Genomic DNA, 57,671 nt, shown 5'->3' on the forward strand with positions numbered 1-57,671 from the left:
GGTATTTAATATTATTATAATTATTTTTCGTTTATTTAAGGGTAAAAAATAAATTCATTAACTACAAATAAAACATAATTCATAATTATAACCTCAAACTATTTACTTAGTTTGAGGTTTTTATATCTTACAATAATTATTAAAAAACAAACTTATGTTTTACAATCAATTAATAGTTTAAAGAAATGTTTGAAAGAAACCCAAAAACAAGAACAAAAGGAAAAAAGATTAATTGAAATTCAAATTTTTGAATGGTCTAGATTAGTTGGCAGCATTTCTTATTTGTTTGCTCTTTTTTTATTTTATTATGGTATAAATAAAGAATTAGGTTAATTATATAAAATATTTAATATTGTGTGTTTCTTTCCTTTTTTAATATCTAGTTTATTAATAGATTATAGAACTTTTAATATTTTTTTAATATGTTAGTTAATTTTGTTTATAATATAAAGAAAAAAAGAAAAAACCTCACTGATCCCCAAACACTTATAATTAAATATTTTTTAGATATTTTGCTATTTTTATAATTAAAAAATGTTATAATACAAATGTAAAAATCCCTTTTATTTAAAGTGTTAAAAGTTGGTTTTTTATTGGTTGGTCTTTTGACTTTAAAGTATTGTTTTGCGTTTTTCTTTTTGAGTTTTGCAATAATTGAATTTCAACCCATTTAAAAAAACATCCCATTTTTGATTTTTCAAATTATTTTTTCATATTTGTTATTTATTAAAATTGTTTTATAAAAATATTAAAATCTAAAATTTTAAAGAGTTTTGAATCCTTTTGTGACTTTTGTTATTTCTTTATTTTGATACAATAACTAAAATAATTACAAAATTTATCTTTAATTTTTTATTAAAAAGGAGTTTTGAAATGATAGAAAATTATAATTTTACCTCTAAATCTTTGCAATTTGCTAAAGGTTTTAAAGCTTTTATTGCTCGTGGTAATGTCATTAATTTAGCTGTTGCAGTTGTAATAGGACAACTTTTTGCCAAAATTGTAAGTTCTTTGGTAGCAGATATTATTATGCCTCTTTTTTCTTTGTTGTTTAATTATACTGGGGCTTTAAAAGATTTGAAATTGGAAATTAAAGCCAATACTTATCTTGGTTATGGTAATTTTTTGCAAACTATTTTAGAGTTTTTGTTGCTTTCTTTTATTATTTATACTATTTTAACTTTAATATCATGGAAAAATCCTTTGCAAAAGGATAAAGTCGATAAGAATATGTTACTTTTACAACAAAGTCTTGATAAAGAAATTGCTTTATTAGAAGAAATTAAAGATATTTTGAAATCAAATAAGTAATTGCAAGTTAGTATTAACAATAAATATTATTTAGTTGTTATTAAAGCAATTATAAGGGACTATTTTTAATAGTCTTTTTTTATTACGTTTTATTATTTTAATTATATTTTCACCCTTTTTATCCTTATTTTTTACCATTATTAATTGAAAGAAATTGCAACAAAAAAATTAACCATATAAACAAAGGAATTGTGAGTTTAGACTAATGAAAATTATTTGGAAATATTTATTCAAATACAAAATGTTGCTGTTATTAAATTTAATTGCTGTTTTGTTTGTTTGTTGTGGTGAATTGGGAATTCCTTTTATAATTGGTAAATTTATTATTGATTATAATAAAAATCAAATTGATCCTTTCGCACTTTTAGGGCTTTTAGCTTTATGTGCTTGTTGTGGTTTTATAGGAAATCTAATTCTTAATTATTGTGCTTCCAAAGTATCATCCTTGCTTTTTCAAGATTTAAGCGTCGATATTTTTAAAAAAGTACAAACTTTTTCGCCCACTGAGATGAAACAATTAGGGATTTCTTCTATCCTTAACTATACTACTTTGGATGTTTTTCAAGTAATGAATTTCATTTCTGTTTTTTACCGTACTGCTGTTGTGTCTCCCATTATGCTTGTAGTTAGTGTTGTTGCTATTTTTTATGTAGCTTCTTTTTTGCTTTTAGGAATCCTTTTTGTTGCTCCTTTTTTAGTTTTAACCTTATTTATTATTCTTAAAAAATCTTATATTTTATCACAGCAACAACAAAAAAAATTAGATGAATTAAATGTTATTACTCGCGAAAATTTAATTGGGATTAAATCTATTCGTGCTTTTCGCCAAAGTCAATATGAAACTTCTCGTTTTTCTAAAGTAAATCGTAAATATAGTTTTTTTTCTATTAAATTATTTAATTTTATGGTTTCTATTGATCCTATCTTTTATTTGTTTTTAAATTGTTCTATTTTGATTAATGTTGGAGTAGGAGTATATTATTTAACTCAAAGTCATCCTGATTTTACTACGGGAAAACTTCTTTCATGTATTGATTATCAATTTCATGTTTTATTTGCTATTTTAGATTTTTTATTACTCTTTATGATGTTTCCTAAAACTTTGGTATCTGTTAGAAGAATTGAAAATGTTTTAAATATTACCCCTAAAATTAAAAATGTTTGTAAACCTTTAAAACCGCAAATGCCTTTTCAAACTTTGTCTTTTGAAAATGTCACTTTTACTTATCCTGATGCTACACAACCCATGTTAGAAAAGATTAATTTTAGTATGAAACAAGGACAAATTGTAGCTTTTGTAGGTGCTACTGGTTCAGGAAAATCAACCCTAATAGGGCTTATTCCTCGCCTTTATGATGTGTGCGAAGGTGCTATTAAAATTAATGATATTGATATTAAAGAATATGATCTTAATTATTTGCGTAATAAAATTAGTTTTATTTCTCAAAAAAATGTTTTATTTAAAGGAACTATTAGAAGTAATTTAGCTTTTGGCAAACAAAATCCTCAAGAAAATCAAATGACAGAAGCATTGCAACTTGCTCAAGCTTATCAAATTGTACAAAATAAAAATCATAAATTTAATGAAATAGTAAGTGAATTAGGTACTAATTTTTCAGGGGGACAAAAACAAAGGCTTTCTATGGCAAGAGGATTTCTTAAAAAACCTGATATCTATATTTTTGATGATTCTTTTTCAGCTCTTGATTATAAAACTGAATATGAAATTAGAAAAGCTTTTTTTGAAATGAAAGATCAAGCCTTAGTGTTAATTGTTGCTCAAAGACTTACTTCTGTTATTAATGCTGATAAAATTATTGTTTTAGAAGAAGGAAAAATGAAAGCTATAGGAACTCATCAAGAATTAATGAAAAATTGTCTTCTTTATCAAGAAATTGCCAAATCCCAAAATTTAGAGGTTGTTGTATGAAAAGAATTTTGAGATATTTAAAACCTTTTAAAAAACAAATTAATTTAGGGATTTTCTTAATTTTTGTAGCTTGCCTTTTTAATGTTTTTTTGTTTTATTTTGAAGGTAGATTTATTACTGATAAAATTCAAAATTATTATAAAGATAAAAATTCCTTTGCTGTTCCTTTTTTTGGCAATGATATTATGTCTTATATTATCTTTATTTTATGTATTAATTTATTTTTATATTTTGTTGTTGTTATGTGTCGTGTCTTTTTTAATAAAATGTTAATTTCATCTATTCATCAAGGGATGAGAGATTTGCGTCAAGATGTGCAAAAAAAAATTCATCGTTTACCTATTAAATACTTTGATTCTAATACTTTAGGAAATATTATGAGTCGGATGACAAATGATATTGAAGTTATTTCTAATGCCTTGCAACAATCTTTTTCTATTATGTTAGCTGCTTTTTTAATGATTGTAATGATTGTTTGTTTTATGTTTGTTTTACATCTTTTTTTAGGTATTATTGTCTTTATGATGATTCCTTTTTCCTTTTATGCTATTTATAAAGTGTTTACTAAATCACAGAAAATCTTTATTCAAAGGTTTGATGCATCAGGGAATCATCATGGTTTTTTACAAGAAAAATATACTGGATATAAAGAAATTATTTTATATAATCAACAAAATACAGTTATTGAAGAGTTTAGTTATCAAAGTAAGTATTTAGAAAAGTTAGTTTTTAAATCTAATTTTTTGTCTGGATTAACTTCGCCAATTGTATGTTTATTTACTCATTTTACTTTAATTGCAGTTAGTATGATGGGATTTTTTTTGATTGAAGGACATAATATACCTCTTTTTTTAACTAAATTAGGAGTAGGAGTTATTGGAATAGGACTTTTTAGATGTTTTTTACAATTTGTGTGGCGTTTAGGGAATCCCATTATTGAAATAGGTCATATGTCAGTTTTATTACAATCTGCTAATGCTGCTTCTAGAAGAGTATTTGCTTTTTTAAATGAAATTGAAGAAGCTCCTGAAGTGCTCAAACCTCAAGTTATTGCCAATCCTCAAGGAGAAGTTGTTTTTGAAAATGTTTCTTTTGGTTATAATAAAAGAGATATGTTATTAAGGAATATTAATTTTGTTGCCAAGCCAGGACAAACCATAGCTATTGTAGGTCCTACAGGTTCAGGTAAATCTACTTTAATTAATCTTTTAATGCGTTTTTATGATATTAATGCAGGGTCTATTAAAGTTGATGGAGTTGATATTCGCGAGTTAAAGAAAGATCATTTAAGAACTATTTTTGGAATGGTATTACAAGATACTTGGTTTTTTAAAGATACTATTTGGCAAAATATTAAATATGGTAAACAAGATGCAACTGATGAAGAAGTAATACAAGCAGCCAAGCAAGCTCAAGTTAATTATTTTATTAATACTAAGCCTAATGGTTATCAGATGCAAATTAATGAAGAAGCAGATAACTTATCACAAGGAGAAAAACAATTAATTACTATTGCAAGGACTATTTTAAGTAATCCTAAAATATTAATTTTGGATGAGGCTACTTCTAATGTAGATACTAGAATTGAAATTTTGTTACAACAAGCCATTCAAAAGTTAATTCAAAATAAAACTGCTTTTGTTATTGCTCATAGATTGTCTACTATTGTTAATGCTGATAAGATATTAGTGCTTCATAGAGGGGCTATTATTGAACAAGGAACACATCAAGAATTATTAAATTATAAAGGATTTTATTATAAACTATATCAAAGTCAATTTCAAAAATAAGATATAATATTAATATTAAATATAAAGATCAACTATAAAAATAGTTGGTCTTTTCCTTATTTGTAAGTTATTATTTTATTATTTAAAGATTGTTTATTGGTGTTGTTGGTTTTAGGTGATATGTTATAATAAGAATAATCAATTGCGATAATGTATAAAAAAATTATGGGAGATTATATTTGTGTTGTAAACTGGATAATTATTTGATTGATTTATTTTCAAAACTATAAATTATTATAGAGTGAATATTTTGAGATCATAATCGAATTTAAAAAGGAGTAAAAAAATGAAACAAATTAAATCTTCATATATTATATATACTTTTGTTATAATTATTTTTATTCCTTAATAAAAAAAGAATTAATTTCTGATGATTTTATAAAAGGATTAAATGATAAAATTTTTGATTTAGATTATTTAAAAATTTGTTTACCTAATTCAAAAGATATAGAAAATTATGATGAATTATCTACTACTATTAAAATTTATAATGAAAAAGTTAACCAATTAGAAAAACAACATAAATTTAATCAAATTACTGAATCTTATTATAAGAAATGTTATTTAAAATTATGTGTTTTATTTAAGGAAATTTCTAAAAATATTTATAAAGTAAAAAAAAAAGATAATGGTTATGAGACTCGTTTAAAAGGGTTTAATTATTTTATGTTTGAACCTTTGGAACGAATTAAATATTATAAAAAACATTTAAAAGAAAAAAAAGAAGAAAGGTATTTGTCATTAAGTGATGATGATTTGAAATTTGATTATTCTTTAAAAAAGCAATTAAAAGAAAATAAATTGCAAGAAATTAAACCAAAATCAAAAATTTTAAGGCATTATCGAGATTCTTCACAAAATGCTAAGGATAAACTTTTATATAATTTCAAAGATTCTAAAAAAATATCTTTTATTACTTTGACAGCTCCTTATGATGATTTACAAGGTAAAACTATAAAATATACTCATGAACCTGATATTATGGGGCAAGTAAGGAAACGTTTTATTCGTTTAGTGAGAAAAAGTTATTTATCAAATTTATTTCAACAATTCTCTCAAAAAGATTTGGTTTATTCTAAAATGCAAGATTTTCGTTATTTTTGGTCTTTGGAAACTACTAAATTAGGAGTTATTCATTATCATATTATTTTTAATATTGATGTTTTAAATTCTTTTGGTGCATATTCTCGTTATTTGTGTACTGATAAAGATTATGCTTTGTGTTTGAAAAACCGACCTATTAAAGGGAATAAGAGTATTTTTTATGATGATTATTTAATGCATAAAATAGATGAAAAAGGTAATATTAAAATACCTCAAAATTATTACGAGAAAAAGAATGTTAAAGTGCCAAAAATTACTTTGCTTTGGGCTAATGCTTATGCATCTGTTATGAATAAAAATAATATAAAACATTATAAACATTTAAATCCAATTAGTCAAAACGTTCAAATTTTTAGACCATCAAAAAAAAATCTTTTATTTGAAAAAATTGAAATTAGTAAATGTAAAGTTTTTTATAAAGGTACTTTTGATAAAAAAGATTATGTTAATAAAATTGTTTCATATGTTAGTAAATATGTTTCTAAAAATGATAAACAAATTGAATCAAATTCTAATAAAGGAATTGATTTTTATAGTCGTCATTTGTTTGGATTTTCTCGTACATGTTTTTCTTGTCCTCAAAAATCTTTTTTGGCATTATTTCCTTATGATATAATTAAAGAAATAGAATTAAGTTCATTTCCAATTGTTAATTTTAACTTTTCTAATATATTTGAATGGAATATTAAACAAAGAGTTAATGAAAGAAATATTAAAATTCCACATAATTTAACTTTGTTGTTTAAATCTTATATGAATTCAAATCAATTTCAAAATTCTAATTATTTTAGTTTAAATTTATCTAGTATTCAATCAAAAAATTATTTTCTTAATAAGAATTTTAAAAAATATTTTAAATTACAAAAACTTAAATTAAAACTTAAAAAAGATTATGAAAAAAAAGATATTAAAATATTAAATAAAGTTGAATGTCAATATTGGTATAGATATCTTGAAAATAATTATATTCAAAGTTTACAACTTTTTTCTTAATTTAATTTGATTAAATTAGTTTAAATTAAATATTTTTAATTAATTTTGCTGTCCTAATATTGGACGGCTTTTGTTGTTGTAAAAAAATAAATAAAATTATTTATAAATTATAAAAACTTAAAAAAACTTTAAATTATTGAAATTATTGAAATTATTAATGTTATAATATAGGTAATAAGAAAAAGATTTTTTTTAAAAGAAACAATATTTTGAAAAAACTCAGTAATCGCCTACAAAAATCCCTTGATGAAAAAAAATACCCTAAACCAAAGTGAAGTTTATGCTTTAGATGAAGAAGCTCAAACAGAAACAAAAGGAAAAGGTAAGCCAGAAAAAGAAAAACAAGCTGTTGAAAATGAAAAAGAACAAAATGAAAAAGATCAAAATACAAAAGAACAATCTACTAAATCAACTAAATAAAAAGTAAAAAGATAAAGAGCTCTTTTGGGAGCTCTTTTTTTTATTTTAATTGTTATCTTTTTTGCCTTTTTTCTCTAACTCCAAAATCAAATCTCTTAATGTAGCTGCTTTTTCAAAATCAAGGGTTTTGGCAGCTTCTTTCATCATTTTTTGTAAACGTTTAATTTCTTTATTTTTAGCTGTAATATTTGTATGTGTTTGCAACTTTTTTTGTCTCTTAACTTTACCATTTTCATTTTCATTTTGGGCACTTTCTTTTTGTTTGATTGAAATTGTTTCTAAAATAGTTTTTTTAAGAGCAGTTGGTGTTACTTTCATTGTTTCGTTGTATTGTTGTTGGATTTTTCTTCTACGATAAGTTTCTTCAATAGCAATTTGCATAGCAGGAGAAATAAAATCAGCATACATAATAGCTTTGCCTGTAATGTTTCTAGCTGCTCTTCCAATAGTTTGGATAAGGCTTCTTTCGTTTCTTAAAAAACCTTGTTTGTCAGCATCCAAAATAGCTACTAAAGCTACTTCAGGTAAGTCAAGTCCTTCCCTCAAAAGATTAACTCCCACCAAACAATCGTATTTTCCCAACCTTAGATCTTTTAAAATTTCAAGTCTTTGTAAAGATTTAATTTCACTGTGTAAATAAGCTACTTTGATGCCTAAATTTTTTAAATAAGCAGTTAGGTCCTCACTCATATTAATAGTTAAAGTAGTTATCAAAATTCTTTGATTATTTTTAGTTTGGTGTTTAATTTCAAAGTAAAGGTCATCCATTTGGTTGTGGGTTGGTCTTATTTCAATTTCTGGATCAAGGACAAAAGTAGGTCTTATAATTTGTTCTACAGTGGGGATTTTTTTAGTTAATTCATAGTTGCCAGGAGTAGCCGAAAGATAGATAACTTTATTCATTTTGGCTTGGAATTCATGGAATTTTAAAGGTCTGTTATCAAGGGCACTTGGTAGTCTGAAACCGAAATTTACTAAGTTGGTTTTACGAGAAAAATCACCAAAATACATTCCTTTAATTTGGGGAATAGTTACATGAGATTCGTCAATAATGGTTAAAAATTCATTTCCAAAAAAATCAATTAAAGTTGATGGTGCCTCGCCTTTTTCTTTGAGTGCTAAATGTCTTGAATAATTTTCAAAACCATTGCAATTGCCTATTTGTTCTAACATTTCTAAATCATGTAAAGTGCGCATTTTAATTTTTTGGGCTGCTAAAAGTTGGTTAGTTTTTTCAAAATGATTAATTTGTTCCTTTAATTCTTGGCGAATTCTTTTGATACTTTCTTGTAATTTTTGGGTATTTGTAGCATATAGACTAGCAGGAAAAAGAGTAATTAATTTAAGATTCGTAATTGCTTTGCCATTTAAAACATCAAAATTTTGAATATTTTCAATTTCATTGCCAAAAAAAATAATGCGGATACCAATTTCTTTGCTAGATGAGGCAATAATTTCTATAATGTCACCTCTTACTCGAAAAGTTCCTCTTTGAAAATTAATTTCATTTCTTTGATATTTTAATTCTATTAATTTGTTGATTAATGCTTGCCTTTCGTACTTATCTCCAATTTGTAAATGTAGTGTTAATTTTTGATAATCTTTAAGGTCGCCTACTCCATAAATGCACGAAACCGAAGCAACTACAATTACATCATCGCGGTTAAGTAATGAACCTGCGGCACTATGACGCAACTGATCAATTTCATCGTTGATTTTGGAGTCTTTTTCAATGTAAGTGTCGCTTGATGCTACATATGCTTCTGGTTGGTAGTAATCATAATAAGAAATAAAATATTCTACGCGATTGTTGGGGAACATGGCTTTTAATTCGTTGTAGAGTTGTCCTGCTAATGTTTTGTTGTGAGCAATAACCAAAGTTTTTTGTTGTAAATGTTGAATAATATTTGCAATGGTAAAAGTTTTTCCAGTGCCAGTAGCTCCCAAAAGAATTTGTTCTTGTAAACCTTGTTTAAAATTATTAACCAATTTTTGAATTGCTTGGGGTTGGTCGCCACTTGGTTTTAAAGAACTTTGCAATTTAAATAAATTTGTTAAACTCATTTGTTGCTCCTTGCGTTTGTTTTTTTATTTTGGTGATTTTTTGGTTTTTAATTTCAAAATATTTAGATGGTTGTTTTTCTGTGTTCCAAAATTTTTGTCCATGTTTTTATAAATATTTTTAATAAATGTCTATTTACCCACTTTTATAAACTCTTTTTAATTAACAAAAACAACTTTTGATTAATTCCTATTTTTTGAAAATCTTGCAAAGTGGATTTTTTGATGGCTTCTAAATTTTCAAAATGATTTAAGATGGCTTTTTTTCTAACAGCGCCAACTCCTTTTATATTTGATAAAGTAGTTTTATAATCTAGTTTGTTTTTGATTTTGCGGTGAAAAGCAACAGTGAAACGATGGACTTCTTCGCTTAAACTTTTTAAAAAATAAAATAAATTAGGGTTTTGTTCCAACATTAATTTTTCTTGCAAAGTTACAAGATGAGTTAATTGATGTTTGTTATTTTTTTGCAATGCTCCTAAAGGAATTTCATAGCCTAGTTTCTTTAAAGTTTTTTGGCTTTGTCTTAACTGTCCTAAACTGCCATCAACCAAAATTAAATCTGGTGAATCATTTTTAACTTCCTTGTATTTGTTATAACAACGTGTAAGTGTTTCTTCAAAATCTTGATATTCGTTAGGAAATTTTCCTTTAATGTGAAAAGTTCGATAAAGTTTTTTGTCAAATTCAAAATGATTAAATACAATTCTTGCTGCCACAAAGGCTTGTCCAAATAGTTGAGAATTATCAAAAACATCAATTCTTTTAATATTTTTATTAAAAATAATTGCCAATTTGTCTAAGGATTCTTGGATTTTTTGGTCTTTGGATTGATAGATTAAATTATTGTTAGTTAAATCATTTTGGGAGTTTTTTAAGGCTAGCAAATAAAGTTTCTTTTTGTCTCCTTTATGAGCAATATTTACTTTGGTTTGCAAGATTTGTTCCAATAAAGTTTGGTTAGCTATCATTTGTTGCAAAATAGTTTCATCTTGGCTTTTGCCTGTAATAATTATGTCTGGTTTAAGGTTTTTTTGATAATAACAATTAAGATAAGTTAAAATGTTTTCCCACACAAAGCCCACATATGAAAAAACGCTATGATAAGAATCAACGATATTTCCTTAGCGCATTTTTAAAATTTGAATTGATATTTGGTCTTGATTAAATGCATAGGCAAAAATATCGCAATTTTTGAGTTTTTGATTGCTGATAAGTTGTTTTTTGGTAGTCTGTTTGATTGAATAGATAATATCTCGATATTCTTGGGCTTTTTCATAAAACATTTTTTCGCTAGCTGTTTGCATTAAATGGTGTAATTTTTTTAAAATATCTTTGATATTTCCTTTTAAAAATTTAGTAATTGCCTCAATGTTGGGTTTATAATTAATTGTTTTTCCTGCGCAAGCACCGAGGCATTGATTGATGTGAAAATGAAGACACGGTTTTTTTGATGCTAACGGACATCTTCTTAAAGGATACAAAAGATGCAACAATTTTAAGGTTTCTTTGGTGTTTTTAAGATTGGGATAAGGACCAAAAATTATTTTTCCTGGAGGAATTTGTTTGAATCGCGAAATTTTTAATTGTGGGTGCTTTTCTTTAGTAATTTCAATATAAGGGTAAGTTTTGTCATCCAAAAGTTTGAAATTATATTTAGGAGTGTGTTTTTTGATTAAGTTAGCTTCCAAAATTAAGGCTTCTTGTTCGTTGTTAGTAATAATGTAGAAAAAATCTTGGGTTTCTTCAATTAGCATCGTTGTTTTTAAGTTGTTGCTTTTGGTAAAATAACTTTGGACGCGTTTTTTTAAATTTTTGGCTTTGCCAACATAAATGATGGTATCATTTTTGTTTTGGAAAAGATAACAACCAGGATTGGGCGGTAAAGTTTTTATTTTTTCTAAAAGAATTGACATTTTAAATTGCTTCCGTTTATTGAATTGTTTTTTTGATTTTTTACCCAATTTAAGGGTGGTTTTATTTTCTGGTTTGGTTTTGGCGTTTTTTTATTTTGCTTATTTTTATTTTGCTTATTTTTTTATTTATTTTTCGTTTGTTTTCATTAACTTTATTATATCAAAATTACCATTCTTTTTTTGAAATGATTAAAAAAAATTGAAGTATTTTTGATAATAAACTGATTTTTTCCAAACTAAAATAATAATTCATAAATAAATTGTAAAATAAGTTTATTTTTGATTTAGAATAGAAGTATAGTTTTAGATTATAAAATAGTAAAATGAAAAAATCAAAACTAAAAGACTTTAAAAACAACCAAATAAAGGAGATGAGGTGTTCCAAAATGAATATACCCACCAAACCCAAAAGTATTCTTTCTATCCAATCTCATGTAGTATATGGCTATGTTGGAAATAAAGCAGCAGTTTATCCTTTGCAAAATATGAATTTCGATGTTTGGCCTATCAATACAGTTCAATTTTCCAATCATACAGGTTATCAAAAGTGGCAAGGACAAATTTTTAACAAACAAAATATAGTTGATTTGGTAGAAGGTCTTTTTGCTCTTGGAGTAGAAAAACAGTGTCAAGCTATTTTAACAGGATATATGGGATCTTTAGATATTTGCGAAGCTGTTTTGGAAATTGTTGCAAGATTTAAACGAACGAACCCTGATATTTTATATTTATGTGATCCTGTAATGGGCAATAACAGATGTTTTGTTAAGCCTGAAATAACTTCTTTTTTTAAAAATAATTTGCAAGCAGATATTATTACTCCTAATCAATTTGAAGCTGAATTTTTGTCTGGTATTAAAATAAATAATGTCTCGGATGCTATTAAAGTAGCAAATCATTTCCATAATTTAGGAGTTAAAATTGTAATTATTACAGGTATTAATTTTCAAGATGAAAAATATTTTCAAGTGTTTGCATCAAATGCTACAAAAAAATATTTGGTGCAGGCTCACAACAAAGAAAAAAACATTGATATTTCAGGTACAGGAGATTTATTTGCTAGTCTTTTTCTGGGTTTTTATTTGAAATATGAAAGAAATATTAAAAATGCTTTGGCTCATGCTGTTTTTTATCTTAATAAAGTTGTTCTAAATACTTTGTTATCACAGCAAAAAGAATTGCAATGTTTATCTGTTTTATATAAACAAGTTAATTTAGCAAAATTGCCTCAAGTCATGGAAATTAACGATTAAATTATTGATTAAAAAAATGCCTTTTTAATAAAAAAGACCAACTTTTTAAGTCAGTCATAATGTTATTTTTGGAAATATTTTATTTTTTTAGTATTTGAACGCAGTTATTTTTTACAACTTCAACTACATCCAAAAAGTAAAATCTTTACAATCCATTCGAAAAGCTTTATTTTTGGGTTTTTCTTTTGATTTCCCAATAGCAACTAATAATACAGGCAAATATCGAACATCAATATTTAACCCTTCATTGATTTTTTTTGCGTTAAAACCTCCCATAGGGCAAACATCATAATCATATTTTTTAGCAGCTAACATCAATTGCAACGCTCCGATGCCACCTTCTAAAAATAACTCATTTTGCAGTTTTACTTGGGAAATTTGTTTGTAATAATCATCAATTTTTGTAATTACTTGTAATTTGGTTGCATCAGATATTTGTTTTTGTAAAACTTCTTGTTGATAAATTTTTTCAGCTAAGGCACTTTTTTGAGCATCGCAACACAACAAAATCATAGCAGAACAAGTTTCTAATTGAGTTTTGTTGCCATATAAAAAAGGAGCTATTTTTTGTTTGCTCTTTTCGCCTTTAAAAACAAAAAAACGCCATGGTTGCAAATTAAAAGCAGAGGGCGCTTGGAAAACTGTAGCCAAAATTGCTTCTAAAATATCATTTGGTATTTCATGATTGGCGCAAAATTGGCGCACACTTTTAATTTTTAAAAAATCCATAAAAAGCTCCTAAGATTTTGTTAATTTCAACTTGATTATTATATTTAGTTAAAATAATTTTAATATTGCATCGTTTTAAAATTTTTTAAGTTAGTATTTGTAATTTTGGAAAGACAACAATTTAAACAGCAAAAAATTATTTTTTCAAAGTTTGCATTTGTGTTTCTTATTTTGTTTTCAAAAAACTCCTATAATCCAAATTATCCAAATATATTATAACATTTTTTATTATTAAAATACTAACTGTTTCATTTATTTAGACAACTTAATATTTTAATATAACATTTAAATCAACTTAACTGAAACGCTCCAATAATTTGCCCCCAGCAAAGAATGAATAATTTTAGTCTCAAACTGTTTATGCAGTTTGGGGTTTTTTTGTTTATCTGACAATTTTATTTAATTTTGACAATCAAAAACCTCATTATATTAAAAGAAAAGTAAGGTTTGTGGTAAAATTATATAGTAAATTATTTAATTTTATAAACGCATAATTATTAAATTTTTTATGAAACAAAAAAACTAAATTAACAACAAACACAACTAATAATTACAACAATAATCACAACTTAACAATTCATTAAATAAATGATAAAGTTTTGAAACAATAAATGAAATGAAGGTGCAAAATGGAAAACTTATCGTTTTTATTCTTATTCTTGTTTTTTTATATTTTGGGGTCAATTCCTACAGGCTTAGTTATTGGCAAATTGGTGCAACAAAAAGATTTACGCAACACAGGTTCTGGAAATATTGGAGCAACTAATGCTTTGAGAGTTTTGGGGAAAAAATGGGGAATATTAGTATTTTTGTTAGATTTTTGCAAAGGATTTGTGCCTCTTACAATTTGTTTGCATTTCTCAAAATTTTGGCTAACAGAACCATCCACAAAAACTTTTTTACAACCAAACCCCACAATAAAAATCTCCCTTTTGGCAATATCTCCTATTTTAGGACACATGTTTTCTTTATTCAATAAATTCAAAGGCGGCAAGGCAATTACAACTTCGGTAGGTATTATCACTGCTTTTAATCCTTTGATTGGTATTTCTGGTATCATTTTTTTTGCTATTTTTTTAAGACTTTTTGGTTATGCTTCGTTAGCTTCAATTATTGCAAGCACTTTAGTTAATGTTTTTTTATGGCTAAATTATTTGTATTGTGGCAATTTTGGAAATTTGGGACCAATTAAAAACCAGATTCCAAAAACAGAATTATTTTACTTTTCGATCAATTTTGCTACCTTAATTATTATAGCTAAACATTATTCTAATATTTTGCGCCTTATTAATGGAACAGAAAATAAATTTAATTTCAAAAAAGAAAAATAAGCAGCATCAACACAAAATATTTTAAAAAAACAAACACCAAAACCAAAACCTAAAAAAATCAAACCTAAACTCAAAAATCCTAAATCAAAAACTCTCAACCCCAAAAACATTTTTATTTATAAAAAAGGTGCAAAGCAATGCAAAATTTTGATCTAATTAAACAAAAAATTAAATCCTTGGTAAAACAACTCACCAAAGCCAATTACCAATACTATAATCTAAGCAATCCCGATCTAAGCGACCAACAATACGATTCTTTACTCAAAGAACTAATCAATTTAGAAACCCGCTATCCCCAGTTCAAACTTCCTTATAGCCCCACTTTAAAAATTGGTGGTTTTGTAGAAAAAAAATTTAGTACCATTAAGCACAAAACTCCAATGATGTCTTTGGGAAATGTTTTTAATCTTGAAGAACTCAAAGCTTTTTATGACCGTATTGTCAAAAAAATTCCTACTTTTTCTTTGTTAACTGAATTAAAAATTGACGGCGTAGCGATAAGTTTAAAATATCAAAAAGGCATTTTAGTGCAAGCTTTAACAAGAGGAAATGGCATTTGGGGAGAAGACATTACCAAAAATGCCCAGACCATTAAAACCATTCCTTTAAGATTAAAAGAAGATCTCGATTTAGAAGTTAGGGGAGAAATTTATTTATCCCATCCCGCTTTTGAAAAACTCAACGCCCAAAGAAAACAAGAAAACAAACCCCTTTTTTCCAATCCCAGAAATGCTGCTTCAGGAACTTTAAGACAACTTAATTCAGCAATTGTGGCTCAAAGAAATTTGTCTATTTTTGTCTATGGCATTTCAGCTCCTTATTTGACTAAACCTACCCAAAAAGAGACTTTGGATTTTTTAACTGCTTTAGGATTTACCACAAATCCCCATTATTATTGCGTCTCTAATTTTGAAAATTTGCTTAGTGTAATTGAAAAATACAAAACCATTAAGGAACAACTTACCTACGATACTGATGGAATTGTCATTAAAATTAACGAGCTTGCCTTTCATTCTTTAATTGGTTCCACTGCCAAAGCTCCCAGATGGGCAACTGCTTACAAATTTGCAACTATTACAAGCCAAAGCATAGTGCAAAACATCATTTTTCAAGTGGGACGCACTGGTGTTATAACTCCAGTTTGCAAAATTATGCCTGTTATGGTATATGGAAGTTTGGTCTCAAAAGTGGTTTTACATAATTATGACTACATTTGCAAAAAAGATATCAGAATAAAAGACCATGTCATAGTTCATAAAGCAGGCTCGGTTATTCCTGAAATTTTAGAAGTTATCAAAAGTAAAAGAACTGATTTGCAAAAACCTACTTTAATGATTGAAAAATGTCCTGCTTGTCAAACAATTTTAGAAAAACAACCAGGTGAAGTTGATTATTTTTGCCTCAATCCAAATTGTCGCGAGCAAAAAATCCAAAAACTCATTCATTTTGTATCAAAAAATGCTATGGATATCAACGTTTTAGGAGAACAGACCATCATTGCTTTTTTTGATAAAAACCTAATTGCCAAACCTTCTGACCTTTATTTATTAAAAAAACACAAGCATATTTTGCAAGAAATGCCAGGCTTTGGCGCTAAAAAAATTACTAACATTTTGGATGCTATCGAAGCAAGCAAGCAAAAAGGATTTGAAGATGTTTTATTTGCTTTGGGGATCAAACATATTGGCAAAAAAGTATCTCAAGTTTTGGCAAAACATTTTCAAACTATCGAAAACCTCCAACAAGCCACACCAGAATTAATTACTCAAATAAGAGAAATAGGAATCAAAATTGCCCAAAGCATCCAACAATACTTTTCCAATTCTTGTAATTTAGAAGAGGTTTCCAAACTCAAAACACTAGGAGTTTCTTTTCAAAGCACTAACCCCCAAAATCCAACTACCCAAACTATTTTTACCAACAAAAAAATTGTTTTAACAGGAACTCTCCTAAAATATTCCCGTCTTCAAATCCAACAAATCTTAGAACAAATGGGAGCAATTATAACTAACAGTTTATCTTTACAAACCAATTATTTAATAGTTGGCATCAATTCTGGTTCTAAACTAACCAAAGCCCAAAAACTCCAAATTCCTATTATCGAAGAAAAAGAATTACAACAAATTATAGAAAATAGCCAAATTAAATTATAAAAAATCACCGTTATTTTGCCTAAAACTCCTCACTGAACCCCAAACCCCCAAAACAAATAAAAAAATCCAAGAAGGTGCCAATGTCTTTTAACATTAAAATTAAAGAAGAAATTGCTTGTCAAAAATTCTTACCCATAGAAAATTTTTTTGAATTGACAGCTTTATTACATTTTGGCTGTGAATTAGAAAAAAACCACCAAAAAACTTTATTGTGGTTCCAAACCAAAAGTATCAAAATTGCTAGGCGTTTCCTTATTTTAATCAAAACTTTTTATCCTAATACCAACTCTTTTTTGATGACTAGCAAAGAATATAATTTACCACATTTAAAAAGCATTCATGTAGGAATTGAAAAAGACATTCCCTTAATTTTAGAAAAACATCATTTTTTTACTCAAACTCCAATCGATTTTTTACCTTTGCTCAAAAGCCAAAAAGCCAAAAAAGCATTTTTAAGAGGTATTTTTTTATGCATAGGTTTTGCAAACGACCCCAAAAAAACTAATTATCATCTAGAATTTTTTCACAAAGACCGCCACAAAATTGAATTAATTAAAACTTTGATGCTTCATTTCAGCCTTAACGCCAAACAAATTAATCACAAAAAAGGTTTTTTAGTTTATTTGAAAGAATCTCAAATGATTATTGATTTTTTAAGGTTAATCGGCGCTTTGGAAATAGTTTTTCAATACGAAAAAACAATAATTCAAAAAGACTTAAACCACATTATTAAATCCTCTATTAATTTTGAAATTTCAAATGAAAAAAAAATTCTTACTTCTGCCAATTTACAATTACAACAAATTAATTTGATTGAAAAACACTTTCAAACCCCAAATCTCAAACCCAAAAACACGAACTTAAAAATGAAAAATCCCAAAAATGAAAAATCCCAAAAACAACTTCCCAACCTTGAACCTAAATTATTGCAAATTATGTTATTAAGAAAAGAAAACCCTGATGCAAGTTTACAAGAATTAACTCAAAAATATTACCACAAACACAAGCAACAAATCACTAAATCAGGACTAAATTATTATTTTCAAAAAATCAAAAGACTAGCTTGTGAAATTGAAACTCCCCAAATTTTGGCACCATCTAAGGAAAAAAAATAAATATGGAAAATATCGGCATAGATTTAGTTGAAATTAAAAAAATTAAAAAAATAGGCAAAGACATTTTAGCAGCAAGGATTTTATCCTCAGAAGAACACCAAATTTATCAAATCATTCAAAATCCCCAAAGCCAACTTACCTTTTTAGCAGGAAGGTGGGCTTCTAAAGAAGCTCTTTTTAAAGCTTTTCAAACACCCCAAAAAATCGACCCTACTTGCCAAAACTATTGCAACTGGTCTATTCTTAACGACAAAAACGGCGCTCCTTATGTGAAAAACAACACATGCACCACTTTTTTCAACCCCATTTTAATTTCTATCACTCACACCGATAATTACGCCTTAGCCCTTGTTATTGTAAAAAAGTTGCCACAAAGCACGCCATAATCAAATTCGTTTTATTTTTTTGATTATCCTACAATTTTATTTATTTTGTCAAGTGTTTTTTAGGTATAATTAAAAGTGTATAGCAAAAATAAAATTAAATAAAAAAAACAAAGAAAAAATCCAAAGGAGTTAATAACAAAAATATGAAAGTTATCGTTGTTGGTTGTACTCATGCAGGAACTGCTGCAGTAAAAACAATTAAAAAAAACAATCCCAAAGCTGATGTTGTTGTATATGAAAGAAACGATAATATCTCTTTTCTTTCTTGTGGAATTGCCTTGTATGTTGGAGGAGTTATCAAAGACAGTCTAGGACTTTTTTATTCAAATCCTGATGAACTGGTAAATATGGATGTTTGTACCAAACTTAAACATGAAGTATTAAAACTAGATTTTGACAAAAAAGAAGTTTTAGTTCAAAGTTTAGAAACTGGCAAACAGTTTAAAGACAACTACGATAAATTAGTAATTGCAACTGGTTCTTGGCCTGTTATTCCTCCTATTAAAGGAATTGATTGCAAAAATATTTTAATGTCTAAAAACTTTGATCATGCCAAAGGTATTATTAATTACAGCAAAAACGTTAATAAAATCACAGTAGTAGGCGCTGGCTATATCGGAATTGAGTTAGCTGAAGCATTTGCGGTACAAAAAAAAGAAGTAGTTTTAGTAGACGCAGAAGATAGAATTATGTCTAAATATTTAGACAAAGAATTTACAGATGTAGCTCAAAAAACCTTAACTGACCACGGAGTTACACTAGCATTAGGACAAAAAATAGCAGGATTCGAAACTAAGGACGGCTTAGTGACTCATGTAAAAACTGATAAAAACACCTTTGAGACCGAAATGGTAATTATGTGTATCAGCTTTAAACCCAACACTCAATTATTTGCTCATCATCTCGAAACATCCTTTAATGGTGCTTTAGTTGTTAACGAATATATGCAAACTTCAGACCCTGATGTTTATGCTTGTGGTGATTGTGTTAACGTTTATTACAACCCTACCCAAGAAGTAAAATACATGCCTTTAGCAACTAATGCTATTAGAATGGGAACACTTGTAGGACTTAACATTGAAAAACCTTGCGTAAAATATTTAGGAACTCAAGGAACAAGTGGCATTAAAATTATTGATTTGAGTATTTCTTCAACAGGACTTACTGAAAATGTAGCCAAAGCTTTAGGTAAAAACTATGGTACTGTTACAATCAAAGATGCTAATAGACCTGAATTTATGCCTGATTATGATGCTGTAATGTTAAAGCTTGTTTTTGACAAAGAAACTCGTAAAATTTTGGGAGGACAAATTGTTTCTCGCGTTGATTTAACTGAAAAAATGAATACTTTAAGTGTTTGTATGCAAAACCAAATGACAGTAGAACAACTTGCTTTTGTTGACTTTTTCTTCCAACCCCATTTCAACAAACCTTGGGGATTACTCAATTTAGCAGGACTTAAGGCTTTAGAAGTTAAATCTTAATAACTATTTGTAAACTACCAAATGCGCGACAAAATAAATTAGATAAAAAAACACAAAAGACAAAAACACAACAAAACATTGTTTGTTATAATTACAAACAGTGTTTTTTTATTCCATTTTATCACAATTAACCCCTCATTCCAACACTACCCCCCAAAAAATCTTTTCATTAACCATTAAAGGAGCAAACAAATGAACTTTACTCTACTTTCTCTTCCTTATCAATATGATGCTTTAGAACCTTTTTTTGATACTCAAACTATGCAATTACATCATCTCAAACACCATCAAACATACATTAATAACCTTAATGATGCTCTCAAAAAACACCCTCAACTAAATTTATCTTTGGAACAAATGCTAACTGATTTATCGTTAGTACCACAAGATATTAGACAAACAGTTAGAAATAATGGTGGCGGACATTTTAATCATTCTTTTTTTTGGAACATTCTAAAAGTAAATAATGGCAATACTCCTCAAGGATTATTAAAAGAAATGATTGACTGCGAATTTGGTTCTATAGATTCTTTCAAAGACAAATTTGCTAATGCTGCTAAAACCATTTTTGGAAGCGGTTGGGCTTGGCTTGTATTAACTCCACAACAAAAACTTGCAATTACTTTTACTCCTAATCAAGATGTAGTTCTAAACCAAGGAACTCCTCTTTTGGGTCTAGATGTTTGGGAACATGCTTATTATTTAAGTTATCAAAATCGTAGAGTTGATTATATTGAAGCTTTTTTTAGTGTCTTAGACTGGGAAAAAGTAAAAAATAACCTTACTCAAACATTAAAATAATTTACCATGAAACATCCTCAAAATAAAAAAGAATCACGGTTATTACGAATTGAAATGATGAAATTATTATATCAATATGATTTTTACCAAAATAATTTGACTTTGTCACAAACAAATCCCAATCCCATTTTTACTTTTTTTCAAAAAATCATCACCAAACTTAAATTTATTGATGAAATCATCACAAAAAGTTTATATGATTATAAAATAAATCGCCTTAACAAAGTAGACAAAGCAATCATTCGCTTAGCTACTTATGAATTGTTAGAAACAAACATTTCTCATGCCATTATAATCGACGAGGCAATAGAACTTACCAAACAATTCTGCAATTTAAACGATGAAAAACAACATAAATTCAACAATAAATTATTAGATCAAATATATCAACAATTACAAATGTATAAAAAAACTTATTACCTAATTGAATTGAAAAAATACCCAAATAATAAATAATTTTTTAAAGACTTTTCTAATTGAAAGGTCTTTTTTTATTTTATTTGATAGCATACCTTAAATAATTATGAAAAATTTACAATAATTCTATACCAAAAAAATAAAAACAACAACAATAAAATAATTAACATCTCAGCAAAACAAAACACCAATTTTAGATCGTTTTAAAAAACTTTTAAAATAACAAGTTTAGTAAAAATTCTTTTTTCTTTAGAAAGCATAATTAATGGCTCATTTTTATAATAATTTTTTTGATTTGATAACAGTAGCAAAAAACAAACTTGCCAAATTAAAAAAATATAGATATCCTCCTTAAATCTTTGTAATTACAGAAACATTCAAAAAACTTTAGCTTGAGCAGTTAAAAAAACTACAATAAAATAATTATTTGGTATTCATTTAACCCTATTATTTTATTTTTTATTAAGGAAACAAATATTTTGAATATTAAATTATTTAATCAAAAATATAAATTAGTGCCTTTTTTATGTGTTATTTCATCAATAATATTAGTATTATTGTTATTAATATTAAGTTTACAAAAAAGACATTCAACCTTTAGATCATCAGAAAAAATACAATTAACTAACAACCAAACCCAAAAACCCAATCAACAAAATTTCGTCAAAACTCCCAATTTGACAAAACCAAAAACACAAGAATTACAACAAGGAAAAGAAACACTACCTCTTTATATTCAAACAGTAAATGACAAAAAACATTATCATTTTATAGTGCCTGATAGTGAATTTATGCAAGATGGCACACTTAAAAATTCTGAAACCCATGTTTATATGGAAAATCTAAAACCTACTTTAATGCATAAAATTATCTACAAAATACAACCTCAATATGATGGTTGGGTAGCTTGTTTCCCTTCATTTAATGGACAAGATCTTGCAGGCGCTTTTTTATATAGCGTTATGACAGGAATCAAAACTCCTCCTTTAGATTTAGTAGGGATTTATTTTGAATCTCCTTTTGATAAGTTTGATATTAGTGATTGGAACAAATACACTTTAGATGATATTTTACAAATGAAAAATGAAAGCCAAAATATTTATTTTTTTTGGAGAAGCCCAAAAATGACTAACATTTACAAAAAATATCATTTATTTAAACCAGGTAAGGAAAAATACCATCCTACACTTAACAAACCTATAAGTCCTCAAAATGCCTTAATGCTTACCGAAGAATTTATAGATAAATTCATCCCCAATTCACCTTCAAAAAATTCCAAAGAAACTGAACAATAAATTATTTAGTTAGTTCCAATACTTTTCAAAATATTTAAAACTTGCCATATTTTCAAATTAAAAACAAATTAAGATCGACTTTAAGTTGGTCTTTTTTGCTAATTATTTATTATAATTTTGCTTGCTATACTACTTATTTATTCTTATTTTATAATTTTTTTGTCAAAATAAAAATGTGATTTAATTGGATTTTAACATAATTTATAACTTTAATAACTTTAAAATTACAAAAAAACACTAATTTTGTACTTAGAAACTATTTTTTTGTTATAATAAATTTTGAATTAGATATTAAATAATTTAACTTTACAATGATTTATAATAGTTATTTTAAAAAACTTAAAAAAGAATAAAACAACCTTAACAAACTACCAAACCCAATAACCAAAAAAATAATAACTATAAAATATCATTTCACAATCAAAAACCAATAAAAATCATAAAAATTAATTCTACCAAGCACAAACCACATTAAAACCCACAAAATCAAACTAAAACCAATCAACCAAAATATAAAGGAAATAAACAAAAAATGAACATAGAACAATTAAAAGAAAGGCAAAAACGCATACGTAATTTTTCCATTATCGCCCACATTGACCACGGTAAATCAACTTTGGCCGACCGTATTTTAGAATTTACAGGCACAATTGACAAAAGAATAATGAAAGAACAAATTTTGGATTCCATGGACTTAGAACGCGAGCGCGGAATTACTATTAAATTAAATGCTGTAGAAATTAACTACAAGTCCAAAGATGGCAAAAATTATATTATGCATTTGATTGACACACCGGGACACGTTGATTTTAGTTATGAAGTATCGCGTTCTTTGGCAGCTTGCGAAGGTGCTCTTTTAATTATTGATGCTTCCCAAGGCATTCAAGCCCAAACTCTTGCCAACGTTTATTTAGCTGTTGATAACAATTTAACCCTTATTCCTGTTTTGAATAAAGTGGATTTGCCAAGCGCAGATGTTCCTAAAGTTAAAGAAGAAATTAAAGAAATTTTGGGACTTGACCCTGAACAAGCCTTAATTGCAAGTGGAAAAACAGGGCTTGGAGTCATTGATATTTTGGAACAAATAGTAACTAGAATATCACCTCCTCAAGGAGACATTCAAAAGCCCTTGCAAGCCTTAATTTTTGATTCTTATTTTGATTCTTATAAAGGAGTTGTACCTTCCATTAGAATCGTCAATGGCACAGTTAAAAAAGGCGATCAAATTCGTTTTATGGCAAGTAATAGTGTTTATGAAGTAGTTGAAGTAGGAGTTTATAATCCCAAACAAATTGTAAAAGATTTTTTGGCACCAGGTGATGTAGGTTATCTTACTGCTGCTATTAAAAGTATTAATCATGTAAGAGTTGGAGACACCATTACTTCGCAAACCAATCAAGCTTTGCTACCTTTACCGGGATACAAACAAATGAATTCAGTAGTTTTTTGTGGACTTTATCCTGTCGAAACTAATAAATATAACATCCTTAAAGAAGCTTTGGAAAAACTAAAACTCAACGATTCTTCCTTAATTTTTGAACCTGAAAGTTCTAATGCTTTGGGACTTGGTTTTAGAACTGGGTTTTTGGGACTTTTGCATATGGAAATTATTCAAGAAAGAATTAGTCGCGAATTTGGAGTAGAAGTAATTGCTACTGCTCCTTCTGTTATTTATCATGTTTATTCTATCAAAGGAGAAAAACTTTTAGTTGATAATCCTTCCAAACTTCCATCCACTCAAATGATTGACCGCATTGAAGAACCCTTCATTAAAGCTACTATTATGTGTCCTGAAATCTATATTGGTAAAGTAATGGAGCTTTCCCAAAACAAAAGAGGAGCCCTTCAAAATATTGAATATATTGATAGTCAAAGAGTAATGATTAATTATTTGCTGCCTTTTTCAGAAATTATTTATAGTTATTTTGATAAGTTAAAATCATTAACCAAAGGCTATGCTTCTTTTGATTATGAAATAGATAAATATCGTGTTTCTAAATTACAAAAAATGGATATTTTATTAAATGGAGAAATTGTTGATGCTCTATCTTTAATTGTTCATCATGATTTTGCCTATGAAAGAGGAAAGGCTATTTGTGAGACTTTAAAAGAGTTTATTCCTAAACAAATGTTTGAAATTCCTATTCAAGCAGCTTTGGGTAAAAAAATTATTGCCAGACAAACTATCAAAGCTATGCGTAAAGATGTAACAGCTAAACTTTATGGAGGCGATGTTACTCGTAAAAAGAAATTATTAGAGAAACAAAAAAAAGGTAAAAAGAAAATGAAAACATTAGGAAAAGTGCAATTACCTCAAAAAGCCTTTCTTGCTATTCTTGCTACTAAATAATTATTTGTTTCAAAGATATAAAAGAATATTGAAAAAACTCCTTATAATATATAAGGAGTTTTTGTTTTATTTATTGTTGACATTTATATTTATTTTTATTATTTTTTGGGGGTATTTGTATTATTTTTGGATTGATTATTTTTACCATTAGGAGCAATTTGTGGTTTTGAATATATTTTACTTAAAATTAATTGGCTAAATGTTCTTCCTTTCATACTATCTACACCCATCCAAAAACGAGCAAAAAACAAATGGAAGGGATAAAAGTGCACATATCCAAAAAAATAATTTAACCATAATAAGAAAATTTTTCATTAAAGGGTGTAATGTGGTATTTTGTTTTAAAATACTATCTATATGAAATGAAATAAACCCCGAAGATAACAAAATTACCAAAAAGAAAAGGAAATTAAAAATATTTCTAATTTGAGTTTTCCAAAAATCTATTTGCTTTCTTCCTTGTTTATCTAATTCTAGTTTAAAAATAATAAATTTGATTCTAAACATTTACTTGCCTCTTTTCTTTTTATAATATTATAATGATTTTAAAAATAAATATTTATATTATATCAAGTTTTTTAAGTTAATATTTTGATGATGAAATGCAATAAACGAATTAAAAATACTTATTTCAACGTTTTTATGCTTTTATATGCTCCTCTTTAATTGTGTATTTTATTATAACATATAAAAACAAACAAATTAACAAAACAATAATAAATTCATTTGGAAAACTTTTATATAATATGCTTAAAAAGCTTAAAAAAATGATAAAATAAAAGAGATTTACAAACAATATAAAGGAGATATATTATTTGATGTTAAATAAAGAAGATATTCAAAAAATTCTAAATTTATCTTTAGATAAGGGAGCTGATTTTGCAGAATTATTTTTTGAAAATGCTTATTCTCATACCCTTAAAGTAATTGGCAAAGATGTAGTTTCTGCTGATACTTCTAATACTTTTGGAGTAGGAATTCGCTTATTAAAAGGCTTTGATGAAGTTTATGGCTATACCAATAAAACTGATTATCAAAATGTTTTATCCTTGCTTTTAAAATTAAAAAAATCTTTTCAAGGAAAAGCAAATAAAGTTATTGCCTTGCAAACCAAAAAACCCCTAAAAAATACTATCCAAAAACCTTATAACAGCATGACTCAAGAACAAAAAGCCCAAAAATTACTTAAATTATCGGCTATTATTCAAAATTATGATCCTCAAATTATTCAATCCATCACCTCTTTAAACCAAAAAGAACAACATGTTTTAATTGCTAATACTTTAGGAGTTTATCAAAATGACACACGCAATTATATTAGATGTGGGCTTGTAGTAGTTGCACAAAGAGGACAAGAAATGCAAGAAGCCTTTGAAGGTCCTGGACGCGCAATGGGATTGGAATTCTTGGATGTAATTGATTTAGAAACAATTGCCAAACAAGTAGCAAAACAAGCAGTTGCTTTATTAGATGCTAAATCTTTAAAACCTCAAACTATGCCAGTTGTAATTAATCATGGTTTTGGAGGCGTTATTTTCCATGAGGCTTGCGGACATCCCCTTGAAGCTACTGCAGTTGCTAAAGGCCTTTCTCCTTTTTGTAATAAATTAAATCAAAAAGTTGCTTCTGAAGTTGTAACTGCTTATGATGATGGAACTATTAAAGCGTCTTGGGGCAGTCTTAATTTTGATGACGAGGGAAATCCCACCCAAAAAAATCTTTTAATTGAAAAAGGTATCCTTAAAGGTTATTTAATTGATTTTAGAAACGGACGCAAAATGAAGATGCAATCTACCGGTTCTTCACGTAGACAATCTTATAAATACTCTCCTACTTCGCGCATGAATTCCACCTACATCGAAAAAGGCACAGAAACGCCCGAACAAATTATTGCAGATACTCCTTACGGTCTTTATGCTAAAAGTCTAGGTGGTGGAACAGTTGTTCCTGCTACTGGAGAATTTAATTTTGTAGTTAATGAAGGCTATTTAATCGAAAATGGTAAATTAACAACCCATGTTAAAGGAGCGATGTTAATTGGTCATGGAGCAGATATTTTATTTAAAATTGACCGTGTTGCCAATGATTTAGTTTTAGGTCAAGGAATGTGTGGTTCTTGTTCTGGTTCTCTACCAGTTGATGTAGGACAACCCACTATTAGAGTAAAAGAAATGATTGTAGGAGGAAATCAAAAATGATAAAAGACGTAACTAAAACCCCAAAACCCCAAAGCCAAACCACTCACACAAACCCCACTCCTAACAATTATAAAAAATGGTTAGAAAAAGGAATGCAACAAGGTTTTGAAGCATTAGAAATTGCAATTCATGAAAGTCAAACTTTTAAACTATCTTTGGATAAAGGCAAAATAGATGCTTGTGTTTGGAGCGATGTTGCTTCTGCAGTTATAAGAGGTATTTTTGCCAATAAAAAAACTTCTATTGTTTTAGAACAATTAACTGACAGCGCTTTTGATAATGCTTTTGAAACCCTCAAAGAAAATTGCCAAACAATTACTTCTAAAGAACCTGCTCTTATTTTTGAAGGATCTTCCAGTTATCCTGAAGTATTGGAAAATAACTTTGATTTTGGACAAGTTCCATTAGAACAAAAACAAAATTTGTTGTTGCAGTTAGAAAAAACAATGTTGCAAAGTTCCCATTTGCAAGCTACTAATGGGATTATTTACCAAGAAGTTTGTCATAAAAAAACATTATTAAATTCCAAAGGGCTCAATTTATCGCACCAAAACAGCTTTGCTTATTTGTATGCTTCTGCGGTTTTTCAAAAAGAAGGCGAAATTGAAAGTTATGGCAAAAGTATTTTAGCTAAGGATTTTGTAACCTTCAATCCTGTTAAATTAGGTACTGAAATTGTTGAGATGGGCGAAAAAAAATTAGGAGCTAAATCTTTGGTATCTCAAAAATATCCAGTTATTTTTTCTAATGAAATGTTTGCAGACCTTTTGGAAAGTTTCAGCGATATTTTTACTGGTACAAGTGCTTATCGCAACTTAACTAAATTAAAAGATAAAGTTAATTGTTTAATTGCTTCTGAAAAAGTTAGTATTATTGATGATCCTTTAAACGATGGTGCTTATTTTAAAGAAAAATTTGATGATGAAGGAGTAGCTTGCCAAACCAAACCCATTATTACTAAAGGAGTTTTTCAAGGATTTATCCACAACTTAAAAACTGCTCGCATTTTTAAACAAACTCCAACTGGAAACGGTTTTGATGGCAGTACTTCTATGATTAATTGTTATTTGGTGCCTGGCAAAAAAAGTTTTTCAGAAATGATTGAACCTATTCAAAATGGTATTTATATTACTGATTTAGTAGGGATGCATGCAGGAATTAAAACTGTTAGTGGAGATTTTAGCCTACAAGCTAGTGGTTTTAGAATTGAAAAAGGTAAAGTTACAACTCCTGTTAAAATGATTGTTGTTTCTGGTAATTTTTTTGATATTCTTAAAAATGTAGACACCATTGCTAATGATTTTGAATTTCAAACTTCAGGATTTGGTAGTTCTAGCGTTTATGTAGGGGATTTAAATATTGGAGGAAAGTAAATTTTTCTTTGTAAATGATTTTTTGCCCCTTTATTATTTTGTAATTTTTATCGAAAAAAATAAATATTAAAATAATAATTGAAGTTTTGAAAACTTTTTAATTATGTATAAAAACAAAAAACACCATCTTTAAGATGGTGTTTTTTATATCTTAATCAAACAAATACTTGCGAAAAAACATCAGAAATGTTTGATACAGGAATAATATTTAATTTAGTTCTTACTTCTTCAGGAATATCTTCAATATCTTTGATATTTTCTTGAGGAATAAAAATAGTGTCAAGACCGCTACGATTAGCAGCAATAGCTTTTTCTTTTAAGCCTCCGATAGCTAAAATATTGCCTCGTAAAGTAATTTCTCCTGTCATTCCCAAACCTTTTTTAACATATTTTTGGGTAATTGCAGAGACAAGGGAAGTAGCAATAGTAATTCCAGCTGAAGGACCATCTTTAGGAATGGCTGTTTCTGGAAGATGAATATGAAAATCGTTTTCTACAAAAATATTGGCATCAATTCCTAAATTTTGACAGTTAGCTTTGATGAAACTTAAAGCAGTATAAGCACTTTCTTTAAGGACTTCTCCTAATTTACCTGTAAGGACTAATTGTCCTTTACCTTTGTAATAAGTAACTTCTACTGGAAGCAAATCGCCTCCAAAATAAGTATAGGCAAGTCCGTTAGTGGATCCTATTTTTTCTTTTTGTTCATCTAAAAGATGTAGGTATTTTTCTTTACCTAAGTATTTAGTAACGTTTTGAGGAGTAATAATTACTTGTTCTTTTTTGGTAATTAAACATTCTTTAACTGTTTTTCTAGCTAGTTCTGCAAGGATTCTATCTAACTCTCTTACTCCTGCTTCTTTGGTGTAATGTCTAATTAAATAAAGGATAGTATCATTGTCAATAACTAAATTTGTGTCAGTGATTCCGTGATTTTTGAGTTGTTTTTTTAAAAGATATTTAGAAGCGATGTTAATTTTATCTTTTTCAGTGTAAGAACTTACTTCGATAATTTCCATACGGTCTTTTAAAGCTTCGGGAACATTGTCAAGGTAATTGGCAGTGGTGATAAATAATACTTGGGATAAATCAAATGGTTCGGATAAAAAATGATCCATAAAATTAATATTTTGTTGTGGGTCAAGGACTTCTAATAAAGCTGACGCAGGATCAAAGTTATAATTGGCTACTAGTTTGTCAATTTCGTCTAATAAAAAGACAGGATTAACTGTTTTGGCGTCTCTAATGCCTGCAAGAATGCGTCCAGGCATAGCTCCAATATAAGTTCTTCTGTGGCCTCTAATTTCTGATTCTTCTTTTAAACCGCCTAAGGATTGTCTGACAAATTGGCGTCCTAAAGCTTTGGCAATAGAAGAAGCAAGTGAGGTTTTCCCCACTCCTGGAGGACCTACAAGACATAAAATATTTTGAGGGTTTTTCTTAGTCATTATTTTGACTGCTGCATATTCTAAAATACGTTCTTTGACTTTTTCAAGTCCGTAATGTTGGTTATTTAAGGATTTTTCAATGGCAACTAAATCGTTTTCATCTTGGCTGGTTTTGCCCCAAGGTAATTCCAGTAAAAAATCAAGATAATTTTTAATTACAAAAGATTCTGCCATTAAAGATGATGATGATTGGTAACGTGATAATTCTTGTAAAGCTTTTTTTTTGATTTCAGGAGGTAAAGGAGTTTTTTTGATTTTATTGCGCAATTCTGCAATTTCTTCTTCCTTTTTGGCTTTGTCCCCTAATTCTAGTTGAATCGCTTTCATTTTTTCTCTTAAATAAAATTCTTTTTGGTTTTCATCAATACTTTGTTTTACTTTTTCATTGATTTTTTGTTCTAAATCAAGTCCTATAAGTAAGCTTTGGATGTCTTGAAGAATATAAAAAATTCTTTTATTAAGGTGAGCTTCTTTAAGGTATTTATATTTATCTAAATCATCGATTTTTAAATTAAAAACAATGATATCAGTGATATTTTCTGTTTCTGGTTCTGTTTTGATGATATCTAAAAAATTATTGGTGTTTTGAACAAGCAGTTGAAAAGGTTTGTCCATAATTTTTTCTATAACGAGCTTGATTAAGGCTTTTTCTTCTTCAACGTTTCCATAAATGGTGTTGACTTTTTCATATGAGGCTTTTAAAAAAGGTTCTTTTTGCAAAAATTTATCAATTTTTACTCTTTGTAAAATGCGAAATCTCACTTTAAAATCGCCGTGAGGGATTTTTACTTTGGTAATTATTTGTGCCAATACACCGTAACGTTGAAGATTAGTTAGTTTGGGTTTGTTGGGTGATAAATCTTTTTGAGTTAAAAGAATAACAAAAGAATTTGCGTTAGTTTCTGATTCTTTTAAAGCTTTTAAATAAGAATTGTCTGATACTTCAATACGAAAATCAACATTTGGAATAGGCATTACTTCGCTGATAACTACAACTGGAAGTTGTTCAGGAATTTCTTGAAAAATATCTTCAAATGCATCCATAGAAAGATCGGATTTTAATTTTTTGCTTTTGGTTTTCATATATTTTCATCCTTTTGATATTTTTTTAACTTTTAAACTTTTTCATTTTTAAGTTGTGGAGTGATTTTTTGGTGGGGTGATAAATTTTATTTAGCAACAACAGCTTTATTAATAACAAGTTCTAAGGCTTCATCCATCAAAAGAGAATGTTTTAGGTTTTTTTCAGGAAGGTTTTGTTTGATATGGTTAACTGGAACTTTGTAATGGTTACTTAAGTTTTGGTATTGTTGTTCGATTTTTTCTTGGAAAATAGTTAGTTTTTCTTGGGCTGCAACTTGTTCCATAATAAGTTGATATTGGAGGTTTTTTTGTGCTTGTTGGCTGAATTCTTTTTCCATTTTTTCATCATCAATACCTAAATATTGTTTGTATTGTTCCAAAGTTAAATTTTGTTGTTTTAATCGTGCTTCAAATTCTTTTTGGAGGCGGATTTGTTCTTGGGAAATAATTTCTTGAGGAATTTCTAATTCGGAATTTTTAACTAATTGTTCTATTACTTGTTTTTCAACGTTTTCTTTGTCTTTGTGTTTTTTTTGAGCTAAAAGAGTTTGTTTAGTGTTGTTTTTTAATTCTTCTACGGTTGAAGCATTGGCAAGTTTAAGTGATTTTACCAAATTATCTGTTAGTTGAGGTATTTTTTTAGTTTTGATTTGGTGTAGAGTTACTTTAAAAACAGCTTTTTGATTAGCTAAACTTTTTTGGTGGTAATCGCTTGGAAAAGTGATATGAATGTCTTTGGTTTGTCCTTGTTTCATCCCTAACATTTGGTCTTCAAAACCATGTAAAAATTGACCAGAGCCAATTTCTAAACTAAAATCTTTGGCAGTGCCGCCTTCAAAAGGTTTGCCATCAACAAAGCCTTCAAAATCAAAAATAGCATTGTCTGTTAATTCCAAAACGACTTTTTGGGTTTTGGGTTCCAAAGTTGTTTGTTTTTCTAATAAGGAATTTATTTTTTCTTCCACTTCACAATCTGTTACTTCAAGATCGTCTTTTGTAATTTCTAACCCTAAATATTTTTTTAAAGTAACTTTAGGTTTAACGATAAATTCCAGTCCGAAAGTAAAATTTTGATTATCTTTAAGTTTTTTTTCGTCTAAATCAATTACTTGAGGCATTCCCATACTTTCGAAATCTTTTTTTTGTAGGACTTCTTGATATTTGGTTTGCACGATATTTTCTAATGCATCGGAGTATAAATTGTCTTTACCGAAACGATTTTCAAAAATTTTTCTTGGAACGTGCCCTTTTCTAAAACCTTTAATTTCTACTTTTGGTTTAATTTTTTCATAAGCACTAGCCAGTTGGGTTTCTAATTCCTTTGAAGAAACTTCAAAAAAATATTGTACTTTTTGATCGTTGATTTTTTTAATTTCCATTTTTAATATCTTTTCCTTTTTGGTTTGTTGGGGTTTGTTTTATGTTTTGGGGTGTTATTTATTTTGATTATGAAGCATCAATAAAAACTAAAAAATATTGTTGTTGGGGGGTTATTTGGTTTGATTGGTGCAAATAGTTGCAAATAATTATGAGTTTTTTCATTTATATATTGATTATATAAGCAAATTCCAATTAAATTAGTGTTAATTGTTTTTTGGGGAAACAAGTTGGGTTTTTGCTTTTTTGTTTTACAATTTGGCAACTAATTTATAATTAAGTTTTTTAACTAAATTAAAAGTTGTTTTTTGGGTTCGCGGTTTTATTTAGTTTAATTTTTTAGCTTTTTTTAATTCATTTAATCTTTTTTATAAATATTTTGTGGTAGAAAAATAATTGTCATTTATAAATTTTGTAATTGTGTAAATTACTTTTCTTTCCTACTATTTATTATACCATAATAACTAAATATTTCTTGAAATTATTAGTAATTTTTGCTTTCTGATTAAATGGTTTTTTGGTGAGGTTGTAATTAAAATATTTTTTTGTAGAAGGACAAAATATTTCCTAAAATTGTTTGGTTGGTGTGAGTTTAAAAGTGGTTTTTGTTTTTGCCCATTTTGCAATTTTACTTAAATATTAGTTTTTTAAATTGTTAAATTGATTTTAATTAGTCCAATGTTTAGGATGTAGTTAGTTGGGATTTATCTAAATTAAAAGTTTGATTTCATCTTTAAATTTTGGATTTATTTTTCTTCGTTAAGAATCTTTTTTAAATATTTACCAGTATAACTTTTTTCATTTTGGCTTACTTGTTCTGGGGTTCCTGTTGCAACTACATATCCGCCACAAGCTCCTCCTTCAGGACCTAAATCAATGATATAATCAGCATTTTTAATTACATCTAAATTATGTTCAATTACAACAATAGTAGCTTTTTGATCTGTCATTTGATGAAGAACTTTAAGCAATTGTCTAACGTCTTCTGAATGAAGTCCTGTGGTAGGTTCATCTAAAATATACAAAGCACCTGGAATAACTTTTTTGTGTAGTTCGCTTGCTAATTTAACTCGTTGGGCTTCTCCTCCGGATAAAGTTGGCGAGGACTGTCCTAATTTAATGTAGCCAAGCCCTACATTTTGTAAAATTTCTAATTGATGTTTAATTTTGGGATGATTTTGGAAAAATAAAACCCCTTCTTCAACACTCATAGCAAGAATATCTGCAATAGTTTTATCTTTGTATTTGATGCTTAAAGTTTCTTTTTGATAACGAGTTCCTTTACAAGCTTCGCACATAACATAGACATCTGGTAAAAAATGCATAGATATTTTTTTAACTCCATCGCCACTACAAGCCTCACATCTACCGCCTTTAACGTTAAAAGAAAAACGCCCTTTTTGATAACCTTTCATTTGGGCTTCTTTAGTTTTGGAGTAAAGTTCTCTAATTTCATCAAAAACACCAGTATAAGTAAGGGGATTGCTGCGAGGAGTTTTACCAATTGGGTCTTGTGAAATTTCAACTATTTTTTTGACTTTGTTAAAATCGTTTACTAAATGACTAAAATCTTTTTGTTGAGTTTTGTTTTTTTTGCTGTATTTTTGTTGTAAACAATCAAGTAAAACATCATTTACTAAAGTAGATTTTCCCGAACCAGAAACGCCTGTAACTACAATTAATTGTTGCATAGGAAAGCAAACATCAATTGATTTAAGATTATTTTTAGAAGCTTTGGTAACTAAAATATGATCTTTATTGCCTTTTCTTCTAGTTTTGGGAAATGTAATTTGGATTTGTTTAGATAAGTATTTTCCTGTAAGGCTGTTTTTGTTTTGCATTACTTCTTGGGGTGTGCCAAAAGCTTGTACTTTCCCTCCCAAAATGCCTGCTTGAGGACCAATATCAATTAAATAATCAGAGGCAAGCATTGTATCGTGATCGTGTTCTACTACAATTAAAGAATTGCTTAAATCTCGCATTTTTTGAAGTGATTTAATTAAAAGATCGTTGTCTTTTTGGTGCAATCCAATGGAAGGTTCATCAAGGACATAAAGTACTCCTGAAAGTTGGGAGCCAATTTGAGTAACAAGTCTAATTCTTTGTGCTTCTCCTCCCGAAAGAGTTGCTCCACTGCGCGATAAAGAAAGATATCCTAACCCCATTTCTTGTAAAAAAGTAAGACGATTGATAACTTCTTTGAGAGCTAAATTAATAATTTTTGTCTCTTCGTTGGACAATTCTAAATTTTGGAAAAAAGCAAGGGTTTGTTCAATTGATAAATCAGTTATTTCATAAATATTTTTATTATTAATTTTAAAAAGTAAAGCCCCTTGATTAAGTCTTTGTCCTTGGCATGTTTTGCATTTTTTTTCCATCATATAATTAGAAAGCCATTTTTTGAGCCATTCGCTGGTTGTTTCTTCAAAACGTCTTTTAAGCATAGAAGCTATACCTTCAAAAAAATCATATTTAGGAGTTTTGGTGGTGGTATTTTTGGAAAAACGAGAAAAACGCAAAGGAGGCGTTAAAGTAATTTGGTCAGGCGAACCATAAAGAATAATATTTAGTTTTTGGGGATCTATTTTTTTTAAAGGAACAGTCATATCAATTTGATAATGATTGCATACAGCTTTTAATTCTTGTTCTTTGCTAGCAAAATTATTATATTCATTATTACTTTTAAAAATTAAAATTGCACCTTTATTTAATGGTTTTTCATAATCTAGAATCATATCGCAATCAATTTCTGCTGTTTTTCCAATACCTTTACAACTTTGGCAAGCTCCTAAAGGAGTATTAAATGAAAAAAGTCTTGATTCGCGCAAGGGAATATCAAAATTAATGCCTTCTAAATGATAATTGCAATTTAGTTTTAATATTTGATGGTTTTTATTGTTGTTTTCATTCTTATTACTATCATTACTATTTTTATTTTGATAATTCATAATAAAAACTTTTCCTTGAGCTAAATTTAGAGCTTGTTCTAAGGCTTCAAAAAGACGAGTTTGATTATCTGAATTAACTTCAAAACGATCAATTACTACATAAATATTATGATATTGATTTTTTGATAAAGAAGGAATCTCATCCATTAAATAAATAGTATCATTAATCATTACTCTATTAAAACCATCTTTGGCAAGAGCTTCTAAGGTTTTTTGATGGGTACCTTTTTTTCTTTCAATTATAGGAGCAAGAATTAATATTAGTTGCTTGGAAAATATTTGATTAGTTTTAGTAATCATTTGTTCTTTGGTTTGTTTTTCTAAGACAATATTTTTTTCAGGATGAAAAGGAACTGCAATATTGGCATAAATTAATCTTAAATAATCATATATTTCTGTAATAGTTCCCACAGTAGAACGAGGATTATTAGAAGTTGTTTTTTGGTCAATACTAATAGAAGGACTCAAACCTTCAATACTATCTACATCAGGTTTTTCAAAACTACCTAAAAATTGTCTAGCATAAGCACTTAATGATTCTACATACCTTCTTTTTCCTTCTTGATATAAAGTATCAAAAGCTAAAGAAGATTTGCCAGAACCTGATAATCCTGTTATAATAACTAATTTATTTTTGGGAATATCAATATTAATATTTTTTAAATTATTTTGACGAGCTCCGCGAACTTTAATAAATTGATGTTTATTGGTTTTCATTTTAATTCCTTTAATATATTCCTTTATATTTATATCGGCTTATATATATTATTTATAAATAATAATTTCTTTGTTAATTATAACAAAAAAGATTAGCAAAAAGTAATAAAAGATAAGAAAATGATATAAAAGGTGAGAAAAGTAATGGAAAATGAGCAAAAAACTTGCAAAAAAAAGAGTAAAATAAAGGTAAGGTAGTTTTTTATTCCCTGAAAACTAAAAGGAGAAAGGAGAGTAAAGGGATGTTTTTTTGGTATGTATGAACTGTTCCGTTTTTTTAGACATTTTTTTATTTAAAAATTACTCTTTAAGACTTAAAATTAAATAGATAATTTCTTATCTTTTCAAACTAACAAATAATTTCATTAAACTTAAAAAGTGTCTAAAAAAACGGAACAGTTCAATGCCTTAAAAGAACAACAAAATCTTTATAATGTAATATACAAAGAATTATCTCCCAAAGGAAAAGAAGAATTATACAAAAATACTAAATAACAATTGATTAACTAAACAATCCATATATAAAGATAAAAACTATTTTCATTAAGAAAATAGTTTTTTATATCTTAGATTAAATTTTAATTATTTCTTTATTTGTTCCCAAACAGTAGCAGATATATAATATAAAGGAATTGAACACAAACAAACAACAACACCCCAAGCTAATAAATTAGAAAAACTAAAGTTAAAACCTTTTTTATTTGATTTAACATTTTTATTATCTTTGGTTAATTTAGTTTTATTATTATATTTCTTACTTTGTTTTAAATCATTATTGTTTTGTTTTTTCTTTTTCTTATTATCATTATTCTTATTATTTTTATTTGTTTTCATTACCCTATTTTCTTTCCTTAATATATGTCATTATAATTTATAATCAAGTCAAAGACTTACTTATATTTTAACTGGAAATAAGTTTTTTTCAACAATTTATTGCAACAAAATTAATTTATTACTAAAATACTTCCAAATTACAAAAATACTGGTATAATATATATGATTTAAGGAGGTTTTTAACTTGCAAAACTATATTCAAAAAAAAATATTACAACTTCAATTCCAAACTTTAACTCCCATCCAAAAAGAAGTCTTTTCACAATTTGAAAAACCAGGTAATCTAGTAGGAATTGCTCCTACAGGAACAGGCAAAACCCATGCTTATCTTTTACCGATATTAAGTAAAATTGATTTCCAAAAACCATTTACTCAAGCAATTATTTTAGTCCCTACCAATGATTTAGTATTTCAAGTATGGGAAATGTTTAAACAAATTGAAAAAACTAATTTTACCAAAATTCTTTACGGAGGAATGGATAAACAAAAAGCAATTGCTACTTTTGAAAAAAAACAACCTCCATTAATTATTGCAACTCCCGATAAGTTATTAGAATACGCGTTTAAACTCAAAAAAATTAACTTAAAATATGTATCTTATTTAGTCCTTGATGAAGCTGATATGATGTTTGATGAGGTATTTTTAACTTCCCTAGACCCTTTAATTAATCATCTTAAAGCCAAAATTTTATTATTTTCAGCTACCATTACCGAACAATTAAAACCTTTTATTAATCGTTATTTTGGTAAATCTACTTTTATTGATGTTTATAAACAAAGTAATCTTAATCGTACTTTTTATTTATTAGAAACAACTACAAGCAGAATGCAGACCTTAATTCATCTTACCAAAGTCCTTAATCCTTATTTAGCACTAGTATTTGTCAATGAAAAAAAAGAACAAGAATTAATATTTCAAACTTTACAAAATGACAGTCTCAAATTGCTTAATTACAACTCTGCTTTATCAGTTAAACAAAGAAAACAAAGCCTTAAAGCTATCCATAAATTAAAATATCAGTACGTAATTGCATCAGATCTTGCAGCTAGAGGAATTGATTTTGATGCTTCTTGTGTTATTCACTACAACTTACCTTCACACCTTGAATTTTTTTTCCACAGAAGTGGTAGAACATCAAGAATGGGCAAAAAAGGTGAAATCATTGTTTTGTACGACCCCCAAGACATTAAACAAAAAGACAAAATTAATAAATTAATTCAATTAGGAATTACTTTTCATCAAGCCTCTTTAAATAAAGATGGTTTTATAAGAACTCAAAATTACAAAACTATTACAACTACCAAAACTGATAAGCCAAATAAAAACAATAAAAATACCAAAAACATTCAAAAAAATCAAAATAATCAAACTAACCAAAAAAACAATTACAACCAATCTAGCCAAAAACAATTTTTCAAACAAAACAAATTTACCAAAGAATCCAAACTTCCTAAAAAAGAAAATAATAAAGATTCTGCTTTGGAAACACCAAATAAAACTCAAAACACAGTCCAAGAAACAAACAACAACAAAAAAACTAAAAGCAAACAAGTAAAACCCAATTATAAGAAAAAGAACCAAAAAGAAAACCAATCCCCCAAAAGCAAAAGTACTTTTTTGCAAACAAAATTCAAACCAAAAGCCAAATACAAATCAAAAAAACCATCAAAAAAATAAATTAACGAATTACAAAACTAATTATCAAGAAAAAACTAAACTAATTTATAAATAATAACCAAAAAAACCAATAAAGGAGCTTTTATCATGTTATTTTTGGGAAGCCATGTTGCTATGAAAAAACCACATAATTTTCAAGGAGCCATCCAAACTGCCATTTCTTATGGTGCTAATGCTTTGATGGTTTATAGCGGTGCTCCACAAAATACGATAAGAACCAAAACCGAAGAATTAAAAATTAAAGAAGCCTTAGAAATTGTCCAAAACAACAATTTATCTTTAAATAATTTGGTAGGGCACGCTCCTTATATTATCAATCTTGCTAATCCCGACGAGACTAAAAGGGCTTTTGCAATTGATTTTTTATCCCAAGAATTAGAACGTTTTGCAGCAATGAAAATTAATAAAATGGTTTTACATCCAGGAAACTATCTCAAAACAAACCCCCAAGAAGGAATTGGTTTAATTGCTCAAAGCCTTGATTTAATTTTTGCAAAAACTAAACATTTAAAAACCCAAGTTGCCTTAGAAACTATGGCAGGCAAGGGAACTGAAATTGGTAAAAACCTAGAAGAATTGCAACAAATAAGAACCCAAGTTACAAACAACACAAGAGTTTCTTTTTGTCTTGATACTTGTCATCTTTTTGATGCTGGCTATGATTTAAAAGAAAACTTAGAAGAAATTATCCAAAAGATAGATTCCATTTTAGGATTTCAAAATATCTCTGTAATTCATATTAACGACTCTAAAAACGAATGTAATAGTCACAAAGACCGCCATGAAAACATCGGTTTTGGCAAAATCGGTTTTGAAACTTTAATCAAAATTATCTATCATCGTGCTTTTGCTTGTATCCCTAAAATTTTAGAAACTCCCTATATCAATGACAAAGCACCTTATAAACGCGAAATTGAAATGATTAAAGCCAAAGCTTTTAACCCCGAATTAAAAAAATTATTTTAAAAAACAAACTAATCATTAAAACAAGTTTGAAAAAATCCAAAATCACTTATAATTAATATTGGTGTTTATTGTTTATTAAAATATTTTCTAAAACTATTTTAGACTTTTAATATAGAATTTTAATAATGTTGAACATCGAAAAATACAATCATTAGTAAGGTTTTAAAATCATCGATAAAAAACAAATTATAAGCAATATATTTTCTTTTTGGAACACATTAAATCCCAATTATCAAATGATAATTATTGCTTTTATCATCGGATTATTTTTTTTCTTTTTACGTAGTATCATCAAAATAATTATTGGTATTATTTTATTAATTTTAATATTAAAATTTGGTTTAAAAGTTGATTTTTTAAGAAATATTAACTAACCTTACCAAACTAGATAAAATATTTACTTTCTAATTAAAAAAATAATTTATTATTTAACAACTCTTTTGCAAATTAAAGGGTTGTTTTTTTAATTTTAATTAGGAATACCAAAATATAAAAAGAGTACTTTTTAACATTTAGGCTATTTTTTAATATTATTTAATAAAATTTTATGAATAAAAAAATGCATAAATGCATTTAAAAACATTTTATTACTAAAATTAACCCAAACCAAACCCAACAACAAAAATTTTTTTGCAATTCTTAATATTTTTCTTTCTAATTTACAAATACCAAAATAAGTATCTTAACTTTTTTCAAACAAAAATTATAAAAAATGCTATAATAATTTTATAAAATATGTTTATATATCTTAAAATATCAAAAATGTTTATCAAAAATGTTTATCAAAAATGTTTATCAAAAATGTTTATCAAAAATGTTTATCAAAAAATTAACGAGACAAATTTTAGGTAAAAAGTTTTTAATAATTTCATTATTTTATCATTTATTGTCATCATTCAGGAATCATTTTTTATTTTACAATCCAAAAAGAAAGGAACTGCAATCATGAATTTACAAACCACCAAAAGCAAAATCCAAAATGCAATCCAAAAAGTTTTATTAGAAGAATTAATTTTACAAGAACAACTGGAAAATGACAAATTTGATTTTTCTTTACCTTTGTTTGCTTATGCCAAAAAAACCAAAACTAACCCTCATATTATTTTTGAAAATATCAAAAAAAACCTTGTCACAATAAACGAAATCCAAGAATTAATGTTTTTAAACGGTTTTTTAAATATCAAAATTAAAAGAGCTTCATTAGCTTACGAAATATTACTCAAAATCAACGAATTACAAGCTAATTATGGCAATTTTCCCAATCAAAATCAAACCATAGTTATTGATTATTCTTCTCCTAATATTGCTAAAAACTTTTCTGTTGGTCATCTGCGTTCTACTGTTATTGGAAACGCTCTCAAAAATATTTATCAAAAATTAGGTTTTGAGGTAGTAGGAATCAATCACTTAGGAGACTGGGGAACGCAATTTGGCAAAATGATTGTAGCTTATCAAAAATGGGGCAACAAAGAAAAAATCCTAAAAGACCCAATTAACGAACTACAAAAATTATATGTTTTTTTTCATCAACAAGCCAAAACCAATCCTGAATTAAACGAACAAGCCAATTTTGCTTTTTTAAAATTAGAACAACAAAACCAAAAATATCTCGATTTGTGGAAATGGTTCCGCGAAGTGTCTTTACAAGAATTTTGCAAAATTTATGATATTTTGGGGATTTCATTTGATTTTTTCTTGGGAGAATCTTTTTATAATGACAAAATCGCTCCTCTTTTTGAAGAATTAGAACAAAAAAAGCTTTTAAAAGAAGAAGACCAAGTTTTGCTTATAGAACTTGATAATTTACCTCCTGGTTTAGTGAAAAAAACTAATGGCAGCACCTTGTATTTAACAAGAGATCTAACTACTTTTAAATATCGTTGTAACACTTTTAATTGTCAAAATGTTTTATATGTTGTAGGCAACGAACAAAAACTTTACTTTAAACAATTAGCCCAAATAATTGAAAAAATGGGATACTGTGACACTAAAATAAAACACATTAATTTTGGTTTAGTTTTGATGGATGGCAAAAAAATTTCTACTAGACATCACAAATTTACTACCTTAATTGAAGTAATTAATCAAGCTACTATTTTAGCCCAAAAAATCATTGAAGAAAAAAATCCTCATTTATCAAATCTTAAACAAACTGCACGCAAAATCGCTGTAGGAGCCATCATTTTTAACGACCTTAAAAACGATAGACATCTAGATATTGATTTTAATTTAGAAACTATTTTACAATTTAAAGGACAAACAGGACCTTATCTTCAATACACAGCAGCACGTCTAAATTCCCTTTTAAACAAAGAAAAACTAGACACAAACTTAATTGACAAAACCATTTATCAAAAAGACCATTATTTTATTTTAGTAAAATTATTAGACCAGTTTCCTTTAATTTTGCAAAAAGCCCAAAAAGACAATATGCCAAGTATTTTGGCAAAATATATGTTAAAAATAACTCAAAATGTTAACTTTTTATATTCACAAGAAAAGATTTTAACAGATGATAAAACCACTACAAACACTAATCTTTTATTAATCCAAGCAGTTTTTATCACTCTTAAAGAAAGTTTAAGAATTTTAGGGGTTCCTTTTTTAGAAAATATGTAGTAATTTTTAAAAAATACCTTATTTTTCATAAAACAATTAAATCCACAAATCCAAAACTAAAAAACTAAAAAAAGAAAACCCAAACAACCACCCAATAATTAAAAGAAGGAAGTGATTATTTTCATTGATAAAAAACATTTTTTTAAAAACATTTTCCAAAATACCAATAAAAACCAAATGTTAAAAATTACTGCATTATTAATTAGTTTTTTATTTTTAATATGGCTGAATTTATCAATATTTGAATATTTCCATATAAAAAATAATTCCAAAAAGAAAACCATTTTAAAAGTAGGAGTTAACAACAATTCTGCTCCTAATGTTTTTAAAGTTTTAGAACAAAATGAGGGAAAGAAGGCCAAAAAAGCTGTAAACGGTGAATATATAGCGGGTTTTGATATTGATTTAATCAATAATATAGCTGATAAACTAGATTTAGAATTAGAATTTCATGTCTTTGATTTTGCAGGACTTCTTAATGCCTTAGAACAAGAAACAATTGACATCGCAGTTGCGTCTTTGAGTATTACAGACAAAAGAAAAGAAAAATACGATGTTTCTAAAGCCTATATGCAAACTGGAACCAGCATAGTAGTAAGAAACAAAAGATTTGATGATTTATTGGATAATTTAAGAAAACAACAAGAGCCAAACAATAACAAAGAAATAAAAATAAATTATAATGAATTTTGCCAAAAATTAAAAGATTTAGGAAAAGAAAAACCCATTAAATTTATAACATTTCTAAATACTGTTGCAATCCCAGTAATTGAAAAAATCAAATCAGATACTAATAAAGAAAAAGAATATGTCATCAAAAATAACGAATTAACAAGTTCATCTGCATGTTTTACTGATATTTTACAAGGAAAATCAGATATGTTTATAACAGATAATTGTTTAGCTAGATGGGCTTATGAAATAAATCAAGATTTGACATATTTTGATGTGTATTCTAATAACTTAGAACATTCTACTTGTCCCCAAGGTTTAGGAATATTTTTTCCTCAAAAAAATGATGAAGATAGAAGAATACCAAATTTACAAAAAAAGATAAATGCAGCATTGGTAGAATTGGATTTAGTTAAAAAAGATGAAAAAGGCGAATTCCAAGACATCATAGACTTAAAGAAAAAAAATCATGAATTAAAAGAAACTAGTAAAGAAGAAGTTAGTTCAGAAGATAAAAATAAAATAGAAGAAATAGAAGAAATAGAAAAAAAAGTAAAAAAACGACTAGATGAAGTCTTTAATGAAAACAAAGAAACAATTGAACTACCAACAAAAAAGATTTTTATCCAAGCCCAAAAAACCATTCCATCTTATCTAAAAGGACTCAAAACTACTTTAATTTTAGCTATTGACAGTCTTATTGTTGGCTTTTTATTAGCTATTATATGCACTTTAATTAAAAATATAAAATTAGATTATCACAAAAATAATTTCTTGATAGTTGCTATAATAAAAATATTAAATACTTCCATAAATGCTTTGTTTTTTGTCTTAAAGGGCATTCCTGTAGCTGCCCAAGCAATGCTTATTTATTACAGCATTACTTTTCTTTTTAAAGGAAATTTTAATCCTTTACACGCAGGAATTTTTGTTTTAATACTTAATTCTTTAGCAAGTATTACAATGATTTTAATGCAAAATATTAAATTCTTAGATAAAGGACAAATTGAAGCTGCTCATTCTTTGGGGATGAACCAAAAGCAAGTTTTTCTCTCTATTGTCTTTCCTCAAACTTTAAAAAGGTCAGTTCCTTTTATTTTGCAACAATTAATCACAAACATTAAGGATAGTTCTTTTTTTGCCATTATAGGAGTTGCCGAACTTTCTTGGCAAGCACAAAGCAATATGGGCTCTACCTTAAATCCAATCTTGCCTTTTGTAATGATATCTTGTTTTTATTTAATAATTATTAGTATGACTGGTTTTTTAAGCAAAATGTTAGAAAAAAATATTAAATTGAAAAAATAAAAGAAAAAGAATAGAAAAGGAAGTGAACAATTTCATTAATTTAATTAATAAAAACTCATTTTTAAAAAATATTTTCCAAAAGAAAAATAATATAAAAATATTCAAAATTATTACATTATCAATTAGCTCTATATTGTTGGTATGGTTGCATTTTTCAGTATTTGGATGGCATTTTTCAACCAAAACAAAAAAAATAGAAAGTGAATCAGAAACAAGATTAAAAACAGTTTTTGACAACCACAAAGACATGCTTTCTAAAAGCACTACTTGGCATCAAATCAAAGAAACTTTTCCATCTTATCTAGAAGGACTCAAAACCACTTTAATTTTAGCTATTGATGGTCTTATTATTGGTTTTTTATTTGCAACTTCATATACTTTAATTAAAAACTCTCAATCCCATAATAAAATAATATTAAATATTAACAAAGGAACAACTTATTTTTTAGATACTTTATTTTTTATTTTAAAAGGAATTCCTGTAGCTGCCCAAGCAATGCTTGTTTTTTATGGTATTGGTTATCTTTGCAAAGATCTTTTTGAAATTAAACGTTTGTATGCAGGTCTTTTTGTTTTAGTACTTAATTCTTTAGCAAACATTACTGTAATTTTAATGCAAAATATTAAATTCTTAGATAAAGGACAAATTGAAGCCGCTCATTCTTTAGGGATGAACCAAAAGCAAGTTTTTTTCTCTATTATCTTCCACCAAGCTTTAAAAAGATCAGTGCCTTTTATTATCCAACAATTCATCACAAACATTAAGGATAGTTCTTTTTTTGCCATTATAGGAATTGCCGAACTTTCTTGGCAAGCACAAAGCAATATGGGCTCTACCTTTAATCCGATTCTACCTTTTGTTACAATATCTTGTTTTTACTTAATCATTATCAGCATTACTAATTTATCAAACAAATTATTAGAAAAAAATATTAAATTATTACAACCAAAAGCATAATGAAATATTTAAAAAATCAACACTATAAGAAAGACCATTAATAAATGTGGTCTTTTTTTATACGATTTTTAGCTATTTTTGTGTATAATAAAAATAAGTGTAAATATTTAATTTTTCCCAAATAAATATTCTAAATATCAAAAACGTCAGGAGATAAAAGCAATGAATGTTAATTTCAAATATAAAACTACATATTTGTATCAACTTTATTGTTTTTATTATTGTTTACAACTCAAATTTTAATTATATTAGGAGATAACGATGGGCGTTGATTTAGATACAAGACTAAATACTTATATCAATTTTAGCATATATAAATAGCAAAATATTTAAAAAAGAAAACCAAAGAAACAAAGACACAAAAAAGACAAATACAATCCAAAAAAGAACAAAACAATCAAAAAATTATTATAAAAAACAGACTAAAACTATCATTACTATCATTTTTTATTTTTTATCATTTTTTATTTATTACAATTAACTTTTATCATTTAATTTATTTAATTATCAAAATTAACAGTAAAAAAGGATGTAAAAAAACATGAATACAAAACGGTATTTTTTTTCAATGTTTTATCAAATTTTTTTAAAAACGTTTTCAAAAATAAAAAAAATATAAAGATATTTAAAATTTCTACATTATTAATTAGTTTTATAATTCTAATTTGGTTGCATTTCCAAGTTTTTGGAATTAACATTCACCAAGCAAAAAAATCATCCAAACCCAAATTAATAGTGGCAACAACTAACGATTCTGTTCTAATGTTTTTGGGGAGATTAAATCGTTGAACTGTTCCATTTTTTTAGACACTTTTTTATTTCAAAATTACTCTTTAAGACTTAAAATTAAATAGATAATTTCTTATCTTTTCAAACTAACAAATAATTTCATTACACTTAAAAAAATGTCTAAAAAAATGGAACACCTCAATACATCAGATTCTTTGAAAGCCAAAAATAAAGAAAATATAGCAGGGTTTGAGATAAGTTTAATCAAAAAAATAGCTGATAAACTAAATTTGGAATTAGAAATCAATGTTTTAGATTTTGAAGGAGTTTTAGCTGCTTTAAACCAAGAAAAAATTGATGTAGCAATTACATGCATGAGCATTACAGAAGAAAGAAGCAAAAAACTTGATCATTCTAAGGCTTATATCCAAGCCCAAACTAGCATGATAGTAAGAAGGAATGACAAAAGATTTGAAGGTTTAATCCAAAAAGAAGAAATAAATTTTGAAGGTTTTTGCGATGAATTAAAAAAAATAGCAACTCCAAACGAACCAATTCAATTTGTAACATTCCAAAATACTGCTGCAATCCCAGTAATTGAAAAAAATAGTAGCGCAAACAAATATGCAAGAATCACAGCCACTTGTTAAAAAAACAACGAATTAAGTAGTCCTCCTGCATACTTTCAGGATGTTTCACAAAAGAAATCCGATATTTTTGTAATAGATAGTTTTATGGCTAGATGGGCTTGTGCCTCAGATAATAATTTAGCTTTTTTTAACATGAATTCCAAAAATTTAAGTCATTCTGCTTGCCCTCAAGGTTTGGGAATGTTTTTGCCTAAAAAAAATGATAAAGATAGAAGAATACCAAATTTACAAGAAAAGATAAATACCGTATTATTGGAATTGGGATTAGTAAAACAAGAAGAAGGCAAATTTCTAGATATTATAGATTTAAAAAATAAACTTAATAGCTTGGAAAACAAATTAGAAAGATGAGCAAATCCAGAAACACAAATTACACATGAAAATGAAGAAATAAAATTAACAACAAAACAAATAGAACAATTAGGAAAAATCACAGATATTGACACACTAAAAGCAAAACTTAAGGAACTTACAAATCCATTAGAACAAAATAAATCAATTTTAAGTGATAATGAAAAACAAAACTTAATAAATGAAATTGAAAAAACAAAAAAACAAATTACAAACATAGAAAAAATAACCAAAAAATGGGTAGACGATATTTTTGAAAACCATCAAGAAACAATTAATCTAGCAAAAAATAATACTTGGTCACAAATTAGAAAAACTTTTCCATCTTATAAAGAAGGACTTAAAACTACTTTAATTTTGGCTATTGATGGTCTTTTTTTAGGATTTTTATAGCTGTTTTATGCACCTTAATGAAAAATGCCCAATCCAATAATCCTTATATATTAAAAATTAGCAAAGGAATAAGTTGGATCTTTGATATTTTATTTTTCATTTTAAAAACGATGCCAACAGCAGACCAAGCAATGCTTGTTTATTATGGCATTGGAAACCTTTGTAATAAAGGTGTTATTACTTCTCTTAATGCAGGACTTTTGGTTTTGAGTCTTAATTCTTTAGCAAACATTAATGTAATTTTAATGCAGAATATCAAATTTTTAGATAAAGGACAAATTGAAGCGGCATTGAGTTTGGGAATGAGCCAAAGACAAGTTTTTTCTCTATTGTTTTTCCCCAAGCTTTGAAAAGATCAGTGCCTTTTATTATCCAAAAATTCATCACAAACATTAAAGATAGTTCTTTTTTTGCTATGATAGGCATCTCTGAGTTAACTTTAGTAGCTAAAAATAATACTGGAGTGACTTTTAATCCGATCTTGCCTTTTGCTATGATAACTGGTTTTTACTTAAGTATCATTGTTATTACTAATTTATTAAACAAAATATTTACTAAAAATATCCTTCATAAATAAATAATTTTTCAAAGTTTTAACACCGAAACCTGATAAAAGGCTATTAGCTAATGTGGTCTTTTTTTGGGTGGCGAGCATGTAAATATTATTTTGGTTTATGATTTTGAGGAAAAAAAACAAAAATCAAAATAAAACTGATATAATATATAAGTATGATATTTTTATCATTTAAAACAAAAAGCTGATGTGGCGGAATGGTAGACGCACTTGACTCAAAATCAAGCGAGCAATACTCATGTCGGTTCGAGTCCGACCATCAGTACCATTAATTTATTTTTATTTATAATTGCATCTATGAAAAGAAATAACAAATAAAAAATTGCATGAATTTCATGTGTTTTTTTATTTGTTTTATTTTTTAAAAAACGATTTGAAACAACAATTTTGATTTCTTGCCTCTTTCTTGCCTCTTTTCCCAATCAACTATTAGGTGGTATTTATTGTGTCTACTCATTCATTTAAACAATTTATCGAACAAAAAGGTTTTTGCAAAAAATATTTTCAAAATCCTCAAGTAAAAAAAATATCAGTTTGCCAAAAAAGCCCAAAATGGGTTTTACAAATCACATTTAAACATTTACCTTTAGTTTGTGATTTAGCATTTTTTTTAGAACAATTACTCCAAGAATTAACTATTTTATGGAAAAACCAAGCGCAAACCAAACCTAATTTGCCCCAAATTGAATACCACATCGATTTTGAAAATTGGGATTATCTAGAATCTTTGGCAGAAAGTTATTTTAATTATGTTATAACCCAAGCCAGTTTAATAAAAAAATATCATGATTTAGATTATTTTGCAATTCAAAATCACCAAGTAAATTTTCAAAACGGCAAATTTATCATTTTTGTAAATCCTAATGCATTTAAATGTTTAAATAAAAAAATGGAACTTCTTCAAGATTTTTTTTCTAAATTTTATGGTTTTAAAAATGAATTTATCTTATCAACAGATAGAAAAATTGATATCAATAGAAAAAAATCCACAAATATTGAAATCGAAGAATTGCAACAAAATCCGAATCATCAAACCAACTCCAACGAACAAAATCAAGAAAAAAATCCAAATAACAAATCAGATCCAACTTCTCAAACCGATCAAACAAAACAAGCAAAAACAACACCCCAAGCAAAAGCATATAATAATAAAGGAGCTTATAATAGCAATTCTAAAATGACAACTAAAGATACAAAAATAAAAGATCTTCCTAAAAATAAACAAGAGCTGGAAGAATTCAACCGTCAAAATCCCAATACTTATGTAATTGTTGAAGGTTTTTTGGCTCATCCTATCAAAGAAGCTAATTTTCAGTATTCTTATTTAAAATTTGTTATAGAAGAAAACGACAATGATTTTTCTATCGAAAATAAAGATGCTATTTTAATTCAAAAAAAAGTGTCCAAAGATGAAAAAGAGCAATTTTTAAAAGCCAATTACCAAACTGGACAATTATTTAGAATCACAGCTCGAATTAATTATAGTGCTTGGGATGATGTTCATTTAATGATGACACAATACGAAACCCTAGAATCAGATTCAATTTCGCCTTCATTAATCCGCCAAGACTTGGGTTTTCAAGGCAAAAAAAGAATTGAATTTCACACTCACACTAAAATGTCTAATTTAGACGCCATTAACAGTGCCAAAGAATATTTACAAATAGCAGAATCATGGGGACACGAAGCGATTGCTTTTACGGATCATGACGGCATTTATGCTTACCCTGAAATTAACGAACATGCCAAAAATAAAAAAATCAAACCTATTTATGGAGTGGAAGTTGATTTTATTGAAGAAAAACCTATTTATATCACCAATCAAAAAGAAGATAATTTAGAAAAAGATTTTGTTTTAAAAGAAGCTACTTATGTGGTTTTTGACTTGGAAACTACTGGATTATCTAATGTTCGTGACAAAATTATTGAAATCGCTGGAGTAAAAATTAAAAACGGAAACAAAATAGGCGAGTTTCAAAAATTTATCGACCCGCAACAAAAATTAACCAAAACTATCACCGATATTACCAATATTACGGATGAAATGCTTCAAGGACAACAAAAAATTGACCAAGTTTTACCACAATTTTTAGCTTTTGCCAAAGACTGTGTTTTAGTGGCTCACAACGCTTCTTTTGATATTAATTTTTTAAAAGAAAAAGCAAAAGAACTCAAAATATCTTTGGAACCACAACCCATTATTGATACCATGGTATTGTCTCAACGTTATTTCAGTAATCTTTTAAAATATTTTTCTTTAAAAAGATTGGCAACTTTTTTCAAAGTCAAATTAGAAGACCATCACCGTGCACTTGCGGATGCCACTGCCACATCAGAAGTTTTTATCAAAATGATTGATCAATTGGCAGATCTAACCAAAGATCCCAAAGACGAACAAGTAATTACTTTTTTTGACTTACAAGAAAAAATCGATCCCAAATACGAAAGACCTTATCACATCAATATTTTAGTGGCTAATCAAACCGGTTATCGCAATCTTTTTGAACTTTTAAGCAACGCTTTAACTAAGGATTTTAACAAAAGCCCTCGTGTTTTAAAATCTAATTTAGCTAATTTAAGACAAGGTCTTTTAGTGGGTAGTGGTTGCATGAATAGCAATATTTTTGAAATAGCTCTCAATCAAAACATTTCCAAATTGAAAAAAGCTATTTCTTTTTACGATTACATCGAAGTGCAACATCCCCAAGCTTATAAACATTTAATTCATGATTTAGGCAAAAACGGGCTTCAAATCATTGAAACTACTCTCAAAACCATCATAAAAGAAGCCCAAAAACAAGCAAAAATAGTAATTGCCACTGGGGACGTTCATTATATTCATCCTTGGGAAAAAGATTATCGCGAAATTTATATTAGTGCCAAAATGGTAGGAGGCGGCTTACACAAATTATCTAGATACGAAAATAAAAACTTGCCAGAAAATCACCTTTTGACCACCCAAGAAATGATAGATGCATTTGCCTTTTTACAAGATGAAAAATTAATTTATGAAATTGTAATTGAAAATACTCATTTGCTTAATTCCAAAATTGAAAAAATCAAAGCTTTTTCTTCGGAACTATTTTCTTTCAAAGACGAAGCTTTCAAAGCCAACTTACAAATACCAAGCATCAAAGAAGAAATTAAGCGTTTGGTTGATACAAAAGTTAAACAAATGTACGGCGCAACTCCCCATCCTTTAATTAAAGAAAGATTGGATCAAGAGTTAAAAAGTATTATCGGAGAGACAAAAAACGAAAAATCTAATCAAAATATTGCTCCTGTTTATTATTTATCACATTTATTAGTTAAAAATTCTTTGGAAAAAGATTATTTAGTAGGCTCACGTGGTTCGATTGGTTCTTCTTTAGTAGCAACTATGTTAGAAATTACCGAAGTAAATCCGTTAAAACCACATTATTATTGTCCACAATGCAACTACACTATTGTCCAATTAAAACCACAAGAAAAAGAACAATATTACAACTCAGAAGAAGAAAAATACCAAAACGAACTTGATAAGGTTTTTTCGGGATACGATTTGCCAAACATGCCTTGTCCCAAATGCAACACTCAGTTCAAAAAAGACGGTCATGACATTCCTTTTGAAACTTTTCTAGGCTTTGAAGGCAACAAAACTCCTGATATTGATCTAAATTTTGCAGGTGATTACCAAATCCAAGCCCACAATTACATTAAAGAATTATTAGGAGAAAAACACGCTTTTAGAGCAGGAACCATCCAGACTGTTGCCCAAAGAAACGCTTATGGCTATACGATGGGTTTTTTAGAAGAAAAACAAAAACAATGGCGTAAACAAAAAGTAGCCCAAATTGCCAACAAAATCGAAGGAGTTAAACGTTCTAATGGCCAGCATCCAGGAGGAATTGTTGTTGTGCCGCCCGATCGCAGTATTTATGAAGTAACTCCTGTCCAATATCCAGCTAATGACACCAATTGGAAAACCACTCATTTTGATTATCATTCCTTTGAGCAAAATCTTTTTAAATTAGACATTTTAGGACATGATGATCCTATGATGATTAAATTTTTGATGGATTATGTTAAAGAAAATCAAAGAATTTTCCCTTTCACAAGAGCCCAAGATATTCCTGTAGATGATCCCGAAGTTTATAAATTGTTTTCCAACGAATTCAAAATTGATTCTTCTGTAAATCCAGGAAATAAAATCACTATTGATTCTTTGGGTATTCCTGAATTTGGAACTATTTTTGTCAAACAAATGTTAAAAGATTTAACAACCGCTAAACAAAATTCACAAAAACAAGCAATTAAAATTAATTTTGCTGCTTTAGTAAAAATCTCAGGACTTTCACATGGAACTGATGTTTGGAACCAAAACGCCAGAGATGCTATCAACAAAACAGGCGAATTTGAAAAATACAAAAATAAAACAATTTCTTTTGATGATATAATTGGTTGTCGTGATGATATTATGTTACAACTACAAGAAAAAGGGCTTGATCCTTTAAAAGCTTTTGATATTATGGAATTTATCCGCAAAGGCAAACCCCAAGATGATTTTCAAACATGGAACAAATACAAACAAGAAATGAAAGACAAAGTAGAAGCTTGGTATATTGATTCTGCTGCTAAAATTAAATATTTATTCCCTAAAGCGCACGCCACTGCTTATGTTATTATGGCTTTGAGGATTGCGTGGTTTAAAATGCATGCACCATTAGCTTTTTATAGTGGTTATTTTTCTAAAAGAACAGAACAATTCGACCACCAAATCATGATTAGTAACGATATAAAAATTATTAAAGAAAAATTAAATAAGCTTGCAGAATTGAAAAAAAGTAAAAAAATTAAAGCCAAAGAAGATGCTTTAATAAATACTTTAAAAATTGCCGAAGAAATGGTACATCGTGGTTTTAAATTTTTAACTGTTGATTTTAATAAATCAGATGTTAGTGTTTTAAAAATAGAAGATGGTGGTTTTTTAAGGATGCCACTGCTTTCGCTTGATGGTCTAGGTTTGATTGCTGCTAATAAAATTGTAGAGGCGCGCCAAGAAAAACCATTTACTAAAGCTGATTTTGCCACTCGTTCTAAAATTAATAAAACCATTTTAGCCAAAGCAAAACAAGAAAACCTTTTAGATTCTTTAGAAGATGAATGAAATTAAAAAAACAAATAATAAATAAATTTGATTAAATCCACAAAAATATTAAAGATGATTTTGCTATAATAAATCATTTTGCAAAAAATAAAAAAGGAGGTGATAAAATTGATACCAAATAAAAGATTAGTGTCAGGGATCAAACCAACGGGCGATCTTACTTTAGGAAATTATATTGGGGTTTTAAAACCTTTGCTATATTTGCAACAAAACTTAAAAAATTTTGATTTTTATCTTTTTATAGCTGACTTGCACGCCCTTACTTTTTATCAAGAACCCCAAAAACTAAAAAAACAAATCAAAAAAATAGCAGCTCTTTATTTGGCATCAGGGCTTGATCCTGAAAAAATAAATTTGTTTGTTCAATCTGAAGTAACACAACATACTTATTTGGGTTATCTCTTGGAATGCAATTCTTATTTTTCTGAACTACAAAGAATGATTCAATATAAGGAAAAAAGCAAAATTAATGCAGAAGGAATAAGGACTTCTTTATTTACTTACCCCACATTGATGGCAGCTGATATTTTGATGTATGATGCAAATTTAGTGCCTATTGGCAAAGATCAAAAACAACATTTAGAATTAACTAAAAACTTGGCTACAAGATTTAACAATTTATATGGTAATACTTTTGTTGTTCCGGAACCTTTTTTTAATCCTTTGGGTTCGAAAATAAAATCTTTGCAAAACCCTTTGAAAAAAATGAGTAAAAGTGATACGGAAAATCCTAAAAGTTATATTTTACTTTTGGATGATCCTCAAATAATTAAAAGTAAAATTGCCCAAACTGTTACAGATTCCCAAAAAATAATTAAATATGATCCAGAAAATAAACCTGGAATTTCTAATCTTTTAACCATTTATGCTTCTTTAAAGCAAATTAGTATTTTTGAAAGTGAAAAACTTTTTCAAAAAAGTAATTATAAAGAGTTAAAAAATAAAGTCGGTGAAGAAATAATTAATTTTGTTGTACCTTTGCAACAAAAATTTTATCAATTAATTAATAGTGCAAAATTGGATGATATTTTAAATAAAGCAGCTCAAAAAGCTTCCTTGATTGCAGAGAAAAAAATCCAACAGGTACGAAAAAAATTAGGTATTTTAAGATTTTGATGTATAATATTTATAAATAAAAAAGACAACCTTTTTAGGGTTGTCTTTTTTATTTAATAACTTTTTTTATTGTGTGCTTTAATTACTTGTTGTAAAGCTTTCCAAGAAAGACTTATACAAACGACTCTTCCAGGAAAATTAATAAAATGTTTAAATAATAGTAATTCTTTGTCAAATTGAGTTTCATCATATATTTGATTATTAATCATAGCTAAAAAATGATTTATTTTTTCTAATGTTTGTGGAATTTCTAGATTCTTAAGATGTATAGACATCAAACTTGCTGAAGCGCGACAAATAGCACAAGCTTGAGTTTCGTATTTAATATCTATTAATTTTTGATTTGAGATTTTGATTTGTAATGAAATAGAATCACCACAAGAAACATTTTTATTAGTTATGTTTATAAAATCAGGGTCTTGGGAAAGTCCCCAATTTTGAGGTTCTTGATAATGTTTAATGATTAAATCACGATATAATTTATTTATTTCTAACATTTTAATGCCTTGAGTTATTTATTAAATTTAGAGAAAAAAGTTTGCGTTTTTTTTAAGTTTTTAATTAAAATATCAACGTCTTCTTGATTGTTGTGAATGCCTATAGAAACTCTAATTATACTTGTTTGTTTTAGTTTTTGAGTAGCTAAAAAAGCACAACATCTACCAGTTCTTACATAAATATTTTCCTGAGCTAAAAAAGCTTCTGCATCATGGGCATGAATTTGATTAAAGTTAAAAGTAATGATGTTAGAAAAAGCTTGAGGATTATAAATTGTGATGTTAGGAATTTGTTTTAATTCTTTCATTATATTTTGATAAATCTTTTTTTCATGTTTTTGGATGTTTTCAAAACCAATTTCTTCCACAAATTCCAAAGCTTTTTTAAAAGCAAGAATTCCTGAAATATTAGGAGTTCCTGATTCAAATTTATTAGGACCTGCGTTGAGTAAAAAATGTTTTAAAGAAAATTCTTTAATGGAAGTTCCTCCAAATGAAGGAGGTTGTAATTGTTCTAATAAATAATTTTTGCCAAACAAAATCCCTATTCCAAAAGGACCGTATAATTTGTGGGATGAAAATGCTAAAAAATCTACATCTAAAAATTTAACGTCTATGGGTAGGTGACTTGATGATTGGGCAGAATCTAAAATAACTAAAGCGTTTTTTTTGTGAGCTAAAGTTGTTATTTCTTTAATGGGAGTTTCGTACCCTAGCAAATTAGAAACATGAGTTAAAACAACTATTTTAGTTTTGTTTGTTAAAACCTTAGCAAAATTTTCTACAGTTATTTGATTCTGTTCGTTTAGGGGAACAAAAATTAATTTTGCTTTTTTTAGTTTGGCTTGTTTAAACCAAGGAAACACGGAAGAATTATGTTCTAATTCTGATGTAATAATTTCGTCACCTTCTTGAAGGGTTTCTCCTAAGCTTTGAGCTAATATATTTAAAGAATCAGTAGTTCCTTTAGTAAAAATAATTTCTTCTGATTTGGAATTAATAAAATTAGCTGTTTTAATTCTTGTTTCGTTCATTAGTAAAGTGTTTTGATGAGACAAAACGCCAAAAGATTTGGTATTGAGTCCATTTGTGCTATAAAATCTAGTCAATTCATCTATTACTTTTTGAGGTTTTAAAGAAGTAGCAGCATTATCAAAGTAAACAATCTTGGGGTTGGTTTTGAAAATTGGGAAAAAACAGCGAAAAGGATTATTTTGCATTTTGGAAACCTCTTAATTTGTTAAGACATATTTTTTCATAAATGAATTAATAAAATAAATAAAAAGTTATTAATAATTAAAAGACTATTAAAGCGTTGTTTTTTTTGCCTTTTTTCAAAAGGACATATTTATCAAATAAAGTGTTTTTTTTGGTTATTGCAAAATCAAGGGATTTGATTTTTTGATTAAATAATTTAATAGTGTTGTCTTTGATAAATTCACGAGCTTCACTTTTAGAAGTTGCCAGTTTTGTTTGAACTAAAGCATCAACTAATAAAATATCTTCTTTTGTGGAATGACAAAACAAAGTTTTTTGCAATAAAATAAAATCTTTTTCTTGGAAAGATTCTTTTTTAGCATTAGAAAATAAAATTTGGTTAGTTTTTATACATTCTTGCAAAATATCTGAGGAATGAATTAAAGTAATAATGTTTTGGGTAAGAGCTTTTTGAGCTAATCTTTGTTGGGGGTTTTCCAAGGTGTTTTTTTCTAATTCCAAAATTTCTTGCTTGGGGATTAAAGTAAGCATTTTTAGATAATTGATTACTTCTTTATCAGAAACATTTAAAAAATATTGATAAATTTCATAAGGGGAAGTCATTGAAGGATTTAACCATAAAACCCCTTTTTCGCTTTTGCCAAATTTCGTTCCATCTGAATTTAACAAAAGAGGAGTGCTAATTCCTAGGGCATCGGATTTTTTTTCTAATTTTCTGATGAGTTCTAGTCCGCTTGTGATATTTCCCCACTGATCAGAACCGCCTAATTGTAATCTAACTTTATGATTTTTGTATAAATGATGAAAATCTAAAGATTGTAAAATCATATAAGAAAATTCAGTAAAAGAGATGCCAGAAGCAAGTCTTTTGGCTACTGCGTGTTTGGAAAGCATATAGTTAATGTTAAAAAGTTTTCCGTAGTTTCTGAGGAAAGAAATGATATCTATTTGAGAAAGCCATTGATAATTATTAACAAATTCTACTTGTTTGTTTAACAATATGTTTTTAAGTTGACATTCAATACTTTTAGCATTTTGCAATGAATTTTCTAAAGATAATAATTTTCTTTCTTCAGTTTCTTTGGGATCTCCTATTAAACCTGTAGCCCCACCTACTAAAATAACGGGTAGATGTCCTTGTCTTTGCATTAATAAAATCATTGTTATTTGAACTAAATAACCCACTGTTAAAGAATGAGAAGTAGGATCAAGCCCACAGTAAAACTTAACTTGGTTGTTGTCTAATAATTCTTTAACTTGTGTTTCGTTACTACAATCTTTAATTAAATTACGCCATTTTAATTCTTCATAAAAAGACATTTTGAGCTCCTATTTTATTTTTAGAAATAATTTTCTTGGTTTTAAAAAAAATCATTAAAATAGAGTTGTTTTTAATAATTTTCTAAATTTTGTTTATTAAAAAAAAGGGGAAAAATATATTTAAAAAATGTTATTAAAAGTTTTTTATTATAAAAAAATGTATTTCTTTAAACAAAAAAATAATTTATCTTTGTTCTTTAATGCGAGAAGCTTTAGAAGAAAGGTTGCGAACATAATGCAATTTGGCGCGACGAACAATACCACGACGAACTACTTCTATTTTCTCGTTAGTAGGGGAATGTACTGGGAAAGTTAATTCCATTCCTACACCAGCAAATATTTTTCTTACAGTAAAAGTTTCTGTAATTAATCTTCCTTGGCGTTTAATAACTAAACCTTCAAAAATTTGAACCCTTTTGCGGTTTCCTTCATCAATTTTGATAAATACTTTAACTGTATCACCAGGTTTGAAAAAAGGGACATCTTTAAGTTGGTGCTGGTTAACTGATTCTATTAAATTTTGTCCTTTTAATTGAGACATAATTTTGCTCCTTTGTTGAATTCAAATAAATAATTCTTGAATTATTTTTGTAATTCTTGTTTAATTTCTGTTAAAAGTTTGGTTTGTTCTAAAGTTAATTTTTTATTTTCCAAAAGAT

At 27.4% G+C, this 57,671-nt stretch carries 42 protein-coding genes and 1 tRNA gene (1 of these 43 running past the window's edge); 30 read left to right on the forward strand and 13 right to left on the reverse strand.

Annotated elements, in window-relative coordinates; translation table 11 throughout:
- Nucleotides 1-189: 189 nt before the first annotated feature.
- The 6 genes from KE631_RS01195 to KE631_RS01220 all read left to right on the forward strand — a co-directional run bounded on the left by KE631_RS01195 (nucleotide 190) and on the right by KE631_RS01220 (nucleotide 7,548).
- Entirely contained in the window at nucleotides 190-333 is a 144-nt protein-coding gene (locus KE631_RS01195) for a hypothetical protein (RefSeq protein ID WP_172642355.1), read from the forward strand.
- A 540-nt stretch (nucleotides 334-873) separates the two neighbouring features.
- Nucleotides 874-1,311 carry a large conductance mechanosensitive channel protein MscL gene (gene mscL, locus KE631_RS01200; RefSeq protein ID WP_212509059.1) on the forward strand — a complete coding sequence of 146 codons (438 nt, stop codon included), beginning with the start codon at nucleotides 874-876 and terminating at the stop codon, nucleotides 1,309-1,311.
- A gap of 205 nt (nucleotides 1,312-1,516) precedes the next feature.
- The gene (locus tag KE631_RS01205; RefSeq protein ID WP_212509060.1) at nucleotides 1,517-3,241 is read left to right on the forward strand and encodes an ABC transporter ATP-binding protein; all 1,725 of its coding nucleotides are present in this window, start codon (nucleotides 1,517-1,519) and stop codon (nucleotides 3,239-3,241) included.
- Complete coding sequence (locus KE631_RS01210) at nucleotides 3,238-5,031, forward strand: ABC transporter ATP-binding protein (protein ID WP_212509061.1); 1,794 nt, start codon at nucleotides 3,238-3,240, stop codon at nucleotides 5,029-5,031. The genes KE631_RS01205 and KE631_RS01210 overlap by 4 nt, the downstream gene beginning before the upstream one ends.
- Nucleotides 5,032-5,697: 666 nt before the next feature.
- Entirely contained in the window at nucleotides 5,698-7,128 is a 1,431-nt protein-coding gene (locus tag KE631_RS02560; protein WP_249291085.1) for a hypothetical protein, read from the forward strand.
- 246 nt (nucleotides 7,129-7,374) lie between these two features.
- Nucleotides 7,375-7,548, forward strand: coding sequence for a hypothetical protein (locus KE631_RS01220; protein WP_212509062.1), 174 nt, complete (start codon nucleotides 7,375-7,377; stop codon nucleotides 7,546-7,548).
- Nucleotides 7,549-7,593: 45 nt separating this feature from the next.
- Here KE631_RS01220 and uvrB read toward each other — a convergent pair whose 3' ends face one another.
- The 3 genes from uvrB to uvrC all read right to left on the reverse strand — a co-directional run bounded on the left by uvrB (nucleotide 7,594) and on the right by uvrC (nucleotide 11,525).
- The gene (gene uvrB / locus KE631_RS01225) at nucleotides 7,594-9,612 is read right to left on the reverse strand and encodes an excinuclease ABC subunit UvrB (protein WP_212509063.1); all 2,019 of its coding nucleotides are present in this window, start codon (nucleotides 9,610-9,612) and stop codon (nucleotides 7,594-7,596) included.
- Nucleotides 9,613-9,755: 143 nt separating this feature from the next.
- Nucleotides 9,756-10,694 carry a hypothetical protein gene (locus KE631_RS02565; protein WP_308507127.1) on the reverse strand — a complete coding sequence of 313 codons (939 nt, stop codon included), beginning with the start codon at nucleotides 10,692-10,694 and terminating at the stop codon, nucleotides 9,756-9,758.
- Nucleotides 10,695-10,733: 39 nt separating this feature from the next.
- Entirely contained in the window at nucleotides 10,734-11,525 is a 792-nt protein-coding gene (gene uvrC, locus KE631_RS02570; protein WP_249291087.1) for an excinuclease ABC subunit UvrC, read from the reverse strand.
- A 386-nt stretch (nucleotides 11,526-11,911) separates the two neighbouring features.
- On the opposite strand from uvrC, the gene pdxY reads away from it, so the two are divergent.
- Nucleotides 11,912-12,778 (forward strand): pyridoxal kinase, encoded by an 867-nt coding sequence (gene pdxY, locus KE631_RS01235; RefSeq protein WP_212509064.1) that lies wholly within the window; start codon nucleotides 11,912-11,914, stop codon nucleotides 12,776-12,778.
- A gap of 123 nt (nucleotides 12,779-12,901) precedes the next feature.
- Here pdxY and KE631_RS01240 read toward each other — a convergent pair whose 3' ends face one another.
- Nucleotides 12,902-13,507, reverse strand: a complete 606-nt coding sequence (locus KE631_RS01240) for a nitroreductase family protein (RefSeq protein WP_212509065.1) — start codon at nucleotides 13,505-13,507, stop codon at nucleotides 12,902-12,904.
- A gap of 629 nt (nucleotides 13,508-14,136) precedes the next feature.
- Here KE631_RS01240 and plsY point away from each other — a divergent pair.
- The 11 genes from plsY (at nucleotide 14,137) to KE631_RS01295 (ending at nucleotide 28,410) form a co-directional block, all read left to right on the forward strand.
- Nucleotides 14,137-14,838, forward strand: a complete 702-nt coding sequence (plsY, locus tag KE631_RS01245; RefSeq protein WP_212509066.1) for a glycerol-3-phosphate 1-O-acyltransferase PlsY — start codon at nucleotides 14,137-14,139, stop codon at nucleotides 14,836-14,838.
- Nucleotides 14,839-14,975: 137 nt separating this feature from the next.
- The gene (gene ligA, locus KE631_RS01250; RefSeq protein WP_212509067.1) at nucleotides 14,976-16,991 is read left to right on the forward strand and encodes an NAD-dependent DNA ligase LigA; all 2,016 of its coding nucleotides are present in this window, start codon (nucleotides 14,976-14,978) and stop codon (nucleotides 16,989-16,991) included.
- An 80-nt stretch (nucleotides 16,992-17,071) separates the two neighbouring features.
- Nucleotides 17,072-18,106 carry a DNA-binding protein WhiA gene (gene whiA / locus KE631_RS01255; RefSeq protein WP_212509068.1) on the forward strand — a complete coding sequence of 345 codons (1,035 nt, stop codon included), beginning with the start codon at nucleotides 17,072-17,074 and terminating at the stop codon, nucleotides 18,104-18,106.
- 2 nt (nucleotides 18,107-18,108) lie between these two features.
- Nucleotides 18,109-18,492 (forward strand): holo-ACP synthase, encoded by a 384-nt coding sequence (gene acpS / locus KE631_RS01260; RefSeq protein ID WP_212509069.1) that lies wholly within the window; start codon nucleotides 18,109-18,111, stop codon nucleotides 18,490-18,492.
- 143 nt (nucleotides 18,493-18,635) lie between these two features.
- The gene (locus KE631_RS01265) at nucleotides 18,636-19,976 is read left to right on the forward strand and encodes an FAD-dependent oxidoreductase (protein ID WP_212509070.1); all 1,341 of its coding nucleotides are present in this window, start codon (nucleotides 18,636-18,638) and stop codon (nucleotides 19,974-19,976) included.
- 192 nt (nucleotides 19,977-20,168) lie between these two features.
- A complete protein-coding gene (locus KE631_RS01270) occupies nucleotides 20,169-20,777 on the forward strand; it encodes a superoxide dismutase (RefSeq protein WP_212509071.1) in 609 nt (202 codons plus the stop codon).
- Between the two features lie 6 nt (nucleotides 20,778-20,783).
- Nucleotides 20,784-21,233, forward strand: coding sequence for a transcription antitermination protein NusB (locus KE631_RS01275; RefSeq protein ID WP_212509072.1), 450 nt, complete (start codon nucleotides 20,784-20,786; stop codon nucleotides 21,231-21,233).
- A 440-nt stretch (nucleotides 21,234-21,673) separates the two neighbouring features.
- Nucleotides 21,674-22,489 carry a hypothetical protein gene (locus tag KE631_RS01280; protein ID WP_212509073.1) on the forward strand — a complete coding sequence of 272 codons (816 nt, stop codon included), beginning with the start codon at nucleotides 21,674-21,676 and terminating at the stop codon, nucleotides 22,487-22,489.
- 532 nt (nucleotides 22,490-23,021) lie between these two features.
- Nucleotides 23,022-24,839: a translation elongation factor 4 gene (gene lepA / locus KE631_RS01285; RefSeq protein ID WP_212509074.1), complete on the forward strand. Its 1,818-nt coding sequence runs from the start codon at nucleotides 23,022-23,024 to the stop codon at nucleotides 24,837-24,839.
- 818 nt (nucleotides 24,840-25,657) lie between these two features.
- On the forward strand, nucleotides 25,658-27,037 hold the full coding sequence (locus KE631_RS01290; RefSeq protein WP_212509075.1) for a TldD/PmbA family protein: 1,380 nt from the start codon (nucleotides 25,658-25,660) through the stop codon (nucleotides 27,035-27,037).
- Entirely contained in the window at nucleotides 27,034-28,410 is a 1,377-nt protein-coding gene (locus KE631_RS01295; protein WP_212509076.1) for a TldD/PmbA family protein, read from the forward strand. Before KE631_RS01290 ends, KE631_RS01295 begins: the two co-directional genes overlap by 4 nt.
- A 155-nt stretch (nucleotides 28,411-28,565) precedes the next feature.
- On the opposite strand, the gene lon is transcribed toward KE631_RS01295, so the two are convergent.
- The 4 genes from lon to KE631_RS01315 form a co-directional block, all read right to left on the reverse strand.
- Nucleotides 28,566-30,941, reverse strand: coding sequence for an endopeptidase La (gene lon / locus KE631_RS01300; protein ID WP_212509077.1), 2,376 nt, complete (start codon nucleotides 30,939-30,941; stop codon nucleotides 28,566-28,568).
- 86 nt (nucleotides 30,942-31,027) lie between these two features.
- Nucleotides 31,028-32,320, reverse strand: a complete 1,293-nt coding sequence (tig, locus tag KE631_RS01305; RefSeq protein ID WP_212509078.1) for a trigger factor — start codon at nucleotides 32,318-32,320, stop codon at nucleotides 31,028-31,030.
- Nucleotides 32,321-33,064: 744 nt separating this feature from the next.
- Nucleotides 33,065-35,983 (reverse strand): excinuclease ABC subunit UvrA, encoded by a 2,919-nt coding sequence (gene uvrA / locus KE631_RS01310; RefSeq protein ID WP_212509079.1) that lies wholly within the window; start codon nucleotides 35,981-35,983, stop codon nucleotides 33,065-33,067.
- A 582-nt stretch (nucleotides 35,984-36,565) separates the two neighbouring features.
- Nucleotides 36,566-36,817 carry a hypothetical protein gene (locus tag KE631_RS01315; protein WP_042068320.1) on the reverse strand — a complete coding sequence of 84 codons (252 nt, stop codon included), beginning with the start codon at nucleotides 36,815-36,817 and terminating at the stop codon, nucleotides 36,566-36,568.
- Nucleotides 36,818-37,001: 184 nt separating this feature from the next.
- On the opposite strand from KE631_RS01315, the gene KE631_RS01320 reads away from it, so the two are divergent.
- From KE631_RS01320 to trpS, 12 genes are all read left to right on the forward strand, one after another.
- On the forward strand, nucleotides 37,002-38,495 hold the full coding sequence (locus tag KE631_RS01320; protein WP_212509080.1) for a DEAD/DEAH box helicase: 1,494 nt from the start codon (nucleotides 37,002-37,004) through the stop codon (nucleotides 38,493-38,495).
- Between the two features lie 87 nt (nucleotides 38,496-38,582).
- A complete protein-coding gene (locus KE631_RS01325; RefSeq protein ID WP_212509081.1) occupies nucleotides 38,583-39,461 on the forward strand; it encodes a deoxyribonuclease IV in 879 nt (292 codons plus the stop codon).
- Between the two features lie 945 nt (nucleotides 39,462-40,406).
- Nucleotides 40,407-42,080 carry an arginine--tRNA ligase gene (argS, locus tag KE631_RS01330; RefSeq protein ID WP_212509082.1) on the forward strand — a complete coding sequence of 558 codons (1,674 nt, stop codon included), beginning with the start codon at nucleotides 40,407-40,409 and terminating at the stop codon, nucleotides 42,078-42,080.
- 111 nt (nucleotides 42,081-42,191) lie between these two features.
- Nucleotides 42,192-44,060: a transporter substrate-binding domain-containing protein gene (locus tag KE631_RS01335; RefSeq protein WP_212509083.1), complete on the forward strand. Its 1,869-nt coding sequence runs from the start codon at nucleotides 42,192-42,194 to the stop codon at nucleotides 44,058-44,060.
- A 145-nt stretch (nucleotides 44,061-44,205) separates the two neighbouring features.
- Nucleotides 44,206-45,018: an amino acid ABC transporter permease gene (locus tag KE631_RS01340; RefSeq protein ID WP_249291089.1), complete on the forward strand. Its 813-nt coding sequence runs from the start codon at nucleotides 44,206-44,208 to the stop codon at nucleotides 45,016-45,018.
- A 917-nt stretch (nucleotides 45,019-45,935) separates the two neighbouring features.
- Nucleotides 45,936-46,397, forward strand: a complete 462-nt coding sequence (locus KE631_RS01345) for a transporter substrate-binding domain-containing protein (RefSeq protein ID WP_212509084.1) — start codon at nucleotides 45,936-45,938, stop codon at nucleotides 46,395-46,397.
- Between the two features lie 84 nt (nucleotides 46,398-46,481).
- Complete coding sequence (locus KE631_RS01350; RefSeq protein ID WP_212509085.1) at nucleotides 46,482-46,748, forward strand: hypothetical protein; 267 nt, start codon at nucleotides 46,482-46,484, stop codon at nucleotides 46,746-46,748.
- Between the two features lie 410 nt (nucleotides 46,749-47,158).
- Nucleotides 47,159-47,491, forward strand: a complete 333-nt coding sequence (locus KE631_RS02665) for an ABC transporter permease subunit (protein ID WP_212775560.1) — start codon at nucleotides 47,159-47,161, stop codon at nucleotides 47,489-47,491.
- A gap of 8 nt (nucleotides 47,492-47,499) precedes the next feature.
- On the forward strand, nucleotides 47,500-47,718 hold the full coding sequence (locus KE631_RS02670; protein ID WP_338140471.1) for a hypothetical protein: 219 nt from the start codon (nucleotides 47,500-47,502) through the stop codon (nucleotides 47,716-47,718).
- 180 nt (nucleotides 47,719-47,898) lie between these two features.
- Nucleotides 47,899-47,983: transfer RNA gene (locus KE631_RS01360), tRNA-Leu, on the forward strand.
- 177 nt (nucleotides 47,984-48,160) lie between these two features.
- Nucleotides 48,161-52,861, forward strand: a complete 4,701-nt coding sequence (locus tag KE631_RS01365) for a PolC-type DNA polymerase III (protein WP_308507128.1) — start codon at nucleotides 48,161-48,163, stop codon at nucleotides 52,859-52,861.
- A 111-nt stretch (nucleotides 52,862-52,972) separates the two neighbouring features.
- Entirely contained in the window at nucleotides 52,973-53,977 is a 1,005-nt protein-coding gene (gene trpS, locus KE631_RS01370; RefSeq protein WP_212509099.1) for a tryptophan--tRNA ligase, read from the forward strand.
- 53 nt (nucleotides 53,978-54,030) lie between these two features.
- Here the strand turns inward: trpS and sufU are convergent, their stop codons facing one another.
- The 5 genes from sufU to trmD form a co-directional block, all read right to left on the reverse strand.
- Entirely contained in the window at nucleotides 54,031-54,474 is a 444-nt protein-coding gene (sufU, locus tag KE631_RS01375) for a Fe-S cluster assembly sulfur transfer protein SufU (RefSeq protein ID WP_212509087.1), read from the reverse strand.
- Between the two features lie 14 nt (nucleotides 54,475-54,488).
- The gene (locus KE631_RS01380; RefSeq protein WP_212509088.1) at nucleotides 54,489-55,694 is read right to left on the reverse strand and encodes an aminotransferase class V-fold PLP-dependent enzyme; all 1,206 of its coding nucleotides are present in this window, start codon (nucleotides 55,692-55,694) and stop codon (nucleotides 54,489-54,491) included.
- A gap of 76 nt (nucleotides 55,695-55,770) precedes the next feature.
- Nucleotides 55,771-57,012 (reverse strand): tyrosine--tRNA ligase, encoded by a 1,242-nt coding sequence (tyrS, locus tag KE631_RS01385; RefSeq protein ID WP_212509089.1) that lies wholly within the window; start codon nucleotides 57,010-57,012, stop codon nucleotides 55,771-55,773.
- Nucleotides 57,013-57,196: 184 nt separating this feature from the next.
- Nucleotides 57,197-57,553, reverse strand: coding sequence for a 50S ribosomal protein L19 (gene rplS, locus KE631_RS01390; protein ID WP_212509090.1), 357 nt, complete (start codon nucleotides 57,551-57,553; stop codon nucleotides 57,197-57,199).
- Nucleotides 57,554-57,594: 41 nt separating this feature from the next.
- Nucleotides 57,595-57,671, reverse strand: partial view of a tRNA (guanosine(37)-N1)-methyltransferase TrmD gene (trmD, locus tag KE631_RS01395; RefSeq protein ID WP_212509091.1) — the final stretch only. The gene runs 652 nt beyond the window's last position; 77 of the gene's 729 nt are visible here — the last part of the coding sequence; the start codon falls outside the window, past its right edge; the stop codon is at nucleotides 57,595-57,597.

This window comes from 'Santalum album' aster yellows phytoplasma (genome assembly GCF_018283495.1).
Classification (GTDB): Bacteria; Bacillota_I; Bacilli_A; order Acholeplasmatales; family Acholeplasmataceae; genus Phytoplasma; species Phytoplasma asteris.

Coding starts and splice junctions, on each gene's coding strand:
- plsY (WP_212509066.1), top strand. CDS start 14,137: ATGGAAAACTTATCGTTTTTATTCTTATTCTTGTTTTTTTATATTTTG.
- KE631_RS01240 (WP_212509065.1), bottom strand. CDS start 13,507: ATGGATTTTTTAAAAATTAAAAGTGTGCGCCAATTTTGCGCCAATCAT.
- pdxY (WP_212509064.1), top strand. CDS start 11,912: ATGAATATACCCACCAAACCCAAAAGTATTCTTTCTATCCAATCTCAT.
- acpS (WP_212509069.1), top strand. CDS start 18,109: ATGGAAAATATCGGCATAGATTTAGTTGAAATTAAAAAAATTAAAAAA.
- KE631_RS01345 (WP_212509084.1), top strand. CDS start 45,936: ATGGAACACCTCAATACATCAGATTCTTTGAAAGCCAAAAATAAAGAA.
- KE631_RS01275 (WP_212509072.1), top strand. CDS start 20,784: ATGAAACATCCTCAAAATAAAAAAGAATCACGGTTATTACGAATTGAA.
- tyrS (WP_212509089.1), bottom strand. CDS start 57,012: ATGTCTTTTTATGAAGAATTAAAATGGCGTAATTTAATTAAAGATTGT.
- KE631_RS01380 (WP_212509088.1), bottom strand. CDS start 55,694: ATGCAAAATAATCCTTTTCGCTGTTTTTTCCCAATTTTCAAAACCAAC.
- KE631_RS01290 (WP_212509075.1), top strand. CDS start 25,658: ATGTTAAATAAAGAAGATATTCAAAAAATTCTAAATTTATCTTTAGAT.
- mscL (WP_212509059.1), top strand. CDS start 874: ATGATAGAAAATTATAATTTTACCTCTAAATCTTTGCAATTTGCTAAA.
- KE631_RS01205 (WP_212509060.1), top strand. CDS start 1,517: ATGAAAATTATTTGGAAATATTTATTCAAATACAAAATGTTGCTGTTA.
- tig (WP_212509078.1), bottom strand. CDS start 32,320: ATGGAAATTAAAAAAATCAACGATCAAAAAGTACAATATTTTTTTGAA.
- whiA (WP_212509068.1), top strand. CDS start 17,072: ATGTCTTTTAACATTAAAATTAAAGAAGAAATTGCTTGTCAAAAATTC.
- KE631_RS01265 (WP_212509070.1), top strand. CDS start 18,636: ATGAAAGTTATCGTTGTTGGTTGTACTCATGCAGGAACTGCTGCAGTA.
- KE631_RS01295 (WP_212509076.1), top strand. CDS start 27,034: ATGATAAAAGACGTAACTAAAACCCCAAAACCCCAAAGCCAAACCACT.
- KE631_RS02665 (WP_212775560.1), top strand. CDS start 47,159: ATGAAAAATGCCCAATCCAATAATCCTTATATATTAAAAATTAGCAAA.
- KE631_RS01315 (WP_042068320.1), bottom strand. CDS start 36,817: ATGAAAACAAATAAAAATAATAAGAATAATGATAATAAGAAAAAGAAA.
- sufU (WP_212509087.1), bottom strand. CDS start 54,474: ATGTTAGAAATAAATAAATTATATCGTGATTTAATCATTAAACATTAT.
- lepA (WP_212509074.1), top strand. CDS start 23,022: ATGAACATAGAACAATTAAAAGAAAGGCAAAAACGCATACGTAATTTT.
- KE631_RS01220 (WP_212509062.1), top strand. CDS start 7,375: ATGAAAAAAAATACCCTAAACCAAAGTGAAGTTTATGCTTTAGATGAA.
- KE631_RS01350 (WP_212509085.1), top strand. CDS start 46,482: ATGGCTAGATGGGCTTGTGCCTCAGATAATAATTTAGCTTTTTTTAAC.
- uvrA (WP_212509079.1), bottom strand. CDS start 35,983: ATGAAAACCAATAAACATCAATTTATTAAAGTTCGCGGAGCTCGTCAA.
- KE631_RS01325 (WP_212509081.1), top strand. CDS start 38,583: ATGTTATTTTTGGGAAGCCATGTTGCTATGAAAAAACCACATAATTTT.
- KE631_RS01210 (WP_212509061.1), top strand. CDS start 3,238: ATGAAAAGAATTTTGAGATATTTAAAACCTTTTAAAAAACAAATTAAT.
- ligA (WP_212509067.1), top strand. CDS start 14,976: ATGCAAAATTTTGATCTAATTAAACAAAAAATTAAATCCTTGGTAAAA.
- rplS (WP_212509090.1), bottom strand. CDS start 57,553: ATGTCTCAATTAAAAGGACAAAATTTAATAGAATCAGTTAACCAGCAC.
- KE631_RS01270 (WP_212509071.1), top strand. CDS start 20,169: ATGAACTTTACTCTACTTTCTCTTCCTTATCAATATGATGCTTTAGAA.
- uvrB (WP_212509063.1), bottom strand. CDS start 9,612: ATGAGTTTAACAAATTTATTTAAATTGCAAAGTTCTTTAAAACCAAGT.
- argS (WP_212509082.1), top strand. CDS start 40,407: ATGAATTTACAAACCACCAAAAGCAAAATCCAAAATGCAATCCAAAAA.
- lon (WP_212509077.1), bottom strand. CDS start 30,941: ATGAAAACCAAAAGCAAAAAATTAAAATCCGATCTTTCTATGGATGCA.
- KE631_RS02560 (WP_249291085.1), top strand. CDS start 5,698: ATGTTTGAACCTTTGGAACGAATTAAATATTATAAAAAACATTTAAAA.
- uvrC (WP_249291087.1), bottom strand. CDS start 11,525: ATGTCAATTCTTTTAGAAAAAATAAAAACTTTACCGCCCAATCCTGGT.